The 57,671-nt window shown below is 62.8% G+C and carries 42 protein-coding genes and 2 pseudogenes (2 of these 44 running past the window's edge); 25 read left to right on the forward strand and 19 right to left on the reverse strand.

What is annotated here, in order from left to right:
• Nucleotides 1-1,708 carry the 3' portion of a TonB-dependent receptor gene (locus tag C9990_RS28960; RefSeq protein WP_106805344.1) on the forward strand. The gene continues 377 nt to the left of window position 1, outside the view, so only the last 1,708 of its 2,085 coding nucleotides appear in the window; the start codon falls outside the window, past its left edge; its stop codon occupies nt 1,706-1,708.
• Complete coding sequence (locus C9990_RS32380; protein ID WP_157955105.1) at nt 1,677-1,853, forward strand: hypothetical protein; 177 nt, start codon at nt 1,677-1,679, stop codon at nt 1,851-1,853. The genes C9990_RS28960 and C9990_RS32380 overlap by 32 nt, the downstream gene beginning before the upstream one ends.
• Nucleotides 1,854-1,859: 6 nt before the next feature.
• On the opposite strand, the gene C9990_RS28965 is transcribed toward C9990_RS32380, so the two are convergent.
• From C9990_RS28965 to glnE, 12 genes are all read right to left on the reverse strand, one after another.
• Complete coding sequence (locus C9990_RS28965) at nt 1,860-2,786, reverse strand: ABC transporter permease (RefSeq protein ID WP_106805345.1); 927 nt, start codon at nt 2,784-2,786, stop codon at nt 1,860-1,862.
• On the reverse strand, nt 2,783-3,769 hold the full coding sequence (locus C9990_RS28970) for an ABC transporter permease (protein ID WP_106805346.1): 987 nt from the start codon (nt 3,767-3,769) through the stop codon (nt 2,783-2,785). Before C9990_RS28970 ends, C9990_RS28965 begins: the two co-directional genes overlap by 4 nt.
• Nucleotides 3,762-5,285: a sugar ABC transporter ATP-binding protein gene (locus C9990_RS28975; protein ID WP_106805347.1), complete on the reverse strand. Its 1,524-nt coding sequence runs from the start codon at nt 5,283-5,285 to the stop codon at nt 3,762-3,764. The genes C9990_RS28970 and C9990_RS28975 overlap by 8 nt, the downstream gene beginning before the upstream one ends.
• Nucleotides 5,285-6,265, reverse strand: a complete 981-nt coding sequence (locus C9990_RS28980; protein ID WP_106805348.1) for a sugar ABC transporter substrate-binding protein — start codon at nt 6,263-6,265, stop codon at nt 5,285-5,287. The genes C9990_RS28975 and C9990_RS28980 overlap by 1 nt, the downstream gene beginning before the upstream one ends.
• A 604-nt stretch (nt 6,266-6,869) precedes the next feature.
• Nucleotides 6,870-8,306, reverse strand: a complete 1,437-nt coding sequence (locus C9990_RS28985) for a lipopolysaccharide kinase InaA family protein (RefSeq protein ID WP_065900032.1) — start codon at nt 8,304-8,306, stop codon at nt 6,870-6,872.
• Nucleotides 8,306-9,058 (reverse strand): lipopolysaccharide kinase InaA family protein, encoded by a 753-nt coding sequence (locus C9990_RS28990; protein WP_106805349.1) that lies wholly within the window; start codon nt 9,056-9,058, stop codon nt 8,306-8,308. The genes C9990_RS28985 and C9990_RS28990 overlap by 1 nt, the downstream gene beginning before the upstream one ends.
• Nucleotides 9,055-9,789 carry a lipopolysaccharide kinase InaA family protein gene (locus C9990_RS28995; protein ID WP_065900030.1) on the reverse strand — a complete coding sequence of 245 codons (735 nt, stop codon included), beginning with the start codon at nt 9,787-9,789 and terminating at the stop codon, nt 9,055-9,057. The genes C9990_RS28990 and C9990_RS28995 overlap by 4 nt, the downstream gene beginning before the upstream one ends.
• Nucleotides 9,789-10,595: a lipopolysaccharide core heptose(I) kinase RfaP gene (gene rfaP / locus C9990_RS29000; protein ID WP_065900029.1), complete on the reverse strand. Its 807-nt coding sequence runs from the start codon at nt 10,593-10,595 to the stop codon at nt 9,789-9,791. The genes C9990_RS28995 and rfaP overlap by 1 nt, the downstream gene beginning before the upstream one ends.
• Complete coding sequence (locus C9990_RS29005; protein ID WP_065900028.1) at nt 10,592-11,716, reverse strand: glycosyltransferase family 4 protein; 1,125 nt, start codon at nt 11,714-11,716, stop codon at nt 10,592-10,594. Before C9990_RS29005 ends, rfaP begins: the two co-directional genes overlap by 4 nt.
• The gene (gene waaC, locus C9990_RS29010) at nt 11,716-12,777 is read right to left on the reverse strand and encodes a lipopolysaccharide heptosyltransferase I (RefSeq protein WP_065900026.1); all 1,062 of its coding nucleotides are present in this window, start codon (nt 12,775-12,777) and stop codon (nt 11,716-11,718) included. Before waaC ends, C9990_RS29005 begins: the two co-directional genes overlap by 1 nt.
• A gap of 1 nt (nt 12,778) precedes the next feature.
• Nucleotides 12,779-13,813 (reverse strand): lipopolysaccharide heptosyltransferase II, encoded by a 1,035-nt coding sequence (waaF, locus tag C9990_RS29015; protein ID WP_065900023.1) that lies wholly within the window; start codon nt 13,811-13,813, stop codon nt 12,779-12,781.
• Nucleotides 13,814-14,001: 188 nt separating this feature from the next.
• Nucleotides 14,002-16,941, reverse strand: a complete 2,940-nt coding sequence (glnE, locus tag C9990_RS29020) for a bifunctional [glutamate--ammonia ligase]-adenylyl-L-tyrosine phosphorylase/[glutamate--ammonia-ligase] adenylyltransferase (RefSeq protein ID WP_106805350.1) — start codon at nt 16,939-16,941, stop codon at nt 14,002-14,004.
• A gap of 383 nt (nt 16,942-17,324) precedes the next feature.
• Between glnE and aceE the strand changes: the two genes are divergently transcribed.
• From aceE to msrA, 4 genes are all read left to right on the forward strand, one after another.
• Entirely contained in the window at nt 17,325-19,970 is a 2,646-nt protein-coding gene (gene aceE / locus C9990_RS29025; protein ID WP_065900019.1) for a pyruvate dehydrogenase (acetyl-transferring), homodimeric type, read from the forward strand.
• A gap of 11 nt (nt 19,971-19,981) precedes the next feature.
• Entirely contained in the window at nt 19,982-21,628 is a 1,647-nt protein-coding gene (gene aceF / locus C9990_RS29030) for a dihydrolipoyllysine-residue acetyltransferase (RefSeq protein WP_106805351.1), read from the forward strand.
• A gap of 317 nt (nt 21,629-21,945) precedes the next feature.
• Nucleotides 21,946-24,639: a bifunctional diguanylate cyclase/phosphodiesterase gene (locus C9990_RS29035; RefSeq protein WP_065900016.1), complete on the forward strand. Its 2,694-nt coding sequence runs from the start codon at nt 21,946-21,948 to the stop codon at nt 24,637-24,639.
• Between the two features lie 72 nt (nt 24,640-24,711).
• The gene (gene msrA, locus C9990_RS29040) at nt 24,712-25,359 is read left to right on the forward strand and encodes a peptide-methionine (S)-S-oxide reductase MsrA (protein WP_065900014.1); all 648 of its coding nucleotides are present in this window, start codon (nt 24,712-24,714) and stop codon (nt 25,357-25,359) included.
• Nucleotides 25,360-25,505: 146 nt separating this feature from the next.
• Here msrA and C9990_RS29045 read toward each other — a convergent pair whose 3' ends face one another.
• Complete coding sequence (locus tag C9990_RS29045; protein ID WP_065900013.1) at nt 25,506-26,342, reverse strand: 23S rRNA (adenine(2030)-N(6))-methyltransferase RlmJ; 837 nt, start codon at nt 26,340-26,342, stop codon at nt 25,506-25,508.
• Nucleotides 26,343-26,594: 252 nt separating this feature from the next.
• On the opposite strand from C9990_RS29045, the gene C9990_RS29050 reads away from it, so the two are divergent.
• The gene (locus C9990_RS29050) at nt 26,595-27,872 is read left to right on the forward strand and encodes an O-acetylhomoserine aminocarboxypropyltransferase/cysteine synthase family protein (RefSeq protein WP_065900012.1); all 1,278 of its coding nucleotides are present in this window, start codon (nt 26,595-26,597) and stop codon (nt 27,870-27,872) included.
• On the opposite strand, the gene C9990_RS29055 is transcribed toward C9990_RS29050, so the two are convergent.
• The 3 genes from C9990_RS29055 to putP all read right to left on the reverse strand — a co-directional run bounded on the left by C9990_RS29055 (nt 27,858) and on the right by putP (nt 32,302).
• Nucleotides 27,858-28,583, reverse strand: a complete 726-nt coding sequence (locus C9990_RS29055) for a DUF4123 domain-containing protein (RefSeq protein WP_106805352.1) — start codon at nt 28,581-28,583, stop codon at nt 27,858-27,860. The genes C9990_RS29050 and C9990_RS29055 overlap by 15 nt on opposite strands.
• Nucleotides 28,583-30,613 (reverse strand): type VI secretion system tip protein VgrG, encoded by a 2,031-nt coding sequence (locus C9990_RS29060; protein WP_106805353.1) that lies wholly within the window; start codon nt 30,611-30,613, stop codon nt 28,583-28,585. The genes C9990_RS29055 and C9990_RS29060 overlap by 1 nt, the downstream gene beginning before the upstream one ends.
• 204 nt (nt 30,614-30,817) lie before the next feature.
• Nucleotides 30,818-32,302 carry a sodium/proline symporter PutP gene (gene putP / locus C9990_RS29065; protein ID WP_065900004.1) on the reverse strand — a complete coding sequence of 495 codons (1,485 nt, stop codon included), beginning with the start codon at nt 32,300-32,302 and terminating at the stop codon, nt 30,818-30,820.
• A gap of 462 nt (nt 32,303-32,764) precedes the next feature.
• Here putP and putA point away from each other — a divergent pair, with 462 nt between their 5' ends.
• Both putA and C9990_RS29075 read left to right on the forward strand, forming a co-directional pair.
• A complete protein-coding gene (gene putA / locus C9990_RS29070) occupies nt 32,765-36,718 on the forward strand; it encodes a trifunctional transcriptional regulator/proline dehydrogenase/L-glutamate gamma-semialdehyde dehydrogenase (RefSeq protein ID WP_106805354.1) in 3,954 nt (1,317 codons plus the stop codon).
• Between the two features lie 221 nt (nt 36,719-36,939).
• Nucleotides 36,940-38,742 carry an acyl-CoA dehydrogenase gene (locus tag C9990_RS29075; protein ID WP_106805355.1) on the forward strand — a complete coding sequence of 601 codons (1,803 nt, stop codon included), beginning with the start codon at nt 36,940-36,942 and terminating at the stop codon, nt 38,740-38,742.
• A 3-nt stretch (nt 38,743-38,745) separates the two neighbouring features.
• On the opposite strand, the gene C9990_RS29080 is transcribed toward C9990_RS29075, so the two are convergent.
• A complete protein-coding gene (locus tag C9990_RS29080; protein ID WP_065899998.1) occupies nt 38,746-39,039 on the reverse strand; it encodes a cell division protein ZapA in 294 nt (97 codons plus the stop codon).
• Nucleotides 39,036-39,266, reverse strand: a complete 231-nt coding sequence (locus tag C9990_RS29085) for a hypothetical protein (protein WP_012721849.1) — start codon at nt 39,264-39,266, stop codon at nt 39,036-39,038. Before C9990_RS29085 ends, C9990_RS29080 begins: the two co-directional genes overlap by 4 nt.
• 343 nt (nt 39,267-39,609) lie before the next feature.
• On the opposite strand from C9990_RS29085, the pseudogene C9990_RS33205 reads away from it, so the two are divergent.
• From C9990_RS33205 to trxC, 6 genes and pseudogenes are all read left to right on the forward strand, one after another.
• Nucleotides 39,610-40,266: pseudogene (locus C9990_RS33205) on the forward strand (MCP four helix bundle domain-containing protein); the annotation flags it as partial.
• Between the two features lie 303 nt (nt 40,267-40,569).
• Nucleotides 40,570-41,169: pseudogene (locus C9990_RS33210) on the forward strand (methyl-accepting chemotaxis protein); the annotation flags it as partial.
• Nucleotides 41,170-41,409: 240 nt separating this feature from the next.
• Nucleotides 41,410-43,152: a potassium/proton antiporter gene (locus C9990_RS29095; RefSeq protein ID WP_065899995.1), complete on the forward strand. Its 1,743-nt coding sequence runs from the start codon at nt 41,410-41,412 to the stop codon at nt 43,150-43,152.
• 49 nt (nt 43,153-43,201) lie between these two features.
• Nucleotides 43,202-46,540 carry a mechanosensitive channel MscK gene (mscK, locus tag C9990_RS29100; protein ID WP_106805357.1) on the forward strand — a complete coding sequence of 1,113 codons (3,339 nt, stop codon included), beginning with the start codon at nt 43,202-43,204 and terminating at the stop codon, nt 46,538-46,540.
• A gap of 48 nt (nt 46,541-46,588) precedes the next feature.
• Entirely contained in the window at nt 46,589-48,052 is a 1,464-nt protein-coding gene (gene selO, locus C9990_RS29105) for a protein adenylyltransferase SelO (RefSeq protein ID WP_106805358.1), read from the forward strand.
• 102 nt (nt 48,053-48,154) lie between these two features.
• On the forward strand, nt 48,155-48,589 hold the full coding sequence (gene trxC / locus C9990_RS29110; RefSeq protein WP_106805359.1) for a thioredoxin TrxC: 435 nt from the start codon (nt 48,155-48,157) through the stop codon (nt 48,587-48,589).
• A gap of 155 nt (nt 48,590-48,744) precedes the next feature.
• On the opposite strand, the gene C9990_RS29115 is transcribed toward trxC, so the two are convergent.
• On the reverse strand, nt 48,745-49,515 hold the full coding sequence (locus tag C9990_RS29115) for a ParA family protein (RefSeq protein WP_065899988.1): 771 nt from the start codon (nt 49,513-49,515) through the stop codon (nt 48,745-48,747).
• A 336-nt stretch (nt 49,516-49,851) separates the two neighbouring features.
• Here C9990_RS29115 and C9990_RS29120 point away from each other — a divergent pair, with 336 nt between their 5' ends.
• The 10 genes from C9990_RS29120 to C9990_RS29165 form a co-directional block, all read left to right on the forward strand.
• Nucleotides 49,852-50,571, forward strand: a complete 720-nt coding sequence (locus C9990_RS29120) for a beta-ketoacyl synthase chain length factor (RefSeq protein ID WP_065899986.1) — start codon at nt 49,852-49,854, stop codon at nt 50,569-50,571.
• Nucleotides 50,547-51,359 carry a 1-acyl-sn-glycerol-3-phosphate acyltransferase gene (locus C9990_RS29125; protein WP_065899984.1) on the forward strand — a complete coding sequence of 271 codons (813 nt, stop codon included), beginning with the start codon at nt 50,547-50,549 and terminating at the stop codon, nt 51,357-51,359. The genes C9990_RS29120 and C9990_RS29125 overlap by 25 nt, the downstream gene beginning before the upstream one ends.
• Complete coding sequence (locus C9990_RS29130) at nt 51,337-51,606, forward strand: phosphopantetheine-binding protein (protein WP_065899982.1); 270 nt, start codon at nt 51,337-51,339, stop codon at nt 51,604-51,606. The genes C9990_RS29125 and C9990_RS29130 overlap by 23 nt, the downstream gene beginning before the upstream one ends.
• Nucleotides 51,607-51,615: 9 nt before the next feature.
• Nucleotides 51,616-51,870, forward strand: a complete 255-nt coding sequence (locus C9990_RS29135; protein WP_016979215.1) for an acyl carrier protein — start codon at nt 51,616-51,618, stop codon at nt 51,868-51,870.
• Nucleotides 51,867-52,412, forward strand: a complete 546-nt coding sequence (locus C9990_RS29140) for a hypothetical protein (protein WP_065899980.1) — start codon at nt 51,867-51,869, stop codon at nt 52,410-52,412. The genes C9990_RS29135 and C9990_RS29140 overlap by 4 nt, the downstream gene beginning before the upstream one ends.
• Nucleotides 52,409-54,079 (forward strand): acyl-CoA synthetase family protein, encoded by a 1,671-nt coding sequence (locus C9990_RS29145; RefSeq protein WP_106805360.1) that lies wholly within the window; start codon nt 52,409-52,411, stop codon nt 54,077-54,079. Before C9990_RS29140 ends, C9990_RS29145 begins: the two co-directional genes overlap by 4 nt.
• A gap of 332 nt (nt 54,080-54,411) precedes the next feature.
• Nucleotides 54,412-55,146 carry a glycosyltransferase family 2 protein gene (locus tag C9990_RS29150; RefSeq protein WP_065899976.1) on the forward strand — a complete coding sequence of 245 codons (735 nt, stop codon included), beginning with the start codon at nt 54,412-54,414 and terminating at the stop codon, nt 55,144-55,146.
• On the forward strand, nt 55,143-56,078 hold the full coding sequence (locus C9990_RS29155) for a glycosyl transferase (RefSeq protein WP_106805361.1): 936 nt from the start codon (nt 55,143-55,145) through the stop codon (nt 56,076-56,078). Before C9990_RS29150 ends, C9990_RS29155 begins: the two co-directional genes overlap by 4 nt.
• Nucleotides 56,062-57,603, forward strand: coding sequence for a histidine ammonia-lyase (gene hutH / locus C9990_RS29160; protein WP_106805362.1), 1,542 nt, complete (start codon nt 56,062-56,064; stop codon nt 57,601-57,603). The genes C9990_RS29155 and hutH overlap by 17 nt, the downstream gene beginning before the upstream one ends.
• Nucleotides 57,596-57,671 carry the 5' end (the start) of a thioesterase family protein gene (locus C9990_RS29165; protein ID WP_065899971.1) on the forward strand. The gene runs 353 nt beyond the window's last position, so 76 of the gene's 429 nt are visible here — the first part of the coding sequence; the start codon lies at nt 57,596-57,598; the stop codon falls past the right edge of the window. Before hutH ends, C9990_RS29165 begins: the two co-directional genes overlap by 8 nt.

Below are 57,671 nucleotides of genomic sequence, written 5' to 3' on the forward strand. Positions count from 1 at the left end.
CGCAACCTTCAACCTCGACACCGCCGAACGCATCGAAGTGCTGCGCGGGCCTGCCGCCACGCTGTATGGCAGCAACGCCGGCGGCGTGATCCAGATGTTTTCCCGCGACGGTGAAGGCCCGCCGCGCATCGGCGCCGAAACCCTGGTGGGCAGCGACGGCCTGAACAAAAACCACCTGAGCGCCGAAGGCGCCGCCAATGGTGCGGGCTTCGTCCTCGACGCCTCGCGCATGGACACCAACGGCTATCGCGACCACAGCAGCGCGCGCCGCGACCAGACCTTCGCCAAACTCAATTTCCAGCCCGATGACGACAGCAAGCTGGCGCTGATCTACAGCAGCCTGGAGCAGAACGGGACACAGGACCCGCTGGGGCAGAAATGGCAGGCGTATAAGGCAGACCCTCGCTCCGTGGACCCCGCCGCGTTGCAGTACAACACGCGCAAAAGCATCGATCATCAGCAATTGGGGATGAATTACGAGCGCTACATCGGCGATGCGACGTTGCAGGTGAATGCGTATACGGGGCGCAGGAGTGTGATTCAGTATCTGTCGATCCCCAAAGGCACCCCGCCCAACGAACGCGGCGGCGGCGTGGTGCAATTCGACCGCAAGTTCTACGGCGGCAGCGTACGCTGGATGCAGCCCATCGACAGCGCGCCGGGTGAGCTGATGATCATCACCGGGCTGGACTTCGACCAGAGCGAAGACAGCCGCCACGGCTACCAGAACTACAGCGGCACCACCCTTGGCGTAAAGGGCCAGCTACGCCGCGATGAAATCGACACGGCGCGCAGCCTCGATCCCTACCTCCAGGCCAACTGGGCCCTCGACCGCTGGACCCTGCAAGCCGGCATCCGCCACAGCACCATGCAACTGGACGTCGACGATCAATTCCTGAGCAATGGCGACGCCAGCGGCAGCAAGACCTACCAGAAAAACACCCCGTCGATGAGCGTGATGTACGCGTTCACGCCCGAGTTGCACGGCTACGTCAGTGCAGGCAAAGGTTTCGAAACCCCTACCCAGGCAGAATTGGCCTACGCGCCAGGTAATGTCGAAGGCTTCAACTTCGGCCTGAAACCGTCCGAAAGTACCCAATATGAAGTGGGCCTGAAGGCCCAACTGAACGACACGCGGATCAACGCGGCTGTGTTCCAGATCACCACCGAGGACGAACTGGTCGTCGACCAGTCCCTGGGCGGGCGCACCAGCTACCAGAACGCCGGCCGCACACTGCGGCGCGGTTTCGAACTGGGCATCGAGAGCCAGTTGGCCGAACACTGGAGCACCAGCCTCGCCTACACCCGCCTGCAAGCCACCTATGACAGCGACTTCATCGGCGGCGGCAAGCCCGTCGACAAAGGCAACTACCTCCCCGGCGTGCCGCAAACCACCCTGTTCGCCGAACTGAACTGGAAGCCACGGGACTGGGTCAGCACCGCCATCGAAGGCATGTACCGCAGCAAGGTCTACGTCGAAGACACCAACCAGCAACACGTCGCACCCGGCTACAGCGTGTTCAACTGGCGCGCCCGTTTCGAGCAGAAAGTCGAGCACTGGACCTTCCACCAGACCCTGCGCCTGGATAACCTGCTCGACCGCCAGTACGTCGGCTCGGTGATCGTCGGCGACGGCAACGGCCGCTACTACGAAGCAGCGCCCGGACGCTCCTGGTATGCGGGAGCCGGCGCGCAATACCAGTTCTGATGCGTTTACCGAACTCAAGCAGCCTGCCGCTGCGCCAAAAGCGTTCGCACGCCTGTTTCAGCAAGCGATGCCCATGAAGCGCATCGCGTCACGTGTGGAAAACGGCACCTACAAACCCCGCATCATCCGGGTCAAGGCTGAATAACCCCGGCTAGTTGCGCTCCAGCACACGGCGACTGGCAAAGCTGAAGGTCAGCACCACAAAAATCAGCACGCCGGTCGCCACCTGCTGCCAGTAGAAATTCCAGCCGATCAGCAGCAGGCCGTTGGCGATCACGTTGATAAACAGCACCCCCAGCAAGGTGCCGGGAATATTCGCCCGGCCCTGTCGGCTCAACGTCGTGCCGATGAACACCGCGCCAATCGCATTGAGCAAAAACGCATTGCCGGACAGCGGCACGTAGGCGCTGACCGTCGAGCTGAGCAACACCCCCGCCACCCCGCAGGCCAACGCGGTGGCCAGCGCCACGACGGTCACGATGCGCCGCACCGACAACCCCGAGTAATACGCCAGCAGCGGCTGGGTGCCCTGGGCCAACAACTCACGGCCCAGGCGCCCGCGCGCAAGTGCCAGGCCGTAGAACAGTGCCAGCCCAAGGACGATCAGCAGCGGGATCAGGCCGGTCAGTTCGGGCTTCACGCCCTGGGCGATATAGATCGGCTGACCGCCGTCCGACAGCAACTGCTGGGCGCTGGTGCCAATAAACAACGTCCCCAGGGTCGCCAGGAAAGGGCTGATGCGCAGCCCGGCGATCAAGCCGGCATTGAACACCCCGACCAGCAACGCAGCGACCAGCGCCCCCGTGGCAGCTACCGCCCAGCCATGCCCACCATTGAGCAGCACGACGAAGCTGAAACTGGCGAAATCCAGCGCGGTGCTCACCGACAGGTCGATACCGCCGGCGGCCACGGCGTAAGTCATGCCGATGGCGACAATCGCCAGCAACACGAAGTTGTTCAGCAGCAGGCTGTGCAGGTTGCCGGCGCTCAGGAACCCTGGCGCCTGCACGGCGAACACCGCGACGATCAGCGCAAACACCAGCGGCAAGGTCAGCGGCAACAAGGCGCGCAGGTTCATGGGTGGACTCCTCGGTTCAAGGCGCTGGAGGCGGCGACCACCAGCAAGATCAACACGCCTTGCACACCATTGACCCAGAAGCTCGACACGTTGAGCAACTGGAAGCCATTGATCAGAAAACCGATCAACAGCGCAGCGAGCAAAGTGCCCGGGATACTCGCCACCAGTCGCCTGGAAAACACCACGCCAAGAAAAGCGATCGCCACCACCGACAGCAACATGTCGCCGGAACCGGTGGTACTGCCGCTGAAAAATGCCGCCGAACACAGCGCGGCCACGGCGGCGCACAGCCCCGACAGCAGGTAGCTCGAGAGCACGTAGGCCGGCACCCGGATCCCGGCTGCCTGCGCCGCCTGTGGGTATTCGCCGACCGCATGCAGGCGCAGCCCGTAGGCCGAATGCTGGATCAGCAAGGTCAGCACGCCCGCCGTCACCAGCAGCACCCACGCCAGTGCCGGCACCGCCAGCCAGGTGCCGCCGCTGAGCAGGTCGAGCAGCGGCGAGTCGGTAGAGACCACGGTGTTTTCCGTCAGCACCAGCTCCAACCCGGCCAGTACGTTCATGCTCGCCAGCGTCGCCAGCAACGGTGGCAAGCGCAGCAGCACCACCGCCAGGCCGTTCAGCACGCCGACCGTCAGGCCACAGCCCAGGGTCAGCAGCACGCTGAGCCAAAGCTCCAGGCCGGCATTGTTGAGCCGGCTGAACACCGCCGCGCACAGCCCGAGATTGGCCGCCAACGACAGGTCGAGTCCGCCGGCCACCACATTCGAGCCGCCGCCGATAATCACGCAGGTCAGCCCGAAGGCCAGCACGCCGAGGATCGCGGACTGGCTGAACACATTGGCTAGGTTACCCACCGACAGAAAATTCGGCGCGGCCACGGCAAACCCCAACAGGATCGCCAGGAACACCCCCACCGAACCCCGGCGCAGCACCAGCACCCACACGCGTTGCGAGAACCCAGGCGTCGCGACATCAAGCATGTTCGACCTCCCGCGCCGGCAGCGCTGCAGCGGGCACGACCCCCGTCGCACAGGCCAGCAACTGATCGCTGTCAGCCTCGCCGGCATGGAATTCACCGGCGATCTCGCCACGATGCAGTACCACAATTCGATCACTGATCCCGAGCAACTCCGGCAAGTCCGAAGACAGCACCAGCACCGCCGCGCCCGCTTCCACCAGGCGTCCGATCAAGCGATAGATCTCCACTTTGGCGCCCACATCCACACCCACGCAGGGCTCATCCAGCAGGTACACGGCCGAGCGCCGACTCAGCCATTTGCCCAACGCGACTTTTTGCTGGTTGCCGCCGCTCAGTTGACTGACCGCCGCGTGAGGGCCAGGCGCCTTGATCGCCAGTTCATCGATCAAGCGCACGCTCTCCGCGTGCTCCTGGCGCCGGCTCAACAGCCCCCAGCGACTGAACCTTCCCAGCCCCGCCAGCGTGAGGTTTTCCAGCACCGACAGCAGCGGCGAAATGCCCTGGCTCCGCCGCTCTTCCGGCACCAGGGCGATGCCCGCGGCAATCGCCTGGCCCGGCGAGCGCAGGCGCAACAGGCGCCCGTCCAGGTGCACGCTGCCGCTGTCGGCGCGCTCCACGCCGAACAAGGTCTTGAACAACTCTTTGGCACCTGAGCCGACCAGCCCGGTCAGGCCGAGGATTTCTCCGCGGCGCACCTGCAGGTCAATCTGCCGATAACGCCGCGCCAGGCTCAGCCCGCGCACCTGCAACAACGGCGGGCCCAATTCGACCTTGGCCTTGGGGTACATCTCCTGCACCTCGCGGTTGACCATCAGCCGCGCAATCTCGGCGCTGGAGGTGTGTCGTGGCTGCACCACCGCCACGTCGCGGCCATTGCGCAACACGGTGACCTCATCGCACAGGCTGTCGATTTCCTGCAGGTAATGGGAGATGTACAGAATCGACAAACCCTGGTCACGCAGACGCTTGACGATGCGCAGCAACTGGTCGACTTCACGCTTGACCAACGCCACGCTGGGCTCGTCGAATACGAGGATTTTCGGCTGGCGGATCAACGCCCGGGTAATTTGCAGCACTTGGCGCTCGGCGCTGTTCAGCTCGCCGACCAAGGCGCCGACCGGCAGTTGCAGATCAAAATATTCGGCCAGCAAGCGCTCGGCTTCACGCTGCTGTCGGCGCCGATCCACGAACGGCCCGCGGCACAATTCATGGCCGAAAAACAGCGCCTCGCCGACAGTGAAACTCGCCGGCAGCAGGCGCTCCTGATGGATGAACTGCACGCCCAGCGCATCCACCTGGCGCGGCGACAAGGAGGCATAGGATTGGCCGTCGATACTGATCTGTCCCGCATCAGCCTTGTGAAGGCCGGCAAGGATCTTGATCAAGGTCGACTTGCCCGCGCCGTTCTCGCCCACCAGCCCGTGAATGCTGCCACGCTCGACCTTCAGGCTCGCATCCTCCAGCGCCTGGGTGGCACCGAAGCGTTTGCGCAAGTGCTGCAGGTGCAATGCCGCCATCAGTCACCCCGCAACTGCTGGACCTGCGCCAGGTTGGCGGCGGTGGTCAGCAGCGTGGGCACATGGGTTTCCTTGGGCAGGTCACGTTGGCCGGCCAGGTAACGCGCCACGTTCTGCACGGCGGTCTTGCCGATCAGCGCCGGCTGCTGCGCCACCACCGCGCCCACCGGCGAGTTCGCCTGGCCGAGTAGCGCCAGCACTTCGGGGGTGCCGTCGACGCCGTAGGTCTTGATCTCGGTGCGCTTGGCATCGATCAATGCCTTGCTCGCGCCCAGTTGCGGGATGTCCCACGCCGACCAGATCGCCGAGACGCTGCCCGCCGGGTATTTGTTGAGCAGTGCCGACACTTGGGAATAGGCGTCCTGCACGGTATTGGGGATCACATCGCGCAGTTCCGGCTGGATGATCTCCAGCTGTGGGTAATCCTTGAGCGCCAGCTTCAACTGGTCATAACGGATCGCGCACACGGGCACGCCGTAGAAACCATTGAACACCAGGATCTTGCCCTTGCCGCCAGCGTCCTTGATCAACTGATCGGCCAGCGCCTTGCCGGTGGCGACGTTGTCCGAGGTGGTGTTGTTGAGGCTGTATTGCGAGGGCGCATCGATGGTGAACAGCGGGATGCCGGCCTTGCTGATGCGCTTGAGCCAGGGGTCGATCACGCTGAGGGTACCGAGGGTCTGGATCACCGCATCCGGCTTCTGGGTGACCACGGTCTGCAGCTGGGTCACCAGGTTTTTGTCGTTACGCCCGGCATCCAGGGTGATCGGTGTACCGCCCAGGCGCTTGATCTCATCGACCTGCGCCTGGAACGCCTTGATATCGAAATAGTGACTGGTACCGGTCATGCTCACCGCAATGCGCTTGCCGGCCAGGGACGGCACGGCATCATCACCTTCTGCAGCATGGGCCACGCCACTCAGCAGCAGGACGGCGCCAAGGCAGATCAAACGGGAAAGCGAGGAAAGGCTGGAAGGCATACAGGGCTCCGCTGCAAACGGTGAAAGGGTTCACCAGGTGCTATTGCAGAGCCCGTGCCAGGGTTTTTAATGAGTTAAATCAGCAAGATAAAAACCCAAAGCGAAAGCGTGATGTCGTTCTTGAACACAACTGCCCAATCGCTGTTGCCCACGCAACACCTGTCACTGGGTGTTCGCACCCCAGCTTGCGCATTTCGACTAAAGCGCCTGCGTTGACACCCTGGAATCGCAGGCATAGAACCTGGCGCGAAGGGACTGGGGGTCCCGGTCGGCGCTCTAGCCTCGGTGAGTTTCATCGGGGCTTTACGCTTTCTGGAATGCGGAATTGCCTGAAACGAATTTTATCTGCCCCCCCATGCGAATGTGGGAGCGGGCTTGCCCGCGAAGGCGACCTGACAGTCGACCAGGATGTTGGATCAGACTGAGTACCTATCCCGTTCTGCGGCAACGGCGGCTACGGGTGCCGCTCTTGCAGCGGGTCACTTTCGAAAAGCGCGAAAGCAACCAAAGCGCTCTTGCCCCAACACTCGGCACCTCGCTCAGGCGAGGTGTGCCCGTCATCCGACATGGATTTGGCGGGCCACCATCGCCGGCAAGCCGGCGCCTACAGTTTGGGCAGTCGCTGATCGATCAGTTGGTACAACGCGCTGCTCTGCGGCCAGTTGCGCATGAACCGCGCGCGGTCCCTGGAATACGCCGGGGTGAAGCTCGCGATTGAGCTGTGTTGGCACATGGCGTCGAGGTCGATCAGCGACCAGCGGTCCTTGTCCCAGAACAGGTTATGGCCCTTGAAGTCACCATGGCTGATGCGTTCGCGGATCAGCTCGGCGAACAGTTGATCCAGCGCCTGCAGTTCGTTTTCCGGCGCCTCGCCGTTTTCAACGTACGGCGCGAAGCGCTCGATGATGTCCGGACCCGGCAGGTATTCGGTGACCAGGTACGCGCGGCTGCGCAGCCAGAGAAAACGCTTTTCCAGCACGGCCAGCGGCTTGGGCGTGGCGATGCCGAGGAAGGCCAGGCGGTTGCCTTCGCGCCAGGAATGCCAGGCGCGACTGGGGCGCCAGAAGCGCTTGAGCCAGTGGGCGAAACCCTTGATGTTGTAGCGCTTGATCACCAGCGGCCGACCGGCCACCTCGACCTTGGCCACGCTGGCGGCCCCGCCGGTCTTGTACAGGTGGCCCTGGTCGAGCAATGCATCCGCCTGCTCCAGCACCGAGAGCATCGCCGGCTCTTCCTCGCGACGAATCGCGCGCAAGGCAAAGGCCCCTCGCACCACGCTGAACAGCGTGCATTCGCGGCCGACCTTGTGCAGAAAGTCTTTCAGGCGCCAGGCACTGACCTTGCGCACCTGTTTCTCCAAGGCTTCCAGCGGCAGGGCGTGCTCGCTGTTGCCCAGCAGGTAGTACACCAGCAGCTCTTCGGTAAACGGCTCGAGATTTTTTGGCAACTGGGCGAAAAACACCCCGAGGTTTTCCAGCACACGGTTACGTGACAGCGGCTTACCGGCTTCTTCGACGCGAATCCCGGCGCCATCGATCAGGTACAGCTTGCCGTCCTGGCGCAGCAGGTTGTCCAGGTGCAGGTCTTCCTGCCACAGCCCCTTGGCGTGCATCTGCGCGACCGCACCCAGCGCCTCGGCCAGCACCGCTGTCTGCTCGTCGGCCAACGGCGGCAGGCCTTCGACGGCGTGCCAGGCATCAGCCAGGCTCTCGGCGCCCTCGATAAATTCGAACAGCAGCCAACCGCCCTCGCCTTCCTGCAAGCCATCGGCGAGCAGCAACGGGGTGGTCAGGCCTTGCTCGGCGAGCAGCCGCACGCCGCGCAGCTCACGCTGAAAATGCCGCGCCGCCTTGCTGCCCACCAACAACTTGGCCAGCACCGGACGCCCGCGCCACACCGCCGCGCCCACGTAGCGCTCGCCCGGCAACACCCGCAACAGGCTCAGCAGTTGCAACTGGCCGGGGCCGGCGGCATCGGCGAGATCCAGAGTGAGGGGCAGGCTCGGTGTGCGGCCGGCGTTTTTCAGCTCGGACAGACGCATCAGCGGTTCTCCTTGTGGCTACGCCGTTTCGTCAGGCGCTGCAGCCAGGTGCCGACCAATGCACTATCCTCAGGCTGATCGAGGTAGGCCGCCAGCAACTGGCGCACCTGCGCATCCGACCATTGCGGCGCACGGCGCAACAACGGCTCCAGGTCCTTGACCCGGTCACGCCAGCCGAACAGCAGCGGGCGGGTCTTCTCCAGGTCGATCAACTGCGCGGCGTAACCGTCACCGGTGGCCTGCAGGAAAATATGCTTGGGGTAGAAACAGCCATGCACCTGGCCAACGCTGTGCAGCCGGCGCGCCAACAGGCCGCAGGCCAACAGGATCGCGTGATGCTGGGCGTCGCTCAGGTGCGCCCACTGCTCCAGCAGCGAGTCCAGGTCATTCCAGCCGTCCAGGGCGCGGGTCAGCAGCATCGCGCGGTGTTCGCCGGCGACCTTGCGCTCGCCATAGAATGCCGCCTGCAACGCCGGGATACCGAGCTTGCGGTAGCGGCTGATATTGCGAAATTCGCGCGAGAAACTGGGCTCGCCCAACGGCCGGTGCAAGCTGCGCGTGAGGTAGTTGCTCTGGCGCTTGAGGTAATAGCCGTGGCCGTCCAGCTCCAGGCGAAACACACTGCTCCAGCCGCCACGGCTGGTGTTCGGCTCGTCCACCGCGTCCAGTTGCTTGGCCCACAGCGCGTCGAATGTCGCGAGGCCGTGGCGCTCCAACAGGGCGCGGTCTTCGGCCGCCAGGAAATCACTCATTCGCGTCCCTCGAAAAACTTCACCACGTGGCGAATACGCTGTTTGTCCGATGCACTCAGGTGCCGGCGCTGACGGTACTGCATGTAGAAACGCAGGCGCTGGGTGGCTGACAGGTGATACTTGGCCACCTTGTCCAGGCACGCCAGGTCCTTGGTGATGCGGTACTTGAGCCAGAAGCCGCGCCAGAAATCGCCGTTGGGGCAGTCGATCAGGTACAGGGTCGACTGGTCGTCGATCAGCAGGTTGCGCCACTTCAAATCGTTATGGGTAAACCGATGGTCGTGCATGGTTCGCGTGTATTCGGCGAGCTGGCGGCTGACCGCGTCGACCCATTTGGGGTCGCGCAGTCGCGCATCGTTACGCTCGGCCAGCACCGAGAGGTCTTCGGTCCTCGGCAATTCGCGGGTGATCATCGCCCCACGGTCGTAGGCCAGGCCCTTGCGCGCCAGGCCCCAGGCGACCACGTCGGCGGTGGGGATACCCCACTTGGCGAAGCGCTTGAGGTTCTGCCATTCGGACTTCACGCGCGGCTTGCCCAGGTAGCGCCGCAAACCCTTGCCGGCGCCGGTGTAGCGCTTGACGTAGTAATTGACCCCGCCGCGCTCCACGCGGATCACTTCCGACAAGGGATCGCGGGTCAGGCGTTCGCCTTGCAGGGCGAAAACCGCGTCGAGGCTTCCAAAATCATCCGCCAGGTGGGCGTAGGCAGGTTCCAGGTTCCAACCCGCCATCAGATCGCATCCCCATAACGTTGCTTGCGCGCGTACAGCTTGTCGGCCTTGCGCTGCATCAGGCTCAACGATGCCGATTGCTCCGCCAGGATCTGGCGCAGCGGCTGGCGGAAGTAGCCCTTGAGGAAGCGCAGTTTGTCGCGGCGGGTCAGACCGATGTCCAGCGCCGAGTAGTACAGCGCGGACAAGTCCTTGTCGCGCCAGCGCAGCGGCAGATGGGCACGCAACTGGGCACGGTGCAGGTCGATCACCGAGAGCTTGATGTTGTTCGCGTCGATGGGCCTGGAAGTGTCCAGCAAGAAGTGGCAGAGGTAGCAGTCACGGTGATTGACGCCACCACGGTGCATGTCGCCCACCATGCGTGCCAGTTCGTGTGTGAGCGCATGGCGCAGCGCGGGTGCAGGTGGTTCGGCGACCCAGTTGATGCTGAGGTCTTCGAGGCTGAGGGTCGGCGCCAGTTCTTCGGTGATGATGAACGAGTGCTGGTCCGCCGGGTTGCTGCCCTTTTCACCGAAGGCCACGCCGGTCATGGTCGGCACGCCGAGTTCCTGCAAGCGATGAATCGCCGCCCACTCAAGGCCGGCGCCGAGCACCGGCAGCTTGGCGGTGATCAGGTTCTTGAAGATTTCACCCCAGCCGATACCCCGATGGATTTTGACGAAATACGGACGGCCCTCCACCTCTGTGCGCAAGGTGCGACGTGCCGCCAGTTCACGGAATACCTGGCCTTGCAGTTGCTCGACTTCGGCGAAGGCATCGCGCCCGGCCCATAAAGTCTTGAACGGTTCGGCAAGAATCAACTTCATCGTTTTGGCTCCGCCAGAATCACATCCGCAGCGTGCTGCGGCATGCTGTAGAGGTCGGCCGTCTCGGCGAAGGCCAACCCATTGCGGCCCCAGGCCGCGCGCTGTGCAGTGTCGGTGAGCATGCGAGCCAGGTACTGGTTGAGCTGGCTCTGTTCGAACGGCTCATCCAGCACCAGGCCACTGTCGGCTTCGGCGATGTAGTGGGCGTAACCACACACGGCCGAGACCAGCACCGGCAACCCGGCCACCAGGGCTTCGAGCAATACGGTGCCGGTGTTTTCGTTGTACGCCGGGTGGATCAACACATCGGCGCCCAGCAGGAAACGCGGGATATCACTGCGGCCCTTGAGGAACTGCACATTGTCGCCCAGGCCCAGGGTCGCGCTTTGCAGCTGGAATACCTTGGGGTCGTCCTGGCCGATTACAAACAGGCGCGTGCGTTTTTTCAGTTCCGTCGGCAGCGCGGCCACGGCTTTCAAGCTGCGGTCGACGCCTTTGGTCTTGAAGCCGGAGCCGATTTGCACCAGCAGCAAATCGTCGTCGGCCAGGTTGAATTCCTGGCGGAAACCCTGGCGAATCTCGGCCGCATTCGGCGGCGCGCGACGGTCCTGGGCAATGCCTGGCGGCAGCAGGTGGAAGCGTTGCAGCGGCGTGTCGTAATGCTTGATGAACAACGGCTGCTGCACTTCGGAGATCATCAGGATCTCGGTCTTGGCATCCTTGGCGAACACCGCGCGCTCGTACTCGGCAAAGTGGCGATAGCGACCAAAATTGCGGTACAGCGAATGGCGCAGGTTTTGCGCCTTGTCTTCGAAGCAGCCATCGGCGGCGTAGTACACGTCCAGGCCAGGCATCTTGTTGAATCCGATCAGGCGGTCGACCGGGCGCTTGGCCAGGTCCTCGGCCATCCAGGCGCTGAGTTTTTCGTTGCGCCGATGGTTGAAGAACGCCTTGACCGGCGCCACCAGCACTTCGAAGCCCGGCGGGATGTCACCTTCCCAGATCAGCGTGTAGACACGAATCTGATGGCCGCGCTGCTGGCACTCCAGGGCAATGCGCATGAAGTCACGCTGCAGGCCGCCGAAGGGGAAGTATTTGTACAGAACAAAAGCCAGTTGCATCAGTGCAGTTCCTCAGCCAGTAACAACGTGCTCAGCCGGCTCGCCACACGCTCAGGGTTCAGGCGCGTGAAGCACAGGGGCGACTCACGCTTGATGTCGAACCGACGCAGGTCATCCGCCGTCGGTTGATAGGTACAGTTCTTTTGCAGGCACGGCGCGCATGACCAATCGCTGGCCAGGTGAATCTGGCCCTTGCCGTAGGCGCCGGTCAGGCCGGGGTTGGTCGGGCCGAACAGGGAAATGGTCGGCACATCCAGCGCCGCCGCCAGGTGGCCCAGGCCGGTGTCCACTGCCACACAGGCGCGGGCACCGGCCAATACGCGGGCGACACCGGCGAGGTTCAACTTGGGCAGGACTTCGGCATTCGGCAGGCCCTGGGCCAGGCGCTCGGCCCGGGCCTTTTCGACCGGGTTGCCCCACGGCAGTTTCACGTCCACCCCCAGGCGGCCCATGCGTTCGGCCAGCTCGCGCCAGTAGGCTTCGGGCCAGTGCTTGGTGTCCCAGGTGGTGCCGTGCAGCAGCAGCACGAAGGGCTTTTTCGGCGGCAAGCCGAGCAACTTGTCGACGCTCAGGCCATAGTCGCCCAGGCCTTTGGGCAAGTCATAACCGAGGGCCACGGCAAACAGCTGGCGCAAACGCTCCACCGCATGCTGCCCACGGGCCACGGCCAGGCGGCGCGAATAGAAGCGCGCGGCGATTGGCTCACGGGCCGACTGCTGGTCAAAACCCGCCACCGGGGCCCGCACGTAACGGGTCAACCAGGCACTTTTGAGCAGACCCTGGGCATCGATTACCAGGTCATATTTGGTCGACTGAATGCGCTGCTTGAAGCGTCGCCACTCGCCACTCTTGAAGGTCTGCCAGAGGTTCTTGCGCCAGCGGCGGATCGCCACCGGGATCACCTTGTCCACCGCCGGGTGCCAGGTGGGGATTTCGGCAAAGCCTTCTTCCACCACCCAGTCGAATTGAATGCCCGGGATCGCCCGCGCGGCGTCGGTAAGTGCCGGCAACGCGTGGATCACGTCGCCCAGGGATGAGGTCTTGATTACCAGTACGCGCAAACTATCGGACCTCGACCGCAGAGCCCTGCAACCGCTGCAAGGCTTCGTTCACCGGCTGCGGCAGCAATTGGCGCATGCAGTTGTAATGGCCGAAACGGCAGGTGCGATCAAAACAGGGGCTGCAATCGAGTCCCAGGCGCACCACTTCGACCTGGTCGGCCAACGGCGGAGTGAAGCCCGGCGAGGTGGAGCCGTAGACCGCCACCAGCGGGCGGTTCAGCGCAGCCGCCACGTGCATCAGGCCGGAGTCGTTGGACACCACCGAGTCGGCGCAGGACAGCAAGTCGATGGCCTCGGCCAGTGACGTATCGCCACTGAGGTTCACGGCTTCTTCGCGCAGGCCGGGAATCAGGCGCTGGCGAATGTCCTCGCCGACCGGGTGGTCCTTTTTCGATCCAAACAGCCACACCTGCCAACCTTCGCGGATCTTGGTCTCGGCGACTTTGGCGTAATGCTCCGACGGCCAGCGCTTGGACTCGCCAAACTCGGCACCCGGGCACAGCGCCAGCACCGGGCGATCGAGTTGCAGGCCGAACTTGGCCAGCGCTGCATCGCGGGTGACTGGGTCGATCTGCAAACTCGGGCGCGGATACGGCGTCGGCAATTCGGCGCCGGGGGCATAGGCCAACGCCATGAAACGCTCGATCATCAGCGGGTAGCGCGCCTTGTCGAGCTTGCGCACGTCATTGAGCAGGCCGTAGCGAAACTCGCCACGCCAGCCGGTGCGCTTGGGGATACCGGCGAAAAACGGCACCAGCGCCGACTTCATCGAGTTGGGTAGCAGGATCGCCTGGTCGTACTGGCCGGCCAGGGATTTGCCGATACGCCGGCGGGTCGCCAGTTCCAGGGCACCGTGGCCGAGCGGAAAGCTCAAGGCCTTGCGCACTTCGGGCATGCGCTCGAGGATCGGCCGGCTCCACTCAGGGGCAAGCACGTCGATCTGGCAGTCCGGATAGCGCTGGCGCAGGCACTGGAACAGTGTCTGTGCCATCACCATGTCACCGACCCAACTGGGCCCAACGATCAGAATATTCATGTAGTTTCCACAAACGATGCGGGGAGGCTTATGCCTCCCCGCCTCGAAAATTACTGTAGGTCACGGTTGGCCCGGTAACAGCTTTGTGCGGGAGCGAGCTTGCTCGCAAAAGCGATCTGTCAGCCGCCCCATCGAGTGACTGAAATAGCGCTTTCGCGAGCAAGCCCGCTCCCACCTTTATTCGAGCTTCAGCTTAACCCCAGTTCCTGCCAGATTCGCATCACCTGGCGCCGTTCGTCGGCGAACTGATCCCCGGCTACCGTACCAGCCTCATTCTGCAGGGCCTGGCGGTGCGCGGCGGAGCGGTAGGCTTTATACACCTCGCGCAGCAGATGAGCATCGGCGGCGGGCATCAACCCCACCTGCTCCAGGCCTTCCAGAATGCGGATATTGTCGGTATAGCGCAGCAACGATGGATGCTGCGCAGACCACGCCAAAGCCGCGTATTGCACCATAAATTCAATATCGACGATACCTCCGGCGTCCTGCTTGAGGTCGAACAGCGCCGTGGCTTCGAAGGCATTGGCGCCGGTGCCGGCCGCCGTGCCCTTGGTGCCCAGGTTGTCACGCATCTTGGCGCGCATCTCGCTGACCTCCTGGCGCAGCTTCGCCAGATCCCGCTCACGCCCCAGTACCTTGGCCCGGACCTGCTCGAACGCCTGGCCCACATCCTGGCTGCCGACCAGCACGCGCGCGCGGATCAGGGCCTGATGTTCCCAGGTCCAGGCTTCATTTTGTTGATAGCGATCAAACGCGCCGAGCGAACTGACCAACAGCCCGGACGCGCCCGAAGGCCGCAGGCGCATGTCCACCTCATACAGCTGGCCGGAGTTGGTCTGGGTGGTCAGCAGATGGATGATCCGCTGGCCCAGGCGCGTGAAGAACTGCGCGCCATCAATCGGCTTGGCGCCGTCGGTCTCGGCCTGCGGGTCGCCATCGTGGATAAACACCAGGTCCAGGTCCGAACCATGCCCCAGTTCGATGCCGCCGACTTTCCCATAACCGACAATGATGAACCCGGGATCGCACAAGGTGCCGTCCAGCCGTTGCGGCGAGCCGTGGCGCGCCACGGTCTGGCGCCAGGCCAGGGCCAGCACCTGTTCAAGGATGGCTTCGGCGAGCCAGGTCAAGTAGTCGCTGACTTTCATCAACGGCAGGCTGCCGGCGATTTCCGAGGCCGCCACGCGCAGGCGGTGAGCCAGCTTGAAGTGCCGCAAGGCCTCCATCTGCTGCTCCAGGTCATCCTCGGGGATGCGCGTGAGCCGCTCGCGCAACTCGGCGGCAAGTTCCGGCGCCAATGGCGGCTTGAACAGGCGGCCTTCGTTGAGCAACTCGTCGAGCAGCAGCGGGAAACGCGTGATCTGCTCGGCAATCCACGGGCTGGCGGCGCACAGGGTCAGCAGGCGGCGCAGGGCGTCGGGGTTTTCCGTGAGCAGCACCAGATAGGCAGAGCGCCGCGCGACGGCCTCCACCAGCGGCAATACACGTTCGAGCACCAGGTCCGGGTTGGCGTGTTCGACGGCCTGGGCCAGCAGGCGCGGGATAAACGCGTCCAATCGCTCGCGACCGAGGCGCTGCATGGCGCGCAATTGCGGGCTGCTGCGCAGGCCGGTCAGGGCCTTGAGGGCCTTGGGCGCGTCAGTGAAGCCGCCTTCCGCGAGCTGGCGACACGCAGCCTCTTCGTCCTGGGACTCTTCCCACAGCGGCAACCATTCTCCGCCCACGACCAGTTCGCCCTCTTCGCCCTCTTCTTCATCCGGATCCGCGATGACCTGGCGGAAATGCCAATCCACCCGGCCACGCCAGTACATCAGGCGCTCATGGAACGCAGCCCAATCGGCGAAACCGAGCATAAAGGCAATGCGCGCCTGGTCCTCCGGGCTGTCCGGGAGCATTTGCGTCTGGCGATCGGCAATCGCCTGGATCGCGTGCTCGGTGTAGCGCAGGAATTCATAGCCATTGCGCAACTCGGCGATCACCGCCGGCGGCAGGTAGCCCTGGCCTTCGAGGGTGCCGAGCACTTTGAGCAGCGGCCGCTGCTGCAGGCTGAGGTCGCGACCACCGTGGATCAACTGGAAGGCCTGGGCGATGAACTCCACCTCGCGGATGCCACCCGAGCCCAGCTTGATGTTTTCGGCCATGCCCTTGCGCCGCACTTCCTGCTGGATCAGCTGCTTCATGGTGCGCAGCGCTTCGATGGCGGAAAAGTCCAGGTAACGGCGGTACACGAAGGGGCGCAGCATATCGAGCAACTGCGCACCGGCGACCTGGTCGCCGGCGACCACACGCGCCTTGATCATGGCGTAGCGTTCCCAGTCGCGACCCTGGTCCTGGTAGTACTGCTCCAGCGCGTTGAAGCTGAGCACCAGCGCGCCAGCCGAGCCGTAGGGGCGCAGGCGCATGTCGACACGGAACACAAAGCCGTCGACGGTCATCGGATCGAGGGCCTTGATCAATTTTTGACCAAGGCGAATGAAGAACTCCTGATTATCCAGGGAACGCTTGACGCCCACCGTCTCCCCGCCCTCGGGGTAGGCGAAGATCAGGTCGATATCCGACGACAGGTTCAGCTCCACCGCACCGAGCTTGCCCATGCCGAGGATCACCATGTGCTGGGCTTCGCCGCTGCGTCGGCCAGTCGGCGTGCCGAACTGCACGCAATGGCGCTGGTACAGCCACTGGTAGGCCTGGTCGATGCTGGCGTCGGCCATGTCGGAGAGGTCGCGGCAGGTTTGCACCAGGTCCGCCTGGCGGGTCAGGTCGCGCCAGATGATGCGCACTTGCTGGCGCGTGCGCTGGCGACGCAGCACGCGGCCCAGCTCATCTTCTGTTTCGGCCTGTTGCACGGCGCCGGCGATCTGGCCGCACAGCTCGCCCGGCGCAAAGCCGCGGTCCAGCTCGCCCCAGGCCACCAGCTCGAGCAACATCAAAGGGTCACGAACACTCTGTTCAATCACGAAATCACTGGCGGCGCACACGCGGGCGAAGTCGGCCCACCGTTGCGGCGTCCACGCAGAAAGGCCATGATCGTCGTCCAGCGCGGCCACTGCGTCACGAAATGACTGCTCGGCCCGGCTGGCGTAAGGCAAGAGAATGACGGGTAATTCGGCCAGTGTTGGCAGGCTCATGGTCTATCCTTGATCGGCGCGTAAATGGCTTGTAGCTGTGAACGCAAGAACCACGCTCGATGAAGGACTGTCGAACAAAAGTTAGAAATAGCTGAAAAATCATTAATTTTGGCAGGCAACATTAAACTTCTACCTTTTCTTGTTCGCAAAAGATCAACAATAACGATTATGCTCACCAGCCAGACCGAGCAATCCGCTCAGTCTTGTGTAGTTTTACTACTCGTATATACATTCGAAAGGCTGAAATGGCCGACGATTTGTAGTAAAACTACAGGACGCCGAAGCAACCTTCGGCCATCCAAGAATTTATGTCGTCTGCCCACAAGGCCAGTCGCAAACTTCAGGCAACCGATTCTGGTAGCCTTTCCGCCCTGGAGCAAGCCATGCAAGACCTCGATCCCGTCGAAACCCAGGAATGGCTGGACGCCCTGGAATCGGTTCTCGACAAAGAAGGCGAAGACCGTGCTCACTACCTGATGACCCGTATGGGCGAACTCGCGACCCGCAGCGGCTCGCAACTGCCCTACGCCATCACCACGCCGTACCGCAACACCATCCCCGTTACCCACGAAGCACGCATGCCTGGCGACCTGTTCATGGAACGCCGCATTCGCTCGCTGGTACGTTGGAACGCCATGGCGATGGTAATGCGCACGAACTTGAAAGATTCTGACCTGGGCGGTCACATCTCCAGCTTCGCTTCCAGCGCAACCCTGTACGACATCGGCTTCAACTACTTCTTCCAGGCCCCGACCGACGAACACGGCGGCGACCTGATCTACTTCCAGGGCCACACCTCGCCAGGCGTCTACGCCCGTGCGTTCATGGAAGGCCGCATCACCGAAGAACACATGAACAACTTCCGCCAGGAAGTGGACGGTAACGGCCTGTCGTCGTACCCGCACCCTTGGCTGATGCCTGATTTCTGGCAGTTCCCGACTGTATCCATGGGCCTTGGCCCGATCCAGGCGATCTACCAGGCACGCTTCATGAAGTACCTGGAAGCGCGCGGCTTCATCCCGGAAGGCAAGCAGAAAGTCTGGTGCTTCCTGGGCGACGGCGAGTGCGACGAGCCGGAATCCCTGGGCGCCATCTCCCTGGCTGGCCGCGAGAAGCTGGACAACCTGATCTTCGTCATCAACTGCAACCTGCAGCGCCTCGACGGCCCGGTTCGCGGCAACGGCAAGATCATCCAGGAACTCGAAGGCGTGTTCCGCGGTGCTCAGTGGAACGTGACCAAAGTCATCTGGGGCCGTTTCTGGGACCCACTGCTGGCCAAGGACGTCGACGGTATCCTGCAACGCCGGATGGACGAAGTCATCGACGGCGAGTACCAGAACTACAAAGCCAAAGACGGCGCGTTCGTACGTGAACACTTCTTCAACACGCCTGAACTCAAGGCGATGGTTGCCGACCTGTCCGACGACGAGATCTGGAAACTCAACCGTGGCGGCCACGACCCGTACAAGGTCTACGCGGCGTACCACGAAGCGGTCAACCACAAAGAACAACCGACCGTCATCCTGGCCAAGACCATCAAGGGTTATGGCACCGGTGCCGGCGAAGCGAAAAACACTGCGCACAACACCAAGAAAGTCGATGTCGACAGCCTGAAGTTGTTCCGCGATCGTTTCGACATCCCGGTCAAGGACGAAGAGCTGGAGAACCTGCCGTTCTTCAAGCCGGAACCGAACAGCGCCGAAGCCCGTTACCTGAGCGAGCGTCGTGCCGCACTGGGCGGTTTCGTGCCACAGCGTCGCGCCAAGTCCTTCGACATCCCTACACCGCCACTCGATACCCTCAAGGCTATCCTGGACGGCTCGGGCGACCGTGAAATCTCCACCACCATGGCCTTCGTGCGGATCCTCGCGCAGCTGGTCAAGGACAAGGAAATCGGTTCGCGCATCGTCCCGATCATCCCGGACGAAGCCCGTACCTTCGGTATGGAAGGCATGTTCCGTCAGTTGGGCATCTACTCCTCCGTCGGCCAGCTCTACGAGCCAGTCGATAAAGACCAGGTGATGTTCTACAAGGAAGACAAGAAGGGCCAGATCCTCGAAGAAGGCATCAACGAAGCGGGCGCCATGAGCTCCTTCATCGCTGCCGGTACCTCGTACTCCAGCCACAACCAGCCGATGCTGCCGTTCTACATCTTCTACTCGATGTTCGGTTTCCAGCGTATCGGCGACCTGGCTTGGGCAGCAGGCGACAGCCGTACCCGTGGCTTCCTGATCGGCGGCACCGCCGGCCGTACCACGCTGAACGGCGAAGGCCTGCAACACGAAGACGGTCACAGCCACATCCTGGCTGCCACCATCCCGAACTGCCGCACCTTTGATCCAACCTACGGCTATGAGCTGGCGGTGATCATCCAGGACGGCATGAAGAAGATGACCGAAGAGCAGCAGGACGTTTTCTACTACATCACCGTGATGAACGAGTCCTACCAGCAGCCAGCCATGCCGGCCGGTGTCGAGGAAGGCATCATCAAGGGCATGTACCTGCTCGAAGAAGACACCAAGGAAGCGGCGCACCACGTGCAGCTGATGGGCTCCGGCACCATCCTGCGTGAAGTGCGTGAAGCGGCTAAGATCTTGCGTGACGAGTTCAACGTCGGCGCTGACGTCTGGAGCGTTACCAGCTTCAACGAACTGCGTCGCGATGGCCTGGCCGTAGAGCGTCACAACCGCCTGCACCCTGGCCAGAAGCCACAGCGCACCTTCGTGGAAGAGTGCCTGACCGGCCGTAAAGGCCCGGTGATCGCTTCGACCGACTACATGAAACTGTTTGCTGAACAAATTCGCCAGTGGGTCCCGTCCAAGGAATTCAAAGTCCTGGGCACCGACGGTTTCGGCCGCAGTGACAGCCGCAAGAAGCTGCGTCACTTCTTCGAAGTCGACCGTCACTTCGTGGTGTTGGCAGCCCTGGAAGCCTTGGCTGACCGTGGTGAGATCGAGCCTAAGGTAGTGGCTGACGCTATCGTGAAGTTCGGGATCAACCCGGAAAAACGCAACCCACTGGACTGCTGAGGAGATTTTTTGTGAGCGAACTCATTCGCGTACCTGACATCGGCAGCGGTGAAGGTGAAGTAATCGAGCTGTTTGTGAAGGTCGGCGACACCGTCGAAGCCGACCAGAGCATCCTGACCCTGGAATCGGACAAGGCGAGCATGGAAATCCCTGCTCCCAAGGCCGGCGTGGTCAAGAGCCTGAAAGTGAAGCTGGGCGATCGCCTGAAAGAAGGCGACGAACTGCTGGAGCTGGAAATCGAAGGTGCCGCTGATGCGGCCCCTGCGGCGGCCCCGGCTGCCGCTGCTGCACCAGCCCCTGCTGCTGAAAAGCCTGCTGCTGCCGAGGCCGCTCCGGCCCCGGCTGCTGCACCTGCCGCCGCCAGCGTCCAGGACATTCACGTCCCGGACATCGGCTCGTCAGGCAAGGCCAAGATCATCGAGCTGCTGGTCAAGGTCGGCGACACCGTCGAAGCCGACCAGTCGCTGATCACCCTGGAGTCCGACAAGGCTTCCATGGAAATCCCTTCGCCGGCTGCCGGCGTGGTGGAAAGCATCGCGGTCAAGCTGGAAGACGAAGTCGGCACTGGCGATTTCATCCTCAAGCTCAAAGTCCAAGGCGCAGCGCCGGCTGCCGCTCCAGCACCAGCAGCCGCTCCGGCTGCCAAGGCTGAATCGGCTCCGGCTGCCGCCGCCCCTGCGCCTGCTGCCAAAGCCGAGGCCGCTGCGGCCCCTGCAGCTGCCGCTCCAGCGCCAAGCGGTGCCAAGGTGCACGCCGGCCCTGCCGTGCGTCAGCTGGCCCGTGAGTTCGGCGTTGAGCTGAGTGCCGTGTCGGCCACTGGCCCTCACGGTCGCGTGCTGAAGGAAGATGTGCAGGTCTACGTCAAGGCCATGATGCACAAAGCCAAGGAAGCGCCAGCTGCTGGCGGCGCTACCGGTGGTTCGGGCATTCCGCCGATCCGCACCGTGGACTTCAGCCGCTTCGGCGAAACCGAAGAAGTGCCGATGACCCGCCTGATGCAAATCGGCGCGGCCGGTCTGCACGCCAGCTGGCTGAACATCCCGCACGTGACTCAGTTCGACCAGGCCGACATCACCGACCTGGAAGCTTTCCGCGTTGCGCAGAAAGCCGTGGCCGAGAAGGCCGGCGTGAAACTGACCGTGTTGCCACTGCTGCTCAAGGCCTGTGCACACCTGCTCAAGGAACTGCCGGACTTCAACAGCTCGCTGGCGCCAAGCGGCAAGGCGATCATTCGCAAGAAATACGTGCACGTAGGCTTTGCGGTCGACACCCCGGATGGCCTGCTGGTACCGGTCATCAAGAACGTCGACCAGAAGAGCCTGCTGCAGCTGGCCGCTGAGGCTGCTGCACTGGCTGCCAAGGCCCGTGACAAGAAGCTCACCCCGGACGACATGCAGGGCGCGTGCTTCACCATCTCCAGCCTCGGCCACATTGGCGGCACCGGCTTCACGCCGATCGTCAACGCGCCGGAAGTGGCGATCCTGGGCGTGTCCAAGGCAACTATCCAGCCTGTGTGGGACGGTAAAGCGTTCCAGCCAAAGCTGATGCTGCCGCTGTCGCTGTCCTACGATCACCGTGTGATCAACGGCGCCGCCGCTGCACGCTTCACGCAGCGCCTGAGCCAACTGCTGAACGACATCCGCACCATTCTGCTGTAAGCCGCAACGGCCTCCCCTTCAGCGGGGAGGCCCTTGCCGCACCGATTTCCGAGCGCCACGCTCGTACCTCAACCCCGCCACTTGGCGGGGCTTTTTTTGCCCGCGTACCGGGTAAAAATTGAACAAGCCAAACAGGTTTGTACACCTTCCGTCACATCGATTGAAGAAACCCCTCGCGCGGCCGATAACCCCCTTATAGCACTTAGCCTTCATCCTCTCTTGTCAGTCCGCGCCGCATGATGCAACCTTGCCGCAGGCAGCAGAAAAGAGGGCGTGAGCCCGGCACCGTGCGCGTTATTTCAAGTGAGTCTCCCCCCATGAAAAGCCAACCCGATGTCGCCCGTATGGCGGCCGAGGTAGTGACGCAGTTACCGGTGCCTTCGCGCCTCGGTATGCTGCGTTTCGAGCGGCTTAATGAGGCAAGCTGGGCCCTGCTCTACCTCGACCCCAACTGCGAGCGCCAATTCGGCCTGCCGGCGGTCGAGCTGTGCGCCCTGATCGGCACCCCCTACGCCAGCCTGATGGAGCCCCAGGCGCGCTATCAACTGCACGACACCATCCAGCAGCAACTGACCCAGAGCCCTCACTACCTGGTGCGCTACACCCTGCACACCAGCGACGGCCCACTGAGCCTGCTGGAAATGGGCGAAGCCTACAAACAGCACAATCGCCACCTGCTGCGCGGCTACCTGATGGTGGTCGACGGCCTGTTCAGCGAAGTGCCTTCCCCCGCCCCCACGGCGGAGCTGGAGAGCCAGAACAGCCGCCTGCAGATTGCCCTGGAGCTCAACCAGCGCGCCCAGCAGGAACAACTGCAGCACCTGGAACGGGTGCGCGCCCAGCAGGAGCTGATCCTGTTGCTGGCCCGCCAGCGCTACACCACTAACAATTCGCTGCAGGAAGCCGCCGAGCTGATCACCCGCAGCGCCTGCGATATCTACCAGATCGACTGCGCCAGCATCTGGAACCTCGAAGGCCAGCGCCTGGTGCCGATTTCGGCGTACCACCGCGCGGACCAACGCCACCATATGCCCGAGGCGATCGACGCGAGCGGCTTTCCCGACTACCTGGAAGCCCTGCACACCAGCCGCGCCATCGACGCCACCAACGCCATGCGCGACCCGCGTACCCGCGAGATGGCCGAAAACCTGCGGGCCAAGGACATCTACGCGATGCTCGACGCGAGCATCCGCGTCGATGGCCAAGTGATCGGCGTGTTGTGCCTGGAACAGGGCGGCAGCCCGCGCGCGTGGCAGGCCGATGAAATTGCCTTCGCCGGTGAACTGGCCGACCAGTTCGCGCAAGTCATCAACAACCACAACCGCCGCACCGCCACCAGCGCCCTGCACCTGTTCCAGCGCGCCGTGGAACAAAGCGCCAACGCCTTCCTGCTGGTCAACTGCGATGGCGTGGTGGAATACGTCAACCCGAGCTTTACGGCGATCACCCAGTACAGCGCCGAAGAGGTCCACGGCCACCGCCTGGCCCAACTGCCGGCCCTGGAAAACCTCAGCGAACTGCTGTTCGATGCGCCCTCGAGCCTGGCCAAAAGCAATAGTTGGCAGGGCGAATTCAAGAGCCGGCGCAAAAACCTCGAACCCTACTGGGGCCAGCTGTCGATCTCCAAGGTGTATGGCGATAATCGTGAGCTGACTCACTACATCGGCATCTACGAAGACATCACCCAGACCAAACTCGCGCAGCAGCGCATCGAGCGCCTGGCCTATACCGACAACCTGACCAACCTGGGTAACCGCCCGGCCTTCATCCGCAACCTCGACGAGCGCTTTGCCCGCGACAGCGACAGCCCGATCAGCCTGTTGCTGGTGGACATCGACAACTTCAAGCGGATCAACGACAGCCTCGGCCACCAGACCGGCGACAAGCTGCTGATCAGCCTGGCCCGGCGCCTGCGCAACAGCCTGAGTGCCGGCGGCAGCCTGGCGCGGTTTGCCAGTAACGAGTTTGCGGTGTTGCTCGACGACACGGACCTGGAGAGCGGCCAGCAGGTCGCCAGCCAACTGCTCGCGACCCTCGACAAGCCGATGTTCGTCGACAACCAGTTGATCAGCGTCACCGGCTCCGTGGGCCTGGCCTGCGCGCCGCTGCACGGCCGCGATCCACAGACATTGATGCGCAACGCCGGGCTGGCCCTGCACAAGGCCAAGGCCAACGGTAAACACCAGGTGCAAGTCTTTACCGAAGCGCTGAACGCCGAGGCGAGCTACAAGCTGTTCGTGGAAAACAACCTGCGCCGCGCCCTCACCCAGAACGAGCTGGACGTGTTCTACCAGCCCAAGCTGTGCCTGCGCAGTGGCCGTTTGCTGGGCATGGAAGCGCTGCTGCGCTGGAACCACCCGGAAAAAGGCATGATCCGCCCCGACCAGTTCATCAGCGTGGCCGAAGAAACCGGGCTGATCATCCCCATCGGCAAATGGATCGCCCGCCAGGCCTGCCGCATGAGCCGGCAATTGAGCGCCGCCGGCATGGGCAACCTGCAGGTGGCGATCAACCTGTCGCCCAAGCAGTTCTCCGACCCGGACCTGGTGGCGTCCATCGCCACGATCCTCAAGGAAGAACAGCTGCCGGCCAACCTGCTCGAGCTGGAACTGACCGAAGGCCTGCTGCTGGAGGCCACGGAAGATACGCGCCTGCAACTGGACCAATTGAAAAGCTTCGGCCTGACCCTGGCCATGGACGACTTCGGTACCGGTTACTCGTCGCTCAGCTACTTGAAAAAATTCCCCATCGACATCATCAAGATCGATCGCAGCTTTATCCACGAAATCCCGGACAACCAGGACGACATGGAAATCACCTCGGCGGTGATCGCCATGGCCCACAACCTCAAGCTCAAGGTGGTGGCCGAAGGCGTCGAAACCTCCGAGCAACTGGCCTTCCTGCGCCGGCATCGTTGCGACGTGGGCCAGGGCTACCTGTTCGACCGGCCGATCCCGGGTGCAGAGCTGCTCGAGAAGCTCAAGCGCTACCCGCGCGGGCCAATCGCCTGACAGCGCCGTAACACTCGGGCACACTGGCGGTCTGAATTCTTACCTAACTCAATCTGACTGAGAGGACTGCCCATGGTCTTGCGCTCGGAAATTCTGGTGAACAAAAACGTGCTGCCTACTCAAGAACAAGCTTTGCCTGGCCGTGAAACCCCGATGAACCTGCCGCAGACGCACTTCGTCAACGGCAACCCGCTGCTGGGCCCGTTTCTGGATGATGTCGGCTTCGCGATTTTCGGCCTGGGGTGCTTCTGGGGTGCCGAGCGCAGGTTCTGGCAGCGCGATGGCGTGGTCAGCACCGTGGTCGGCTATGCCGGCGGCTTCACGCCGAACCCGACCTATGAAGAAGTCTGCTCGGGCCTGACCGGCCACAGCGAAGTGGTGCTGGTGGTATACGACCAGGCCAAGGTCAAGTATGAAGACCTGCTGAAGATGTTCTGGGAATTGCACAACCCGACCCAGGGCATGCGCCAGGGCAATGACATCGGCAGCCAATACCGCTCGGTAATCTATGCGACCACACCTGAGCAATTGGCCGCGGCGAAGGCCAGCGCACAGGCGTATCAGCAAGAACTGAGCAAGGCCGGCCTGGGTGCGATCACCACGCAAATCGAAGAAGCACCGACGGTGTACTTCGCCGAGGCGTACCACCAGCAGTACCTGGCGAAGAATCCGCAGGGCTACTGCGGGATTGGCGGCACGGGCGTGACTTGTCCGATCTGAAGGTCGGAGCTGCAAGCTGCAAGCTACAAGCTACAAGCTACAAGCTACAAGCTACAAGCTACAAGCTACAAGCTATAAGCTATAAGCTGAAAGTGGTGTTCGCTGTTGTCACTTGCAGCTTGAAGCTTGCGGCTTGCAGCTTATAACTATTCAGCTATGAGCCAATCCATCTGCCACCCACCCTGGGTCTGGCCAAGCTTCTTGGACAGCCACGGCAGCAGCTCACGCAATTCCTCTTCCAGGCCCCATGGCGGGTTGGCGATCGCCAGGCCCGAGCCGGTCAGGGTGTTTGGCGTGTCCAGCGGATGCACCAGCAATTCCACCCGCAGCAACTTCGGCGCACCGGTGCCGGCCAGGTCCTGGTAGAAACGGCGCAACATGCGCTGATCCTTCACCGGGTACCAGATCGCCGCCACGGTTTGGCGCATCCGGCCAATCGCTTCCTTGAGGGAGGCGGCGCAGCGTTGCATTTCATCGAGTTGCTCGAACGGCGGGTCGATAAGCATCAGCGCACGCTTTTCCGGCACCGGCAGCAGTGCGCGAGGCACATGCCAACCTTCGCCGAGGTGCACCTTGACCCGGCGATCACCCTTCATGTTGTCCTTGAGCAGCACGCCATCTTCGGGGTGCTTTTCGTTGAGCAACACGCGGTCCTGCGGCCGGGTGAGACGTCGTGCCAGCTCCGGTGAGCCCGGGTAGTAGCGCAACTGGCCGTCCGGGTTCATCTCATGCAACACGCGCATGTAGTCGGCGGTCAGCGGCGGCAGGTCGCTCGCGCCCCACAGGCGGGCGATGCCTTCCAGGTATTCACCGGTGCGGTTGGCCTGGTCGCCCTGCAGGTCGTACAGACCAATGCCGGCGTGGGTATCGAGGTAGGCGAACGGCTGCTCCTTGCGCGACATCAGGGCGATGAGGCGGGTCAAGGTCAGGTGTTTGAAGACATCGGCGTGGTTGCCGGCGTGAAAGGCGTGACGATAATTCATGGTTGCTCCTGCGCAGGGGGCGAAGTTTACCTTCTACACGGGCAAAGGTGCAGGGCTGCGTGTCGGGCGGTGCTTATGTCGCAAACGCAGGCATACCCCCGAAAACAATCTAATGCCCCCGGTGCGCGCGGGCTTGCCCGCGACGCAAGTGACGCGGTATTACCCGTAGTGCGCGGTGATGCCATCGCAGGCAACCAGCCCCCAGCGTTCTCGACGGGGGCATCCAGGAATCCAAGGAGGTCAATAACCATCATGAAAGACGCCACCCTTGCACTGCACCACGGTTTCAAGTCGGACCCGACCACCAAGGCCGTCGCCGTGCCGATCTACCAGAACGTCGCTTTCGAATTCGATAACGCCCAACACGGCGCCGACCTGTTCAACCTGGATGTGCCCGGCAATATCTACACACGGATCATGAACCCCACCAACGATGTGCTGGAGCAACGCATGGCGGCCCTCGAAGGCGGGATCGCCGCCCTCGCCGTCTCGGCTGGCAGCGCTGCAATCCACTATGCGATTCAGACCTTGACCCGCGCCGGTGACAATATCGTCACCACCCCGCAGCTGTATGGCGGCACCTACACCCTGTTCGCCCATCTGCTGCCAAGCTTCGGTGTGGACGTGCGCTTCGCCCGCAACGACTCCGCCGAGGCCATTGCCGAACTGATCGACGACAACACCAAGCTGGTCTACTGCGAAAGCATCGGCAACCCGGCAGGCAATATCATCGACATCGAAGCCCTGGCCGACGTCGCTCATGCCCGTGGCGTACCGCTGATGGTCGACAACACCGTGGCCACGCCGATCCTGTGCAAGCCGATCCAGTTCGGCGCCGACATCGTGGTGCACTCGGTGACCAAATACGTGGGTGGCCACGGCAACTCCCTGGGCGGCGTGATCGTCGACAGCGGGACGTTCCCGTGGACGAAATACGCGGATAAATTTCCCGGCCTCAACCAGCCCGAGCCGGCCTATCACGGCGTGGTCTACACCGAGAAATTCGGCCCTGCCGCTTTTATCGCCCGCGCCCGTACCGTGCCCTTGCGCAACACCGGCGCCGCCCTTGCGCCGATGAATGCGTTCCTGCTGCTCCAAGGCCTGGAAACCCTGGCCCTGCGCATGGAGCGCCACACCGAGAACGCGCTGAAAATTGCGCAGTTCCTGCAAGACCATGCCGACGTTGAGTGGGTCAGCTACGCAGGCCTGCCGGATCACCCGCACCATGCGCTGGCGCAGAAATACATGCAGGGCAAACCGTCGGCGATCCTGTCCTTCGGCTTGAAGGGCGGCTATGAGGCCGGCGTGCGCTTCTACGATGCGCTGCAGATCTTCAAGCGCCTGGTGAACATCGGCGACGCCAAATCCCTGGCCTGCCACCCAGCCTCCACCACCCATCGGCAAATGAACGAGCAGGAGCAGGCCAAGGCCGGCGTGAAGCCGGAGATGATCCGCCTGTCAGTCGGTATCGAGGCGATCGAAGACCTGGTCGAGGACCTGCAACAGGCACTCGACTCAACCCGACTCTGAAACCAGGTAGTCGGCCAGCGCCTCGTGGCTGATCTGCGCACGACGCACACAATAGGTGACCTTGTGCCGCAGGGTCGCCGGCGTAAACGCCGTGTACACGTCCGGGCGCTGTTCTTCGAGCCATTGCAGCAGGTTGTCGACCAGAATGTGCGGCGGTTGCGCTGCCAGATGCTCCAGTACTGGCGCAGGCACCCGCCACCAGGGGCAGGGGTTGGCCTCGGTCACGGGCCCCGGTACTACCGCCAGCGGCTGGCCATTGATCAGATACCGCTGGAACACTGGTAGCACCTTTCCCGCCTCATCGCCCAATGCCTGCAAGATCGGGTGAAACTGAGCCCCGTCCCAGAAGCGCAAAAACACCTCCTGATTATCGGGCAGGTACACCTTGGTCAGGCCTTGCAGGTGCGCAAGCACGGTCTCCAGCGGGCTGGACGATATCGCCAACCACCCCCAATCCGTGGCGGCGCTGGCAGCAATCCAATCGAGGAAAGCGCTACCCGGCTCGACAATGCCCACATAAGGCATGACCTCATCCCAGTCGGCGTAGGCGGTGCCGGCCCACACGGAGTGCGGCAGATTCCCGGCCGCCATGGCTTGCCAGGCAGCATACGGCTTGGCCTCGCTGGCACTGCCCAACACCGCGAAAAGCCGCTCATGGGCAAGCAAAGGGTATTCGGCCAACCAGGCGCATGGCGTCAAATGTGGAGGCATCAGGCTGGACTCCTTGCCAGGGGGGATTGACCGGCCAGATCGCACTGGCCGTTCTTGCATCGCTCGCATTCCTCGCAAAAGGGTGCGCTGCGTTTCAGGCTGGCTATCTGCACACGACTTAATGGCGCGGCAATCACTGCGAGCAATGTCTCCTTCGCGCCCGGCAGCAATGGTGCGGCCGCCGCAGCGGGAGCACCGCCCAGTTGAATCGGCACGCTGCTGAATATGCCGCCCGAGGACAGCGTGATAGATTGCCCGCCCGCCTGAATCGTCACACTCGCACCGGCATCGATGACCACACTCTGCCCCGCGCCGATCTGAATGGTTCGCCCAGCCCGCATCTGCTGCGAGCCGCCGACCACCAGGTGATCATCCTGCTTCAGTTCAGTCAGCCGATTGCCATGGGTGATGCGTTGTTCTTCGCCCTGCAGTTCATGATGCGATTCACCACCCACCCTTACCCGCCGCCGGTTATCCACCTGCACCTGCTGATCATGCAGCACATGCTGGGTCCAATCCCGCTGGGCACGCAGGTAGATTTCCTCGGCGCCCTTGCGATCTTCAATGCGCAACTCGTTATAGCCGCCCCCACCGGGGCTGCTTTGGCTGCGGAAAATGCTGCGGGTCTTTTCCGCGGGCAGGTCGAGGGGCAACGTCGTCGCCGCGTTGGGCACGCACCCCATCACCAGCGGCATGTCCATGTCACCATTGACGAAACCCACCAGCACCTCCATGCCGACCCTGGGGATCAACACCGAGCCATAGCGGTCATGCGCCCAGCCACTGGCGACCCGCAACCAGCAACTGGAATGCTCGTCATGTTCACCGCCGCGATCCCAGGCCAGTTGCACCTTGACCCGCCCGTACTCGTCGCAATGGATCTCACTGTCGGCGGGGCCGGTGACCACGGCACTCTGATAACCCGAAATAACCGGGCGCGGCTGCTCAGGCAATGGCGGGCGAAAGATCACCTGCCACGGCGCGGCGACAAATTCATTGCGATAACCCTGGCGAAACGCTGCGCCAGACACCGCTGTAACAGCCTCTTCCAACACCTGCGGTTGCTTGCCTGCATGCGTGACCTCGCGCACCAGCCACACATCATTCCAAGCCGCGCGCGGGTGCCCGCTCAGCGTGAGGAACCGACCACTGGCCAGCGCCGGTACATCACCGCTGCCATGGGCCAGCTGGTAATCACTGCGATGACGCTCCAGCCCACGCTGCGCCAGGTATTTGCCATGGGCACGGTCGTTGAAATGGCCGGGGAAACCCTGCTGCTCAAGCGTGGGAAGCTGCTCACCGGCGGCCGCACTCTCCAGGGCGAGGCGCGGTTTTTGAAAGTCATAATCGCGTAGATTGACCGACGTGGTACGCGTGGCCAAGCGCACGGCAAACCGCTTGATTGCCGGCGCCTCAGCCACCATTCCGGAGCCGGGCGCATACGGCGTGGACTGTTCAGCCTGGGCAAACACCGTCTGGTCATCGCCAAAGACCAGCAAATGCGCTTCGGGCGAATGCTGGAAGTGATAGTGAATCCCCACCTCCGCACATAGCCGCTGAATGAACGCCAGATCGGTCTCGCCGAACTGCACGCAATACTCGCGCGGTGGGTAAGTACCACTCAGGCTGAACTGGAATTGGTCGCTCTGGATGCCCTGCCCCCCCAATACCCGCGCCACAATCTGCGGCACCGTCTGCTGCTGGAAGATCCGCTGGTGGCTGCTGTGCTGCAGGTACGCCAGCTGGGGCACCAGGCTGAGCTGATAGCGCGTGAGGCGTCGCCCGGAATCGCCCTGCGCCACGCGGTAGACCAGGCCATGCACCCCGCGTCCCCGGGCATCGAAGCCAAGGTACACCTGGCGATGCAGCAAGCTTTCGAGGTCCAGGTCAGGCTGCTCGCTGACCAGCTCAAGGTCAAAACAATAGGGCTGGCTGATGGCTTCGGTGCCGTGAAACTCGAACACCTTGAGTTCACTCGGCACCCCATCCAGGGTCAGGGTAAAGGCACTTTGATTGGCAGGAGCGAACATCCGGTGTTTCTCTGCGAGGGGTAGGCGGCAGATTCTGCACCACTGCTCCACGCTAAAGAGCATGCTCACTGCAAATCAGTAAAACCCTACATAGGTGCGTCAGAATCTTCTTTGGCTCGTCTGAAATCACACGCAAAAAAAGGCCCGCCATCCGTAGGATGCGGGCCTTTTCTTTAACTCATCAGGCGCTCAGCGCCCGGCGAATTACTTGTTGAGGTTGTAGTCTTTTTCCGCAGCATCAAAACGCTCGATCATGCCGGCGGTCGGTGCGCCCAGCTTGCTGACGAAGTAGATCGCCAGGCTGGCGAAGATGAAGCCTGGGATGATTTCGTACAGGCCGAGCAATTCGAAGTGCTTCCACACGATTACGGTGATCGCACCGACCAGGATCCCGGCCAGTGCGCCGTTGCGGGTCATGCCTTTCCAGATCACCGAGATCAGTACTACAGGACCGAATGCGGCACCGAAGCCGGCCCAGGCATAGCTCACCAGGCCCAGCACACGGTTGTTCGGGTTGGCAGCCATGGCGATAGCGATCAGCGCCACTACCAGCACCATGGCGCGGCCGACCCACACCAGCTCGACCTGGGAAGCATTTTTGCGCAGGAAGGTCTTGTAGAAGTCTTCGGTCAGCGCGCTCGAACATACCAGCAGCTGGCAGCTCAAGGTGCTCATGACCGCTGCCAGGATGGCCGACAGCAACACGCCCGCAATCCATGGGTTGAACAGCAGCTTGGCCAGCTCAATGAACACACGCTCGTGGTTCTCGTTGACCGGGCCGGCCACTTCCGGGTGCGCCGAGAAGTAGGCGATACCGAAGAAGCCCACCGCCACGGTGCCGCCCAGGCACAGGATCATCCAGGTCATGGAGATGCGACGCGCATTGGCAATCGACTTCACCGAGTCCGCTGCCATGAAACGCGCGAGGATGTGCGGCTGGCCGAAGTAACCCAAGCCCCAGCCCATCAGCGAGATAATGCCGATGAAAGTGGTGTTCTTCAGCATGTTGAAGTTGTCGGGGTTCTTGGCTTCGATCGCCAGGAAGGTGGTGTCGACGCCACCGGTGGCCAGCAGCACGATGATCGGCGTGAGGATCAGCGCGAAAATCATCAGCGTGGCTTGTACGGTGTCGGTCCAGCTCACCGCCAGGAAACCACCCACAAAGGTGTAGGCAATCGTCGCAGCCGCGCCGGCCCACAGCGCAGTCTCGTAGGACATGCCGAAGGTGCTTTCGAACAGGCGGGCGCCGGCCACGATGCCGGAAGCGCAATAGATAGTGAAGAACACCAGGATCACCACCGCAGAGATGATCCGCAGCAGGCCGCTTTTATCTTCGAAACGGCTGGAGAAGTAGTCCGGCAGGGTCAGGGCGTCGCCGTTGTGCTCGGTCTGTACCCGCAGGCGACCGGCCACGAACAGCCAGTTGAGGTAGGCACCGACGATCAGGCCGATGGCGATCCAGCTTTCCGACAGGCCGGACATGTAGATCGCGCCCGGCAAGCCCATCAACAGCCAGCCGCTCATATCCGAAGCACCGGCCGACAGGGCAGTGACCACGCTGCCGAGGCTGCGACCGCCGAGGATGTAGTCGGAAAGGTTGTTGGTGGAGCGATAGGCCATGAAGCCGATCAGCACCATTGCTGCGATGTAGATCACAAACGTGATCAGGGTAGGATTACTAACGCTCATATGAGTGACGCCCTGGCTTTGTTTTTATGTAGCAGCGGTCTCGCGGACGGCTACCCCATTGCTAGTTGGGGAGACGAACCGGCGTGCCGCGCATTTATGACTGACGTTTCCCCAGGAAAGCCGTCAGCCGATGAACCGAACCGTAAAGGTGGTTGCACCTTGGGCGCGAATGCTATTCAACAAAGCAAATAAGGTGCAACCAGTTTCTTGAGAATAAGTTGCACCTAGGTGTGTATTGCGGCAATCAGCGCGTTTTTGCTCCTTTTCGGAGCAAGAACAGCCGATCTCAGAAGCAAATGCACCAACACACAACGAATTCCGTCGAGGGCCAAATTTTTTCCCGATCACGATCGAAAAATTCATGAAGAAAATGGGTTGCACCCGGTTGCACCTCTGCAGGCGCAAAGCTAATCTTGCCGCCAGCTGATGCCACTCGGTAGTGGCACCCATGAGGATAAAAAAATGGCTACGACCACCCTTGGGGTCAAACTCGACGACCCGACCCGCGAACGCCTGAAGGCCGCCGCGACCTCGATTGATCGCACGCCGCACTGGCTGATCAAGCAGGCGATTTTCAATTACCTGGAGAAACTCGAGGGTGGTGCAACCCTGACCGAGCTGAATGGCTTGAGCAGCAAGGACGCAGATGACGCCGGCGAAGTCCAGGCCGACCACGCCCACCAATGCTTCCTGGAGTTTGCCGAGAGCATCCTGCCGCAATCCGTACTGCGCGCCTCGATCACCGCCGCTTACCGTCGCCCTGAGCCGGAAGTAGTGCCGATGCTGATCGAGCAGGCCCGCCTGCCGCAGCCCATGGCCGAAGCCACCAACAAGCTGGCCGCCTCGATTGCCGAAAAACTACGTAATCAGAAGAGTGCCGGCGGCCGTGCCGGTATTGTTCAGGGCCTGCTGCAGGAATTTTCCCTGTCGTCCCAGGAAGGTGTCGCACTGATGTGCCTGGCCGAAGCGCTGCTGCGCATCCCGGACAAGGGCACCCGCGACGCGCTGATCCGCGACAAGATCAGCACCGGCAACTGGCAGCCGCACCTGGGCAACAGCCCGTCGCTGTTCGTCAACGCCGCCACCTGGGGCCTGTTGCTGACCGGCAAACTGGTCGCCACGCATAACGAAGCAGGCTTGACCTCGTCCCTGAGCCGCATCATCGGCAAGAGCGGCGAGCCGATGATCCGCAAGGGCGTCGACATGGCCATGCGCCTGATGGGCGAGCAGTTCGTCACCGGCGAAACCATCGCCGAAGCCCTGGCCAACGCGAGCAAGTTCGAAGCCAAGGGCTTCCGCTATTCCTACGACATGCTGGGGGAAGCCGCCCTGACCGAACACGATGCCCAGAAATACCTGGCCTCGTACGAACAAGCCATCCACTCGATCGGCAAAGCCTCTCACGGTCGTGGGATTTATGAAGGCCCAGGCATCTCCATCAAGCTGTCGGCCTTGCACCCGCGTTACAGCCGTGCGCAATACGAGCGCGTGATGGACGAGCTGTACCCGCGCCTGCTGTCCCTGACCCTGCTGGCCAAGCAATACGACATCGGCCTGAACATCGACGCCGAAGAAGCCGACCGCCTGGAGCTGTCGCTGGATCTGCTCGAACGCCTGTGCTTCGAACCACAGCTGACCGGCTGGAACGGCATCGGCTTTGTGATCCAGGCCTACCAGAAGCGTTGCCCGTATGTGATCGACTACGTTATCGACCTGGCCCGCCGCAGCCGCCATCGCCTGATGATCCGCCTGGTGAAAGGCGCGTACTGGGACAGCGAAATCAAGCGCGCCCAGGTTGAAGGCCTGGAAGGCTATCCGGTCTACACCCGCAAGGTGTACACCGACGTTTCCTACATCGCCTGTGCACGCAAACTGCTGTCGGTGCCGGAAGTCATTTACCCGCAGTTCGCCACGCATAACGCGCACACCTTGTCGGCTATCTACCATATCGCTGGTCAGAACTATTACCCCGGCCAGTACGAGTTCCAGTGCCTGCACGGCATGGGTGAGCCACTGTACGAGCAAGTTGTAGGCAAGGTCTCCGACGGCAAGCTGAATCGTCCGTGCCGCGTGTACGCACCGGTCGGCACCCACGAAACGCTGCTGGCGTACCTGGTGCGTCGCTTGCTGGAAAACGGCGCCAACACCTCGTTCGTCAACCGCATTGCCGACCAGTCCATCTCGATCCAGGAGCTGGTGGCCGATCCAGTGGCCAGCATCGAGCAGATGGCGACGCTGGAAGGCGGCTTCGGCCTGCCGCACCCGCGCATCCCGCTGCCCCGCGACCTGTATGGCAGCGACCGCGCCAACTCGGCCGGCATCGACCTGGCCAACGAGCACCGTCTGGCGTCGCTGTCCTGCGCGTTGCTTGCCACCGCGCACAACCACTGGAAGGCCGCCCCGATGCTCGGTTGCGCCTCCAGCGACCAGCCTGCTGCACCGGTGCTGAACCCGTCCGACCTGCGTGATGTGGTCGGTCACGTCCAGGAAGCCACCGTCGAAGACGTCGACAACGCCATCCAGTGCGCCATCAATGCTGGCCCGATCTGGCAGGCCACCCCGCCCGCCGAGCGCGCCGCGATCCTGGAACGTGCCGCCGACCTGATGGAAGGCGAGATCCAGCCACTGATGGGCCTGCTGGCTCGCGAAGCCGGCAAGACCTTCGCCAACGCCATCGCCGAAGTGCGCGAAGCCGTGGACTTCCTGCGCTACTACGCGGTGCAGGCACGCAACGATTTCACTAACGACGCCCACCGCCCACTGGGTCCGGTGGTCTGCATCAGCCCGTGGAACTTCCCGCTGGCAATCTTCAGTGGCCAGGTCGCTGCCGCACTGGCTGCCGGCAACCCGGTACTGGCCAAGCCTGCCGAGCAAACGCCGCTGGTGGCGGCCCAAGCCGTGCGCATCTTGCTTGAAGCCGGTATTCCGGAAGGCGTGCTGCAACTGCTGCCGGGCCAGGGCGAAAGCGTCGGTGCGCGCCTGGTCGGCGATGAACGCGTCAAAGGTGTGATGTTCACTGGTTCCACCGAAGTCGCGCGCCTGCTGCAACGCAATGTCGCTGGCCGCCTGGATGCCCAGGGCCGCCCGATCCCGCTGATCGCCGAAACCGGCGGCCAGAACGCGATGATCGTCGATTCTTCGGCGCTGACCGAGCAAGTGGTCATCGACGTAGTGTCCTCGGCCTTCGACAGTGCCGGCCAGCGTTGCTCGGCCCTGCGCGTCCTGTGCCTGCAGGAAGATTCGGCAGACCGCGTGATCGAAATGCTCAAGGGCGCCATGGCTGAATGCCGCCTGGGCAACCCGGAGCGCCTGTCCGTGGACATCGGCCCGGTGATCGACGCCGAAGCCAAGGCCGGCATCGAGAAACACATCCAGGCTATGCGCGACAAAGGCCGCAACGTGTACCAGGTGGCCATTGCCGACGGCGAAGAGATCAAGCGTGGCACCTTCGTGATGCCGACCCTGATCGAGCTGGAAAGCTTCGACGAACTGCAACGCGAGATCTTCGGCCCGGTGCTGCACGTGGTGCGCTACAAGCGCAAAGAGATCGACCAGCTCATCGCGCAGATCAATGCGTCCGGCTATGGCCTGACCCTGGGCGTGCACACCCGTATCGACGAGACCATCGCCAAGGTGATCGACAACGTCAATGCCGGTAACGTCTACGTCAACCGCAACATTGTTGGTGCCGTGGTCGGCGTGCAGCCGTTCGGCGGCGAAGGCCTGTCGGGGACCGGCCCGAAAGCCGGTGGTCCGCTGTACCTGTACCGCCTGCTGTCGACCCGTCCTACCGATGCCATCGAACAATCCTTCGTGCGTGGCGACGCACTGGCTGCACCGGATGTCCGTTTGCGCGACGCCATGAGCCAACCGCTGACCGCCCTGAAAACCTGGGCGGACAGCAATCAGTTCAGCGACCTGAGCGCCCTGTGCAGCCAGTTCGCCGCGCAATCGCAAAGCGGTATCACCCGTCAACTGGCTGGCCCGACTGGCGAGCGCAACAGCTACGCCATCCTGCCCCGCGAGCACGTGCTGTGCCTGGCGGACGTAGAAGGCGACCTGCTGACTCAACTGGCGGCGGTGCTGGCTGTTGGCGGCTCTGCGGTATGGCCGGAAACCGACCTGACCAAGGCCTTGTTCCCACGCCTGCCGAAGGAGATTCAGGCGAAGATCAAGCGCGTGGCCGATTGGACCAAGGATGACGTGGTGTTCGACGCCGTCCTGCACCACGGTGATTCCGATCAACTGCGTGCGGTGTGCCAGCAAGTGGCCCAGCGTGGCGGGGCGATTGTCGGGGTGCATGGTTTGTCGCAAGGCGAGACCGCGATTGCACTGGAGCGCCTGGTGATTGAGCGGGCGTTGAGCGTTAACACCGCTGCAGCAGGCGGTAACGCCAGCCTGATGACCATCGGCTAAACCTTCTAAGCTGCAAGCTGCAAGCTGCAAGCCTCAAGCCTCAAGCCTCAAGCCTCAAGCCTCAAGCTGCTTGTAGCTTGTAGCTTGTAGCTTGTAGCTTGTAGCTTGTAGCTTGTAGCTTGTAGCTGAAGCTTGTGTCCTCCCATCACCCCCATCTATGTTCCTTCCCCCTTTTTATCAGCGCTTCTAGACTGCGGCATACTTTTCAAAGGTAAGCCGCCATGTCCGAGACGCTGCTCAGTTCCCGCAATCTGGCTTTCGAGCTGTATGAAGTCCTCGATGCCGAGGGCCTGACGCAGCGCGAGCGGTTTGCCGAGCACAATCGCGAAACCTTCGATGCAGCCATCAGCACGGCGCGCAGCATTGCCGAGAAGTACTTCGCACCGCACAACCGCAAAAACGACGAAAACGAACCGCGCTATGAAGACGGCAAGGCCATCCTGATTCCGGAAGTGAAGCCGGCGGTGGATGCCTTCCTCGAAGCCGGCTTCCTCAACGCGGCGCGCAGTTTCGAAGCGGGCGGCATGCAACTGCCTACCCTGCTGTCGCAGGCCTGTTTCGCGCATTTCCAGTCGGCCAACGCCGCGTCCACGTCGTATCCGTTCCTGACCATGGGCGCCGCCAACCTGATTGAAAGCTTCGGCACCGAGGAGCAGAAACGACGCTTCCTGCAGCCGATGATCGAGGGCCGCTTCTTCGGCACCATGGCCCTCACAGAGCCACATGCCGGTTCATCGCTGTCGGATATTCGTACACGCGCAGAGCCAGCGGCTGACGGTAGCTATCGACTCAAAGGCAATAAGATCTTCATCTCCGGCGGCGATCATCCGCTGTCGGAAAACATCGTGCATATGGTGCTGGCCAAGCTGCCGGATGCGCCGCCTGGGGTGAAGGGCATTTCGCTGTTTATCGTGCCCAAGTTCCTGGTCAACGACGACGGCAGCCTGGGGGAACGCAACGATGTGTTGCTGGCGGGGCTGTTCCACAAGATGGGCTGGCGCGGCACCACGTCCACGGCGCTGAATTTCGGCGATAACGGCCACTGTGTCGGCTACCTGGTGGGCAAGCCGCACCAGGGGTTGAGCTGCATGTTCCAGATGATGAACGAGGCACGCATCGGCGTGGGCATGGGCGCGGTCATGCTCGGTTATGCCGGCTACCTCTACTCCCTGGAGTACGCCCGTGAACGCCCGCAAGGTCGCCTGCCTGATAGCAAGGATCCCACCACTGCGCCGGTCTCGATCATTCAGCACGCGGACATAAAACGCATGCTGCTGACCCAGAAATCCTACGTGGAAGGCGCCTTCGATCTGGGCCTCTACGCCGCGCGGCTGTTCGACGACACCACCACCCTGGAAACCGAAGCCGAGCGCAAGCACGCCCACGAATTGCTGGACTTGCTGACCCCGATCGTCAAATCCTGGCCCTCGGAGTTCTGCCTCAAGGCCAACGAACTGGCGATCCAGATTCTCGGCGGCCACGGCTACACCCGTGAATACCCGGTAGAACAGTACTACCGCGATAACCGCCTGAACCCCATCCATGAAGGCACCCATGGCATCCAATCCCTGGATTTGCTCGGGCGCAAGCTCGCACAGAACGGCGGGGCGGGCTTGAAGCAACTCATCAGACTGATCGCCGAAACCGGTGCGCGTGCTCAGCAATACCCAAGCCTCACCCCACTCAGGGAACCGCTGGAGCACTTGGTCAACCGCCTGCAAAGCGTGACCATCGGCCTGCTGACGGATCTCGCCCACGGCAAGGTCAACAGCAGCCTGGCGAATTCGGCGCTGTACCTGAAGGTATTCGGGCATACGGTGATTGGCTGGCGCTGGCTGGAACAGGCGATTCGCGCCGAGGAAGGCTTGGCCAGGGGCAATGCGGCGGATGTGGCCTTCTACAAAGGCAAGCTCCAGGCCGCTCGGTACTTCCTGACCTGGGAAGTACCAAGCTGCCATCATGAACTGGCGATTCTCGAAGCACGTGATGACACGTGCCTCGGCATGCAGGATGAGTGGTTCTGACCCCTAAGGTTGTCCGATCACCTTGGAAATCACATCGACCGTGGCGCTGACTTGCTCTTGGTAACGGTCGAGTTCCTGCTGGTGAGCCTGCTGCATTTCGATCTGCTCGGCGCACAGGTTCAGCGCCGCCAGCACCAGTAGCTTGTCACCGATCAGGGTCGGGTACTTTTTCTTGGTGGTGGCCAGGGACGCCTTGAGCATGGTCACGGCGTGCATCAGGGTTTTGTCCTCCCCTGCCGGTGCCTTGATCGAGTAATCCTCTCCGAGAATCGAAACGACCTTTATCCCTTCATTCATGCGCTGACAGGCCCTGCGCTCACGCGCTCAACCAACGCCTGGATACGCGCGGCGGTGGCGCCATGCTTTTCTTCCTGTTCCATCAGGTTCAATTGCAGGCTGTCGTTCTCATCCTTGGCGCGAGCCAGTTCGGCCTTGAGGGATTCGTTGCTGCCCAGTAGATCCTGATTCTGCTGTACCAGGTCGCTGACCAGTTGTTCCAGTTGGCTGAGGGATGCTTCTAACATTTTGATTTCTCGGGCTTTTTCAAAGGGCGGTGACGATAAAGAAAATTCACCTCGGATGCCAGGGTTATCCCCGGCGCGCAGCCCGTTTTTTAAGGGCCGGGCCACGCTTTCGAGCCTTAGTGACTGCATTTCCCCCATCTGGTTCCTGAATCAGCGCAACCCCTCGTCAGGTGCGACAAAAACGCACAGCGCCCTTTAGACTTTAGTCGTACGTCCGATAGAGAGGGACACCCCGTCTCATGACCGCACGGATCGCGCTTCTCCCCAGGATTTCCGCATGTCGCTTCGTAATATGAATATTGCTCCGAGGGCCTTCCTCGGCTTCGCGCTGATTGGTGCCCTGATGTTGTTTCTCGGTGTGTTCGCCCTGAACCAGATGAGCAAAATCCGTGGCGCCACCGAAGACATCACGCTGTCCAGCGTGCCGAGCATTCGCGCACTGGATGAGTTCACCCAACTCACTTTGCGCCTGCGGGTCCTGTCCTATCGCTTGCTGACCAACCGCGAGCCGGAGGTGCAACAAAAAACCCTCGAGGCTTTCGAGCTGCGCAACCAGCAGATCCGCACGGCCCAGGCGGTCTACGAGAAGCTGATCGAGAGCAGCGAGGAGCGTTCGACCTACGACGAATACGTGCGCCTGCTCGGCCAGTACCATCAGATCGAAGAGCGCATGAAAAGCCTGTCGCGCGCCAATCAGGTGGACGAGTTGCGCAGCCTGCTCAACACCGAACTGCTGAGCAACTCCGAGCAGGTCAACGCGGTGCTTACGCGCCTGCTTGACCTCAATAACAAGATGGCCCTGGCCACCAACCAGCAAGCCGAAGACCAGTACGACCTGGCCTTTGACCTGGTGGTGGGCCTGTTGGTGATCGCCACCGCGCTGACCCTGCTGTTCGCCTGGCTGCTGACCCGCAGCATCACCTTGCCGATTTCCCAGGCATTGGGCGCCGCTGAAGAAATCGCCGAAGGCAACCTGACGCGGCCGATCAAGATTGACGGCAACGACGAAGCCGGGCGCCTTTTGGCGGCCATGGCCAAGATGCAGGACAAGCTGCGCGACACCCTGCAGCGTATCGCCGGCTCCGCCACCCAGCTGGCATCGGCGGCTGAAGAGCTGAACGCCGTCACCGACGAAAGCGCCCGCGGCCTGACCCAGCAAAACAACGAAATCGAACAGGCCGCCACGGCCGTCAACGAGATGACCAGCGCCGTCGAAGAAGTCGCGCGCAATGCGGTGAGCACCTCCGAAGCCTCGCGCAATGCCACAACTTCCGCCGGCGACGGGCGTGACTTGGTACAGGAAACCGTCAGCGCGATCGAGCGCATGAGCGGCGACGTGCAAGCCACCGCTACCTTGATCGGCGACCTGGCCAATGAGTCCCGGGATATCGGCAAGGTGCTGGACGTGATTCGCGGCCTGGCCGACCAGACCAACCTGCTGGCCCTCAACGCCGCCATTGAAGCCGCGCGTGCCGGGGAAGCCGGCCGTGGCTTTGCCGTGGTTGCCGATGAAGTGCGCGCCCTGGCCCACCGTACCCAGCAATCCACCAGCGAGATCGAGCGGATGATCGGCAGCATCCAGGCCGGCACCGAGCACGCGGTGGACTCGATGCGCAACAGCACCGAACGTGCGGAATCGACACTCAACATCGCCAAGGGCGCGGGGATGTCACTGGACACCATCAACACCGCCATCGTGGAAATCAACGAGCGCAACCTGGTGATCGCCAGCGCGGCGGAAGAGCAGGCACAAGTGGCGCGGGAAGTGGACCGTAACCTGGTGAACATCCGTGATTTGTCGGTGCAATCCGCCACCGGCGCCAGCCAGACAAGTGCGGCGAGCAGTGAGCTGTCGCGCCTGGCGGTGGATTTGAATGGGATGGTGGGGCGGTTCAGGCTCTGAACCAAAGCCCTCCTGGCAGCGCTGATCCCTTGTGGGAGCTGGCTTGCCTGCGATGCAGGCACCTCGGTGAATCAGGCTCACCGAGGCGATGCTATCGCAGGCAAGCCAGCTCCCACATTTGATCTTCATCGCGCCACAAAACCTTTTTGACAGCGCAGCAATTCAACAGGTTAGAATCGCTGGCACGCAGACTGCATGGTCAGTTTGCGCCCCGTCTTGTTTACTCATGGAGTACTGCCTTTGAATGCGACGACCATCAACAGCCTGTTCTTGATCGGCGCGTTGCTGGTGGGTGCAAGCATTCTGGTGAGTTCCCTTTCGTCCCGCCTGGGCATCCCGATCCTGGTGATCATCCTGGCCGTGGGCATGGTCGCCGGCGTCGATGGCGGCGGCATCATTTTCGATAACTACCCGACCGCCTACCTGGTGGGCAACCTCGCGCTGGCCGTGATCCTGCTGGACGGCGGCCTGCGTACACGGGTCGCAAGTTTTCGCGTGGCGTTGTGGCCGGCGCTGTCGCTGGCCACGGTCGGGGTGCTGATCACCACCGGCCTCACCGGCATGGCCGCGGCCTGGCTGTTTGACCTCAATATCATCCAGGGCCTGTTGATCGGCGCCATCGTCGGTTCCACGGACGCCGCGGCAGTGTTCTCGCTGCTGGGCGGCAAGGGCCTGAACGAGCGGGTCACCGCCAGCCTGGAAATCGAGTCCGGCAGCAACGACCCGATGGCGGTGTTCCTCACCGTCACCCTGATCGACATGCTTGCCAGCGGCCAGACCGGCCTGCACTGGAGCCTGCTGACGCACCTGGTGCGCGAGTTCGGCATCGGCGGCATCGTCGGCCTGGGCGGCGGCTGGCTGATGCTGCAGATGGTCAACCGCATCAACCTGGCCACGGGCTTGTACCCGATCCTGGTGATCGCCGGCGGCCTGGTGGTGTTCGCCCTGACCAACGCCCTGCACGGCAGCGGCTTCCTCGCCGTGTACCTGTGCGGCCTGGTAATCGGCAACCGCCCGGTGCGCAGCCGTCATGGCATTTTGCATATGCTCGACGGCATGGCCTGGCTCGCGCAGATCGGCATGTTTTTGGTGCTGGGCCTGCTGGTCACGCCCCACGACTTGCTGCCGATCGCGCTGCCGGCATTGGGCCTGGCGCTGTGGATGATCCTGTTCGCGCGGCCGCTGTCGGTGATGGTCGGCCTGCTGCCGTTCAAGGCGTTCCATGGCCGCGAAAAAGCCTTCATCGCCTGGGTCGGCCTGCGTGGCGCGGTACCGATCATCCTGGCGGTGTTCCCGCTGATGGCCGGCCTGCCGCATGCGCAGCTGTACTTCAACCTCGCCTTCTTTATCGTGCTGGTGTCATTGCTGGTGCAGGGCACCAGCCTGCCGTGGGTGGCCAAGCTGCTGAAAGTGACGGTACCGCCGGACCCTGCGCCCATCTCGCGCGCGGCCCTGGAAGTGCACGTCACCAGCGAGTGGGAGCTGTTCGTCTACCGCCTGGGTGCGGAAAAATGGTGCATCGGCGCAGCCCTGCGCGAGCTGAAAATGCCCGAAGGCACGCGGATCGCCGCGCTGTTCCGTGGCCAGCAACTGCTCCATCCGTCGGGTAGTACGGTGCTGGAAGTCGACGACCTGCTCTGTGTGATCGGCCACGAACACAACCTGCCAGCCCTGGGCAAACTGTTCAGCCAGGCACCGCAACGCGGCCTGGACCTGCGCTTCTTCGGCGACTTCGTGCTCGAAGGCGACGCCCAGCTGGGCGCGGTTTCCGCCCTGTACGGCCTCAAGCTCGAAGGCATCGACCCGGACATGCCCCTCAGCCGCTTCATCACCCAGAAAGTCGGCGGCGCGCCGGTGGTGGGCGACCAGGTGGAATGGAACAACACCATCTGGACTGTCGCGGTCATGGACGGGAACAAGATCGGCAAAGTCGGCGTCAGATTCCCCGAAGGAAGTCGCCCGGGTCCCGGACTCTTCCTCTAAACTGCGGGGCGACAACGCCCCGATTCTTCACCTTGCTCGACCGGTCTCTATGCCAATCCTGCGCACTTTTCTCGCCACTGCCCTGCTGGGCCTGACCCTTTGTGTCGGCAGCGTACACGCCGCCGATCCGCCCAGCGCCGACGCCATCCAGCAATCCCTGGACAAGCTGCCCGACCGCAAGCTGCCCGACGCCGACATGAAAGCGTTGCAGTCGATCCTGCAGCAGACCCTGAATTACCTGGGCAACAAGCAGGATTACGAGCAGCGCCTCATCGACCTCAAGCGCCAGCTGGAGGACGCCCCGCGCCAGACCACCGACAACCAGCGTGAGCTGACCCGGCTCAAGGCCACCAAGGTCATCCCGGTCGCCCAGCGCTACGCCAGCCTGCCGGTGCCACAGCTGGAACAACTGCTCGTGCAGCGCACCACCCAGCAAGGTGACCTGCAAAAAGAACTGGCCGACGCCAACAGCCTGACCATTGCCGCCCAGACCCGCCCCGAGCGCGCCCAGACCGAAATCAGCAACAGCCAGACGCGCATCCAGCAGATCAATGCGATCCTCAAGGCCGGCAAGGACAATGGCAAAACCATCAGCGGCGACCAGCGCAACCAACTGAACGCCGAACTCGCCGCCCTGAATGCGCTGATCCCTTTGCGTCGCCAGGAACTGGCCGGCAACAGCCAACTGCAAGACCTGGGCAATAGCCAGCACGACCTGGTGGTGGAGAAAACCGCGCGCCTGGAGCAGGAAATCCAGGACCTGCAAACCCTGATCAACCAGAAACGCCTGGCCCAGTCCCAGCAGACGGTAACCCAGCAGTCCATCGAGGCGCAGAAGGCCGGCGGCAGCAGCCTGCTGGCCACCGAGAGCGCGGCCAACCTGAAACTGTCCGACTACCTGCTCAAAAGCACCGACCGCCTCAACGACCTGACCCAGAAAAACCTGCAGACCAAGCAGCAACTGGACACCGTGACCCAGAGCGATTCGGCGCTGGACGAGCAGATCAACGTGCTCAAGGGCAGCCTGCTGCTCTCCAAGATTCTCTACAAACAGAAGCAGGCATTGCCGCGCCTGACGGTGGACCGCGACCTGGCCGATGACATCGCCAACATTCGCCTGTACCAGTTCGAGGTCAACCAGCAGCGCGAGCTGATCAGCTCCCCGAGCACCTACGTCGACAACCTGCTGGCCAACCAGCCACCGGAAGACGTCACGCCACAATTGCGTCGCACCCTGCTGGAGCTGGCGATCACCCGCAGCGACCTGCTGGAGCGCCTGAGCCGTGAGCTGAGCGCGCTGCTGAACGAATCCATCACCCTGCAACTGAACCAGAAACAATTGCTCAGCACCGCCACCACCCTGCGCGCGACGCTGGATGAGCAAATGTTCTGGATCCCCAGCAATAAGCCGCTGGACACCGAGTGGCTGGAAACCGTGCCGGCGCACCTGAGCAAGCAAGTCACCACCCTGCCCTGGGCTTCCAGCGTCAGCGAGTTGTACGACGGCCTGACCCAGCGCCCGCTGCTGTTCCTGCCGCTGCTGCTGTTGATCGGTGCGCTGTTGTGGCGCCGCAAGGCCCTGTACCAGCGCCTGAACAAGGTCCACCTGGACATCGGTCACTTCAAGCGCGACAGCCAGTGGCACACGCCGCAGGCCATCCTGATCAATATCCTGCTGGCGATGCCGGTAGCCCTGGGCCTGGCGCTGTGCGGGTATGCGCTGCAGATTGACGCCCGTGGGCAAAACGCCAACCTCGGCGCGGCCTTGCTGCAGATCGCCCAGGCGTGGCTGGTGTTCTACACCGCCTACCGCATCCTCGCGCCGGGTGGCGTGGCCGAGCTGCACTTCCGTTGGGAGAAACCCCAGGTCGAATTCCTCCAGGGCTGGGTGCGCAAGCTCGGGCTGGTGGTGCTGGCCCTGGTGGCGGTGGTGGCAATTGCCGAGCATCAACCGGCGGCATTGGCCGACGACGTGCTGGGCATCGGCGTGGTGCTGCTGTGCTACGCACTGATGGCCTGGCTGCTGGGGCGCCTGTTGCTGAACAGCCCGACGCATGAAAAAGCCTCGCTGTTTCGCAAAGCCGTGGGCCTGCTATTCACCGCCCTGCCCATCGCGCTGTTTATCGCGGTGCTGTTCGGCTACTACTACACCGCGCTCAAACTCAGCGACCGGCTGATCAACACCCTGTACCTGTTGATGTTCTGGTTGGTGATCGAAGCCACGTTCGTACGCGGCCTGGGTGTCGCCGCGCGGCGCCTGGCTTACGCACGCGCCCTGGCCAAACGCCAGGCCGCCAAGGAAGCCGGCGACGGCGAGGCGGTGATCGAAGAGCCGACGCTGGACATCGAGCAGGTCAACGAACAATCCATGCGCCTGATCCGCCTGGCCTTGCTCGGCGGCTTTATCGCAGCGCTGTATTGGGTGTGGAAAGACCTGATCACCGTGTTCTCCTACCTCGACAACGTCACGCTCTACGAATACACCAGCGGCACCGGCGCTAATATCAGCATGGTGCCGATCAGCATTGGCGACCTGCTGGGGGCGTCGATCATTGTCGGCATCACCTTCGCCCTGGCGCGCAACCTGCCCGGCTTGCTGGAAGTGCTGGTGCTGTCCAAGCTGGACCTGGCCCAGGGCAGCGCGTACGCGACCACCACCTTGCTGTCCTATGTGATTGCCGGCGTCGGCTTTGTCTCGACCCTGTCGACCCTCGGCGTGAGCTGGGACAAGTTGCAATGGCTGGTCGCGGCGCTGTCGGTGGGATTGGGCTTCGGGATGCAGGAAATCTTCGCCAACTTCATCTCCGGCATCATGATCCTGTTCGAACGCCCGGTGCGGATCGGCGACACCATCACCATCGGCAACCTGTCGGGCACGGTGAGCAAGATCCGCATCCGCGCCACCACCATCACCGATTTCGACCGCAAGGACATCATTGTCCCGAACAAGACCTTCATCACCGGGCAACTGATCAACTGGTCACTGACCGACACCATCACCCGCGTCACCCTCAAGCTTGGCGTGGACTACGGCTCCGACCTGGACCGCGTGAAGGAACTGCTGCTCAAGGCCGCCCGCGAGAACCCGCGAGTGCTCAAGGAGCCGGAGCCACACGTGTACTTCCTCAACTTCGGCGAAAGCACCCTCGACCACGAACTGCGCATGCACGTGCGCGACCTGGGCGACCGCAACCCGGTGATCGACGAAGTGAACCGCTTTATCAACCGCGAGTTCAAGAAAGAGCACATCAACATTTCGTTCCGCCAGATGGAGGTCTACCTGAAGAACCTCCACGGCCAGGAATACAAACTCGTCGAAGTCGACACCCCGGCCAAACCCGCCAACGACGGCGGCGTGCAAGAACCGCCGCCGGGTAAACTCGACTAAACGCCCTATCCCCAGCAGAATGCTCGGACATTCTGCTGGAGATGGCCGGTGAAAGCCCTCGACGAACTGACCTTCGACAACCGCTTCGCACGCCTGGGCGACGCGTTCTCAACCCACGTCCTGCCTGAACCCCTCGATGCGCCACGCCTTGTGGTGGCGAGCGATGCCGCCATGGCCTTGCTCGACCTCGACCCGGCCGTGGCTGAAACGCCGGTGTTCGCCGAGCTGTTTGGCGGCCACAAGCTGTGGGCCGAGGCGGAACCGCGAGCGATGGTCTATTCCGGGCATCAGTTCGGTGGCTACACGCCACAATTGGGCGATGGCCGGGGGCTGCTGCTGGGCGAGGTGTACAACCAGGCCGGCGAGCACTGGGACCTGCACCTCAAGGGCGCCGGCATGACGCCATACTCGCGCATGGGCGATGGGCGCGCGGTGCTGCGTTCGTCGATTCGGGAGTTCCTGGCCTCAGAAGCGCTGCACGCGCTGGGCATTCCCAGCAGCCGGGCCCTCTGCGTGATCGGCTCCGATACCCCGGTGTGGCGTGAGAAACAGGAGCGCGGCGCAATGGTGCTGCGCCTGGCCCACAGCCATATCCGCTTCGGCCATTTCGAATATTTCTACTACACCAAAAAGCCCGAACAGCAGGCGCAATTGGCCGAGCACGTGCTCAACCTGCACTACCCCGAGTGCCGCGAGCAGCCCGAGCCGTACCTGGCGATGTTCCGCGAGATCGTCGAGCGCAATGCCGAAATGATCGCCAAATGGCAGGCCTACGGTTTCTGCCACGGCGTGATGAACACCGACAACATGTCGATCCTCGGCATCACCTTCGACTTCGGGCCGTTTGCGTTTCTTGACGACTTTGACGCGCACTTCATCTGTAACCACTCGGACCATGAAGGGCGCTATTCCTTCAGCAACCAGGTGCCGATCGGCCAATGGAACCTCAGCGCCCTGGCGCAGGCGTTGACGCCGTTCATCAGCGTCGATGCCTTGAAGGAAGCGCTGGGCCTGTACCTGCCGCTGTATCAGGCCCACTACCTGGACCTGATGCGCCGCCGTTTGGGGCTGACCACCGCCGAGGACGATGATCAGGCGCTGGTCGAGCGCTTATTGAAGCTGATGCAGAACAGCGGTGTGGATTACACCCTGTTCTTCCGTCGCCTGGGCGATGAACCAGCGGCACTGGCCGTGACCCGCTTGCGTGATGATTTTGTCGACCTGGCCGGTTTCGACGCCTGGGCCGAACGCTACACAGCCCGCGTTGCAAGGGACGGGGCATACACTGAAGAACAGCGACGCGCGCGCATGCATGCGGTCAACCCGCTGTACATCCTGCGCAACTACCTCGCACAAAACGCCATCACCGCCGCCGAGTCCGGCGACTACAGCGAAGTGCGGCGGCTGCACGAGGTGCTTTCCAAGCCGTTCGAGGAGCAAGCGGGTATGGAGCAATACGCGCAGCGCCCGCCGGATTGGGGCAAGCATTTGGAGATCAGTTGTTCGTCGTAGGCACTACTGTTGTAGTGAGCGGGCGTGTCCCGCTCACTACAACCTTGATAACTATCTGCCCCGGCTCCACATAGAACCTATTGGTCATTCCAGGAGCCCACCATGTCCGAACCTCTCGTAATCCCGTGCCCCCATTGCAACGGCCTCAACCGCATCCCCGGCGAACGCCTGGGCAATGCGCCAAAATGCGGGCGCTGCAAGCAGCCGGTTTTGCTGAACACGCCGTTCGAGCTGAAACAGGGCGACTACGCCAGCCAGATCAAAGGCGATTTGCCGTTGCTGGTGGATGTCTGGGCTGAATGGTGTGGGCCGTGCAAGTCGTTCGCGCCGGTGTTTGAGCAAGCGGCTGGGCAGCTGGCGGGCAAGTGCCGATTGGCCAAGCTGGACAGCGAGGCCAATCAGCAGTTGTCGGCGCAGTTGGGGATTCGCTCGATCCCGAGTTTGATTCTGTTCAAGAACGGCCGCGAGGTGGCGCGCCAGAGCGGGGCGTTTCCGTTGCCGCAGTTGATGGCGTGGTTACGCAGCCAGGGCGTATAACTCCCCCCTGAGAACAACACCTATCAAATGTGGGAGCTGGCTTGCCTGCGATGCAGGCGATTCGGTCTGCCTGATACACCGAGGCGATGCCATCGCAGGCAAGCCAGCTCCCACACTGATTGCATTTCACATTAAGGTCAGCGTTGCCTGTCAGATCAGGCGTTTTCCAGCAGGTTATGCAGCTCCACAAATTGCTGCGTCAGCTTGTGCCGTGGGTCCAGGTGGATCAGCGGCTTGCTCTCCTGGTGCGACTCGCGCATGCGCACCGAGCTGGCCAGGTACACCGGCAGCACCGGCAGGCCTTCGGCGATCAACTCGTCGAGCATCTGCTGCGGCAAGCTCGCCCGCGCCTGGAACTGATTGACCACGATGCCTTCCACTTCCAGGCCTTCGTTGTGGTCTTCCTTCAATTCTTCGATTTCCGCCAGCAGACCATACAGGGCCTGGCGCGAGAAGCTGTCGCAATCGAAGGGGATCAGCACGCGATCGGCGGCAATCAGCGCCGAAACCGCATAGAAATTCAGGGCCGGCGGGGTATCCAGGTAGATCCGGTCGTAATCTTCGCTCAATTCGTCCAGCAGCTTTCGCAGCTTGTTGATCTTGTGCTTGGCCTCGAGCTTGGGCTGCAGGTCCGCCAGTTCAGCAGTCGCGGTGATGACGTGCAGGTTGTCGAATGGCGTTTCGTAGATATCGACCTGGTTTTTCTTGGAAAACGGCCCGGATGACAGGGTTTGCTTGAAAAAATCCGCGATCCCCATGGGGATATCGTCGCCCGTCAGCCCGGTGAGGTACTGGGTTGAGTTGGCTTGTGCATCGAGGTCCACCAACAGGGTTCGATAGCCTTCACTGGCGCTGACCGCCGCCAGGTTGCAGGCGATGCTGGACTTGCCAACGCCGCCTTTCTGATTGAACACCACACGCCGCATGGAAAAACCTCCGTGTATCAATGAATGTCCGAGTGTAGAGGGCAAAAGCGCCTGTTAGCTACCTCGTTCATCCATGCACTGCTGCATTAAAGTCGGCATGTAGTACGTCACACACGAAGAATCAGGAATGGTCCGACAACCAAGCCGACCTTCGGCAACCGACAATATGTAAATCTCCTCCACTAATTTGTAATCAGCCGTGCACAAATCTTTACCAAAGTTTGCTAGAACCCCACGGCAACGGGATAATGCGCGCCATTCGGCTACTGCTCCCTGTCCCGGTATTCGGGGCCAACGGCCGCACATGGAAGCCCGCAGGGGCGGGATATCTTCTCAGTGATCACTTTCAACATCGCCCAATGGCGCGCCTGGGCCCCTGGCCTGGAGAGCGCGGACGACTGGCACGCCTGGTGCCGGAATCCGGTGTTGCTGCCCGAAAGCGAAGCCTGCCCCGACGTGTCATTCCTGCCGGCCATGCAGCGCCGGCGCCTGAGCCGCCTGGCGCGCATGGCCTTTAGCGTGGGCTGGCCACTGGCCGAAGGCCTGCAGGACTTGCCCCTGGTGTTTATTTCCCGGCACGGCGAGACCCCGCGCACTCTCGATATCCTCACTGACCTGGCCAACGACCAGCCACTGTCGCCGACCCAGTTCAGCCTGTCGGTGCATAACGCGGTGATTGGCCTGTGGTCGATCCTGCGTAATGAAACCAGCGAAATGACCGCCCTGGCAGCCGCCGGTGATGGCCTGGAGCACGGCATGCTCGAAGCCGCCGCGCTGCTCAACGAGGGCGCCTCGGCGGTCTTGCTGGTGATCACCGAAGAACAGCCGCCCGAGGCCTACGCCAGTTGGATCCACGACGTGCCTTTTCCCTACGCCCTCGGCCTGCTGCTGACGCCCGGCGACGAGTGGCAGTTGGAACTCAGCCCCGGCACTGTCCAACCCACTCAAACCCAGTGGCCTCACGCCCTGAACCTGCTGCGCACCCTGCTCACCGACCAGGTCGCCTGCCAACATGCCTGGAAGAACCGCGTATGGAACTGGCAACGCAAGCCTTGACCGACAAACCCCGGGACGCCTACTACTGGCGCCTGATCGCCACCGCAGCCAGCTTCGTGCTGTTCGGTTTCGGCGGGCTGTGCCTGCGTTTGCTGGTGTTCCCCCTGCTCAGCTGCCTGCCGGGCGACGCCACCCAACACCGGCGCCGCGCCCGTCACACCATCAGCTGGCTGTTCTGGTTCTTTATCCGCCTGATGCAACGCGCCGGGGTGCTGACCTTCAGTGTCGAAGGCGCGGAAAAGCTCGGCCGCCCGGGCCAGATGATCATCGCCAATCACCCGTCGCTGATCGATGTGGTGTTCCTGATCGGCCTGGTGCGCCAGGCCAACTGTGTGGTCAAGCAAAGCCTGTGGCAAAACCCGTTCACCCGTGGACCGGTGCGCGACGCGGGTTATATCAGCAACGACGGCAGCGCCGAGATGCTCGATGCCGCCGCCGGCGCGCTGCAGGCCGGGCAAACCCTGATCATCTTTCCGGAAGGCACCCGCACCACACCCGGCGCGGCGCCTGCCTTTCATCGCGGGGGCGCCGCCATTGCGCTGCGCGGTGCGACAATCATCACCCCCGTGGTGATCAAGGTCAGCCCCACCACCCTGACCAAGGCCGAACCCTGGTATCGCATCCCAAAATGCCGCGTGCACTTCAGTTTGCGGGTGGGTGCCGATATAGAACCACAGGCCTTCGCGGCATTGGGGCCTGCGCCCCAGGCTTCACGCAAGCTCAACGATTACCTGCACCACTATTTTATTAAGGAGCTCGCCGAAGATGAGCGACCAACACCGCCTTGAGCACGACATAAAGACGCTGATCATCGAGGCCCTGGGCCTGGAAGACATCAGCGCCGACGACATCGGCAGCGAACAAACCCTGTTCGGCGAAGGCCTGGGCCTGGATTCGGTCGACGCCCTGGAATTGGGCCTGGCGATCCAGAAAAAGTACGGTATCAAAATCGATGCCGACGCCAAGGACACCCGCAATCACTTCACCAACGTGGCGAGCCTCGCGGCGTTCGTCACGGCCAGACAGGCAGCTTGAGACCGGACCATGCAAACTCGTGACGATATTTTCAACACCCTGCGCGATGCCTTGGTGGAACTGTTTGAACTGCCGCCTGAGCGCGTCACTCTCGACGCCAACCTGTACCAGGACCTGGAGATCGACAGCATCGACGCCGTCGACCTGATCGACCATATCAAGCGCCAGACCGGCAAGAAGATCGCTGCCGAAGAGTTCAAGGCCGTGCGCACCGTCAACGACGTGGTAGAGGCGGTGTACCGTCTGGTCACGCCGGCCGCATGAGCCGGCTGATCGGCCTTGGCCTGTTGCTGGCGGGGCTGCTGTACCCCTTTGCGGTGTATTACGGCACCGAGCACTTCGCGCCGTGGCAATTCGGCCTGCTGCTCGGCAGTTTGTGGCTGTTGCGCGCGTTGACCGGTGCGCGGCGCCCCGGCAGCCGCTGGATGGCGGTGGCCGTGATCGTGTTTTGCCTGTTGCTGGCCTGGTTCGACAACCCGCACCTGCTGCGCTGGTACCCGAGCCTGGTCAGCGCGTTCATGCTCGCGCTGTTCGGCCTGAGCCTGAAATATGGCCCGCCGATGGTCGAGCGCCTGGCGCGCATGACCGATCCGCAGTTGCCCCCCCACGCGATTGTGTATACGCGCCAGGTCACCGTGGTGTGGAGTGTGTTTTTTCTGTGTAATGGCCTGCTCGCCGCCGCGCTCACCCTGTGGGCGCCGCTGAGTTGGTGGACGTTGTACAACGGCCTGATCGCCTACGGGCTGATGGGGCTGTTGTTTGCCGTGGAATGGCTGGTACGACAAAGGGTTCGAGGCCGCGTATGAAAGGGTTGAAACTTGAGCACCTGTTGCTCGAGCCGCTGCAACAGCGTTTGGTCACCACCGAACCTGCGATGAATCACGCTGAACTGTGGGAACACGCCCTGAGCCTGGCCGCAGGCCTGCAGGCGCGTGGCATCCAGCGCCTGGCCGTGCACCTGGAAGACGCCGGCGTACTGGCGATTGCCCTGCTGGGCGCCTGGCGTGCCGGGGTCAGCGTGCTGCTGCCCGCCGACCTGCAACCCCAGACCCGCCAACGCTGGGACGAGGCCGTCGACGCCTGGCTGGTGGACGCTGCCGACCTCGACGCGCTGTATCAGTCGCCCTTGAGCCCTGCAGTCCTCGACCTGGACGCCTGCCAACTGAGCCTGTGCACCTCGGGCTCCAGCGGCGAGCCCAAGCGCATCGACAAGACCCTGCGTCAGTTGGCCAATGAAGTCCAGGCACTGGAAGCCTTGTGGGGCGCGGACGTGAAAGACGCGTGCATCATCGGCAGCGTGGCCACCCAACATATCTACGGCTTGCTGTTCCGTGTGCTATGGCCGCTGTGCGCCGGTCGCACTTTTGTGCGCAAGCAACTGGCATTCCCCGAAGACCTGCAGCGCGCCAGCCGCGAGCACCCGCACTTTGCCTGGGTCGCCAGCCCGGCGCTGCTCAAGCGCATGGGCGACAACCTCGACTGGCCGGCACTGAGCCAGGTGGCGAGGGTGTTCTCGTCCGGCGGCGCCTTGCCCCTCGAGGCGGCCACCCGTCTCTACGAGCGCCTGCAGCAATGGCCGACGGAAATCCTCGGCAGCTCCGAGACCGGCGGCATCGCCTGGCGCCAGGGCGCGCAACCCTGGCAGCCATTCGCCGACGTGCAACTGAGCCAGGACGCCGACGGCGCGCTGCGTATCGCCTCGCCTTACCTGCCCGCCGGGCATATTGAACAGACTGCCGACGCTGCCCGAATCCATCCAGATGGCCGGTTCGAGCTGCTGGGTCGCCTGGACCGCATCGTCAAGCTGGAAGAAAAACGCATCTCGCTGCCGATGCTCGAACAGGCGCTGATGGCCCACGCCTGGGTCGCCGAAACCCGCCTGGGCGTGGTACAGGAAAATCGCGCGTCCCTCGGCGCGTTGGTGGTGTTGAGCGCCGAAGGCCTGCACGCCCTGCGCAACCAGGGCCGGCGCACCGTCACCCAAACCCTGCGCCAGCATCTCAGCCAGCATTGCGAAGCCCTGGCCCTGCCGCGGCGCTGGCGCCTGCTGCGCCAATTGCCGCTGAACAGCCAGGGCAAGCTCCCGCAGGCCGACGTCGAAGCACTGCTGCTGGCGCCACGGCCAAAAGCCCCGGAAGTGCTGGAGCAGGTCGAAGCACATGGCGAATGGACCCTGCAACTGAGTGTGCCGCCGGACCTGGCTTACTTCAGCGGCCACTTCCCGGTCACCCCGGTGCTGCCCGGTGTGGTGCAGGTGGAATGGGCCTTCAACCTCGGCCAGCAACTGCTGGACCTGCCGACGACCTTTGCCGGCATGGAAGTGCTCAAGTTCCAGCAACTGATACGCCCGGGCGACCGTATCGAACTGCACCTGCGCTTTGATGCAGAGCGCGCCAAGCTGTACTTCGCCTACCGCAATGGCGTCGCGGCCTGTTCCAGTGGCCGGATAGTGCTGGAGGCGCAAAATGCATAATCTCTTGTGGCAAGCAGGTTCGTCGTGGCAAGCAGGCTGTTTGTGGCAAGCAGGCTTGTTGTGGCGAGCGGGCTTGCCCCGCGTTGGGCTGCGAAGCAGCCCCAATAAGGTCGACGCGGTCTTCCAGGCATACCGAGTTGGCTGGTTTTGGGGCCGCTTCGCAGCCCAACGCGGGGCAAGCCCGCTCACCACAGGAAGCCCGCTCACCACAGGGAGTTTGCTAACCACAACAAGCCCGCTCACCACAGGGAGCTTGCTAACCAAAGGGAGCGTGCTCACCACAGAAAACCCATTCACTGCAGGAAGCACGCTACCAGCCAATTGGGTGAGCCATGCATAACCCCTGCGCCCTGATCCCGGTCTACAACCATGAAGCCGCCGTGCCGGCCGTGGTCCGCAGCCTGTTGGACAGCGGCCTGCCGTGCCTGCTGGTCGACGACGGCAGCAGCCCGGCCTGCGCGGCGGTATTGGCACAGCTGGCACGCCTCGAAAACGTCACCCTGCTGACCCTGCCGAACAACCAGGGCAAAGGCGGCGCGGTCATGGCCGGTTTCCGCGAAGCCGCACGCCTGGGCTTCAGCCATGCCCTGCAGGTGGATGCCGACGGCCAGCACGACTTGCGTGAAGTCGACACATTTATCGACACCTCGCGCCGGCACCCTGACGCGGTCATCTGCGGCTATCCCGAATACGACGACAGCGTGCCCAAGGGCCGCCTGTACGCGCGCTACCTGACCCACGTGTGGGTGTGGATCAACACCCTGTCGCTGCAGATCCGCGACTCGATGTGCGGCTTTCGCGTGTACCCGCTGGCGCCGACGCTGGCGCTGATGGACTCGGCCTATATCGGCACGCGCATGGACTTCGACTCCGACATCCTGGTGCGCCTGGCCTGGCGCAACCAGCCGATGCGCTGGCTGCCGACGCAGGTGCATTACCCCACCGACGGCCTGTCGCACTTTCGTTTGTTCCGCGACAACGTGCGCATCTCGGCCATGCACACCCGGTTGTTCTTCGGCATGTTGGTACGCGCGCCGATGATCCTGTGGCGACGGTGGCAGGCATGAGCGACAGCAGCAAACACTGGGCCGACCGCGAAGAGCGCGGCAGCTTCTGGCTGATGAAACTCACGGCCGTCGCCGCCAAGGTGCTCGGCCGCCGCCTGCTGAGCCCGGTGCTGTACGGCATCGTGCTGTACTTCTTCCTGTTCGGCCGCACCGCGCGCCAGAGCGCCTGGCAATACCAGCAGCGCCTGGCCGAGTGGAGCAGACGCGATGAACTGCGCCCGACCCATAAAAAGGTCTTCGGCCAATTCATGGCCTTCGCCGACTCGCTGCTGGACAAGCTCGACGTGTGGAACGGCAAGCTGCGTATCGAGCAGATCGAAATCAACGACCCGGCGCAACTGCGCGGACAACTGCGTGGCGGGCGCGGGCAGATGCTGGTGGGCGCGCACCTGGGCAACCTTGAAGTGTGCCGCGCGCTGGCGGAAATCGGCGAGCAGGTCACCATGAACGTGCTGGTGCACACCAAGCACGCCGAGCGCTTCAACCGTCTGCTGGGCGAAGCCGGCGCGACCCACTTGCGCCTGATCCAGGTCAGCGAGCTGGACCCGGCCACCATGCTGTTGCTCAGCCAGCGCCTGGACGACGGTGAGTGGCTGGCCATCGCCGGCGACCGCGTGCCGCTGCATGGCGGGCGCACGGTGCGGGTGGATTTCCTCGGGCACGACGCCGCCTTTCCCCAAGGCCCGTGGTTGCTGGCCGGCCTGCTGAAATGCCCGGTCAACCTGCTGATGTGCCTGAAACACCAGGGCCGCTATCACCTGACCATCGAGCCGTTCGCGCAGTTGATCGAATGGAAACGCAGCACCCGCGAGCAGGTCATCGCCCTGTGGACCGCGCGCTATGCCGCACGCCTGGGCCAGTTCTGCCTGGAAGCGCCCCAACAATGGTTCAACTTTTACCCTTTCTGGAAGACCGATGACGACGCATCTTGAGCCGGTAACCTTTGGCGAACGCCCCCTGCGCATCGAAGACGTGCTGGCCCTGGCCAACCGTCAGGTGCCCACACATTTGCAGGATGACGCCGCCTATCGCCAGCGCATCGCCAAGGGCGCGCAGTTCTTAGACTCGCTGCTGGATAAGGAAGGCGTGATCTACGGCGTGACCACCGGCTACGGCGACTCCTGCGTGGTGGCGGTGCCATTGCACCACGTCGAGGCGCTGCCGCGTCACCTGTACACCTTTCACGGCTGCGGCCTGGGCAAGTTGCTCGACGCCCAAGCCACCCGTGCGGTGCTGGCGGCGCGCTTGCAGTCGCTGTGCCATGGGGTTTCCGGGGTGCGCGTGGAACTGCTCGAGCGCCTGCATGCGTTCCTCGAACACGACGTGCTGCCGCTGATTCCGGAAGAAGGCTCAGTCGGCGCCAGTGGTGACCTGACCCCACTGTCCTACGTGGCCGCGACCCTGTCCGGCGAGCGCGAGGTCATGTTCCGTGGCGAGCGGCGCCAGGCTGCCGATGTGCATCGCGAACTGGGTTGGGACCCGCTGGTACTGCGTCCCAAGGAGGCCCTGGCGCTGATGAACGGCACCGCCGTGATGACCGGCCTCGCCTGCCTGGCCTTCGCCCGGGCCGACTACCTGCTGCAACTGGCGACGCGCATTACCGCGCTGAACGTGGTGGCGCTGCAAGGCAACCCGGAGCACTTCGACGAGCGCCTGTTCGCCGCCAAGCCGCACCCGGGGCAGATGCAAGTCGCCGCCTGGTTGCGCAAGGACCTGGCCATCGATGCACCGACCGCGCCGCTGCATCGCCTGCAGGATCGCTACTCGCTGCGCTGCGCCCCGCATGTGCTCGGAGTGTTGGCCGACAGCCTGAACTGGCTGCGCTCGTTTATCGAGATCGAACTGAACAGCGCCAACGACAACCCGATCATCGACGCCGAGGAAGAACGCGTGCTGCACGGCGGGCACTTCTACGGCGGGCATATCGCCTTTGCCATGGACAGCCTCAAGACCCTGGTGGCCAACGTCGCCGACCTCCTCGACCGCCAGCTCGCGCTATTGGTAGACGTGCGCTACAACCATGGCCTGCCGAGCAACCTGTCCGGCGCGCCGGCCGAGCGCGCGATGATCAACCACGGCTTCAAGGCGGTGCAGATCGGCACCAGCGCCTGGACCGCCGAGGCGCTGAAAAACACCATGCCGGCCAGCGTGTTCTCGCGCTCCACCGAGTGCCATAACCAGGACAAGGTGAGCATGGGCACCATCGCTGCGCGCGATGCGATCCGTGTGCTGGAGCTGACCGAACAGGTCGCCGCTGCCACCCTGCTCGCCGCCAACCAGGGCGTGTGGCTGCGTGCCCAGGCCGAGGATGCGCGGCCTTTGCCGCCAGCCTTGGCCGCCATGCATGCAGCACTCGCCAAGGACTTCCCGCCGGTCATCGAGGACCGTGCCCTCGAAGGCGAGCTGCGCCTGTGCCTCACGCGCATTGCCGAGCAACACTGGAGGCTGCATGCGTAGTCAGGGCGTGCTACACAGCGACAGCGAAATCCTGGTGCCGTTTTTCGACATCGACACCATGAACGTGG

This window comes from Pseudomonas sp. S5D5, from assembly GCF_003013355.1.
Taxonomy (GTDB): domain Bacteria; phylum Pseudomonadota; class Gammaproteobacteria; order Pseudomonadales; family Pseudomonadaceae; genus Aquipseudomonas; species Aquipseudomonas aylmerensis.

Bases quoted from the DNA above. Each gene is read 5' to 3' on its own strand.
- C9990_RS32380 (WP_157955105.1), top strand. From the start codon at position 1,677: ATGCGGGAGCCGGCGCGCAATACCAGTTCTGATGCGTTTACCGAACTC.
- C9990_RS28965 (WP_106805345.1), bottom strand. From the start codon at position 2,786: ATGAACCTGCGCGCCTTGTTGCCGCTGACCTTGCCGCTGGTGTTTGCG.
- C9990_RS28970 (WP_106805346.1), bottom strand. From the start codon at position 3,769: ATGCTTGATGTCGCGACGCCTGGGTTCTCGCAACGCGTGTGGGTGCTG.
- C9990_RS28975 (WP_106805347.1), bottom strand. From the start codon at position 5,285: ATGGCGGCATTGCACCTGCAGCACTTGCGCAAACGCTTCGGTGCCACC.
- C9990_RS28980 (WP_106805348.1), bottom strand. From the start codon at position 6,265: ATGCCTTCCAGCCTTTCCTCGCTTTCCCGTTTGATCTGCCTTGGCGCC.
- C9990_RS28985 (WP_065900032.1), bottom strand. From the start codon at position 8,306: ATGCGTCTGTCCGAGCTGAAAAACGCCGGCCGCACACCGAGCCTGCCC.
- C9990_RS28990 (WP_106805349.1), bottom strand. From the start codon at position 9,058: ATGAGTGATTTCCTGGCGGCCGAAGACCGCGCCCTGTTGGAGCGCCAC.
- C9990_RS28995 (WP_065900030.1), bottom strand. From the start codon at position 9,789: ATGGCGGGTTGGAACCTGGAACCTGCCTACGCCCACCTGGCGGATGAT.
- rfaP (WP_065900029.1), bottom strand. From the start codon at position 10,595: ATGAAGTTGATTCTTGCCGAACCGTTCAAGACTTTATGGGCCGGGCGC.
- C9990_RS29005 (WP_065900028.1), bottom strand. From the start codon at position 11,716: ATGCAACTGGCTTTTGTTCTGTACAAATACTTCCCCTTCGGCGGCCTG.
- waaF (WP_065900023.1), bottom strand. From the start codon at position 13,813: ATGAATATTCTGATCGTTGGGCCCAGTTGGGTCGGTGACATGGTGATG.
- glnE (WP_106805350.1), bottom strand. From the start codon at position 16,941: ATGAGCCTGCCAACACTGGCCGAATTACCCGTCATTCTCTTGCCTTAC.
- aceE (WP_065900019.1), top strand. From the start codon at position 17,325: ATGCAAGACCTCGATCCCGTCGAAACCCAGGAATGGCTGGACGCCCTG.
- C9990_RS29035 (WP_065900016.1), top strand. From the start codon at position 21,946: ATGAAAAGCCAACCCGATGTCGCCCGTATGGCGGCCGAGGTAGTGACG.
- msrA (WP_065900014.1), top strand. From the start codon at position 24,712: ATGGTCTTGCGCTCGGAAATTCTGGTGAACAAAAACGTGCTGCCTACT.
- C9990_RS29045 (WP_065900013.1), bottom strand. From the start codon at position 26,342: ATGAATTATCGTCACGCCTTTCACGCCGGCAACCACGCCGATGTCTTC.
- C9990_RS29050 (WP_065900012.1), top strand. From the start codon at position 26,595: ATGAAAGACGCCACCCTTGCACTGCACCACGGTTTCAAGTCGGACCCG.
- C9990_RS29055 (WP_106805352.1), bottom strand. From the start codon at position 28,583: ATGCCTCCACATTTGACGCCATGCGCCTGGTTGGCCGAATACCCTTTG.
- C9990_RS29060 (WP_106805353.1), bottom strand. From the start codon at position 30,613: ATGTTCGCTCCTGCCAATCAAAGTGCCTTTACCCTGACCCTGGATGGG.
- putP (WP_065900004.1), bottom strand. From the start codon at position 32,302: ATGAGCGTTAGTAATCCTACCCTGATCACGTTTGTGATCTACATCGCA.
- putA (WP_106805354.1), top strand. From the start codon at position 32,765: ATGGCTACGACCACCCTTGGGGTCAAACTCGACGACCCGACCCGCGAA.
- C9990_RS29075 (WP_106805355.1), top strand. From the start codon at position 36,940: ATGTCCGAGACGCTGCTCAGTTCCCGCAATCTGGCTTTCGAGCTGTAT.
- C9990_RS29080 (WP_065899998.1), bottom strand. From the start codon at position 39,039: ATGAATGAAGGGATAAAGGTCGTTTCGATTCTCGGAGAGGATTACTCG.
- C9990_RS29085 (WP_012721849.1), bottom strand. From the start codon at position 39,266: ATGTTAGAAGCATCCCTCAGCCAACTGGAACAACTGGTCAGCGACCTG.
- mscK (WP_106805357.1), top strand. From the start codon at position 43,202: ATGCCAATCCTGCGCACTTTTCTCGCCACTGCCCTGCTGGGCCTGACC.
- trxC (WP_106805359.1), top strand. From the start codon at position 48,155: ATGTCCGAACCTCTCGTAATCCCGTGCCCCCATTGCAACGGCCTCAAC.
- C9990_RS29115 (WP_065899988.1), bottom strand. From the start codon at position 49,515: ATGCGGCGTGTGGTGTTCAATCAGAAAGGCGGCGTTGGCAAGTCCAGC.
- C9990_RS29125 (WP_065899984.1), top strand. From the start codon at position 50,547: ATGGAACTGGCAACGCAAGCCTTGACCGACAAACCCCGGGACGCCTAC.
- C9990_RS29130 (WP_065899982.1), top strand. From the start codon at position 51,337: ATGAGCGACCAACACCGCCTTGAGCACGACATAAAGACGCTGATCATC.
- C9990_RS29135 (WP_016979215.1), top strand. From the start codon at position 51,616: ATGCAAACTCGTGACGATATTTTCAACACCCTGCGCGATGCCTTGGTG.
- C9990_RS29140 (WP_065899980.1), top strand. From the start codon at position 51,867: ATGAGCCGGCTGATCGGCCTTGGCCTGTTGCTGGCGGGGCTGCTGTAC.
- C9990_RS29145 (WP_106805360.1), top strand. From the start codon at position 52,409: ATGAAAGGGTTGAAACTTGAGCACCTGTTGCTCGAGCCGCTGCAACAG.
- C9990_RS29150 (WP_065899976.1), top strand. From the start codon at position 54,412: ATGCATAACCCCTGCGCCCTGATCCCGGTCTACAACCATGAAGCCGCC.
- C9990_RS29155 (WP_106805361.1), top strand. From the start codon at position 55,143: ATGAGCGACAGCAGCAAACACTGGGCCGACCGCGAAGAGCGCGGCAGC.
- hutH (WP_106805362.1), top strand. From the start codon at position 56,062: ATGACGACGCATCTTGAGCCGGTAACCTTTGGCGAACGCCCCCTGCGC.